Genomic DNA, 49,652 nt, shown 5'->3' on the forward strand with positions numbered 1-49,652 from the left:
TTCGCCCTGGCCTTCGGCCACCTCCGGCCCGGGCCTGCCTCCGGTCCAGCCTGCCACCCCCGTCAAGCGCCTCCCCCACACACCACGGGACCCACTCCGGCTTTGAAAGCGGGCCCTGCTTGGGGGCTGGCGCGGCTTCGGGGCTGGTCCGGCTTCGGGGGCCGGCCCCGCTGCGGTGCCGGTCCGACTTCAGTGCCGGTCGGGCTTCAGTGCCGGTCGGGCACCGGTACCTCGCGGCGCTCGGCGCGCTCGGCCCGTACCGCCGCGGCGGCCGGACGTACCACCACGACCGGCTCCGCGGCCGGGGTGGCGGGCGTCGGCAGTGCACGGAACACCCACGTGCGGTACGACCAGAAGCGGAAAGCGGTGGCCACGGCGATGCCCAGGAACTTGAAGACGTTGCTCTGCAGCGGGCTGTCCCAGCCCATCCCGTACGTCGCCGCGTACAGCAGCCCGTTCTCGATCACCAGCCCGACCACGCTGAACAGCAGGAACAGGGTCAGCTCGCGGGTCCGCCCGCTCTTGTCGCGGTCGCGGTACGTGAAGTAGCGGAAGCCCACGTAGTTGAAGGCGATCGCGACGACGGTCGCGATCACGCTGGTGCGCACCACCTGGAGGTCGGTGGTGTGCCGCAGGAGGTTGAAGACGCCCAGGTTGACCAGCAGACCGAGCCCGCCGACCGCCCCGAACTTCGCGAGCTCCCGAGCCAGGCCGCGGGCCCGCCCGTAGAGACCGCCCCGCTTCGACGCGCTCATGGTGTCGTTCAGCCCCTGTCGGTCGATGGCGTCAACTCGAATACGTCAACCAAGCCATGTTAAGCGGGGACCGTCGGGTACGCCCGGGGCTGTGGAAACCCGAGTGACGAACAGAGTGACGAGCCGCTCACAGAGCGCTGACCTGCGCCTCCGTCCCGGGCCCGGCCCGGGGCGGGGTCGTCGGGCCACCCCGGACGGCGGATACCCTGGGAGCGTGACGTTCCCGGTAGTCGGCATGGTCGGCGGCGGTCAGCTCGCCCGCATGACCCACGAGGCGGGTATCCCCCTCGGCATCAGATTCAAGCTCCTCAGTGACACCCCACAGGACTCGGCGGCCCAGGTCGTGAGCGACGTCGTCATCGGCGACTATCGCGACCTGGACACGCTGCGTGCCTTCGCGCGCGGCTGTGACGTGATCACCTTTGACCACGAGCACGTACCCACGGAGCACCTGCGGGCCCTGGAAGCGGACGGCATCCCCGTCCGCCCGGGGCCCGACGCATTGGTGCACGCCCAGGACAAGGGGGTGATGCGCGCCAAGCTCGACGAGATCGGCGCGCCCAGCCCCCGCCACCGGATCGTGGCCGATCCGGCGGACGCGGCCGCATTCGCCGAGGAGGTCGGGGGCTTCCCCGTCATCCTCAAGACGGTGCGCGGCGGCTACGACGGCAAGGGCGTGTGGTTCGTGCGGACCGTGGAGGACGCGGAGGCCCCGTTCAAGGCGGGCGTCCCGGTCCTCGCGGAGGAGAAGGTGGACTTCGTCCGCGAGCTCGCGGCGAACATCGTCCGGTCCCCGCACGGCCAGGCCGTGGCGTACCCGGTGGTGGAGTCCGTCCAGGTCGACGGCGTCTGCGACACCGTCATCGCCCCCGCACCGAACCTCCCCGAGGAGCTCGCGGGCGAGGCGCAGGCCCTGGCCCTGCGGATCGCCAAGGAGCTCGGCGTCGTCGGCCACCTGGCCGTCGAGCTCTTCGAGACGGCCGACGGCCGGATCCTGGTCAACGAGCTGGCCATGCGGCCGCACAACTCCGGGCACTGGACCCAGGACGGTGCGGTCACCTCCCAGTTCGCCAACCACGTCCGGGCCGTCCTCGACCTCCCGCTCGGCGACCCGCGCCCGCGCGCGGCGTGGACGGTCATGGCCAACGTGCTCGGCGGGGACTACCCGGACATGTACTCGGCGTACCTGCACTGCATGGCCCGCGACCCGCAGCTCAAGATCCACATGTACGGCAAGGACGTGAAGCCCGGGCGCAAGGTCGGCCACGTCAACACCTTCGGCGACGATCTGGACGACGTGCTGGAGCGCGCCCGTCACGCAGCCGGCTACCTCAGAGGAACAATCACCGAATGAGCACCTCTGCCTCCCCCCTCATCGGCATCGTGATGGGCTCCGACTCGGACTGGCCCGTCATGGAGGCCGCAGCGCAGGCCCTCGACGAGTTCGAGATCCGCTACGAGGTCGACGTCGTCTCCGCCCACCGCATGCCGCGCGAGATGATCGCGTACGGCGAGGACGCGGCCGACCGCGGCCTCAAGGCGATCATCGCGGGCGCGGGCGGCGCCGCCCACCTCCCGGGCATGCTCGCCTCCGTGACCCCGCTGCCCGTCATCGGCGTCCCCGTGCCGCTGAAGTACCTCGACGGCATGGACTCCCTGCTGTCGATCGTGCAGATGCCGGCCGGCGTGCCCGTCGCCACCGTCTCGGTGGGCGGCGCCCGCAACGCCGGCCTGCTCGCCGCCCGGATCCTCGCCACCCAGGACCCGGACCTGCTCGCCCGCATGCGGGACTTCCAGCAGGAGCTGAACGACCAGGCCACCGAGAAGGGCAAGCGGCTGCGCACCAAGGTCGCCGGCCAGGAGTCGTTCGGATTCGGCAAGTGAGCGCGGCTGACCGCCTGGCCGAGGCCCGCGAGCTGCTCGCGGGCCACCCGGTCGTGGACGGCCACAACGACCTGCCCTGGGCGCTGCGCGAGCAGGTGGACTACGACCTCGACCGGCGGGACATCGCCGCCGACATGAGCGGCATGCTCCACACCGACCTGCGCCGGCTGCGGGCCGGCGGGGTCGGGGCCCAGTTCTGGTCGGTGTACGTGCGCAGCGACTACAGCGGCGACCGGGCGGTCAGCGCCACGCTGGAACAGATCGACGTCGTCGGCCGGCTGATCGAGCGGTACCCGGCCGACCTGGTGCGGGCCCTGACGGCCGACGACATGGAGTCGGCCCGCGCCGAGGGCCGGATCGCCTCCCTGATGGGCGCCGAGGGCGGCCACTCCATCAACAACTCGCTCGCCACCCTGCGCGCGCTGCACCTGCTCGGGGTCCGCTACATGACCCTGACGCACAACGACACCATCGACTGGGCGGACTCGGCCACCGACGAGGCCCGGCACGGCGGTCTGGCGGACTTCGGCCGCGAGGTCGTCCGGGAGATGAACCGGGTCGGCATGCTCGTCGACCTCTCGCACGTGGCCGCGACCACGATGCGCGACGCGCTCGACGTCTCGGTGGCGCCGGTGATCTTCTCGCACTCCTCGGCCCGGGCGGTCTGCGACCACCCGCGCAACGTGCCGGACGACGTGCTGGAGCGGCTGCCCGCCAACGGCGGCGTGGCGATGGCGACGTTCGTGCCGAAGTTCATCCTCCCCGAGGCGGTCGCCTGGACCGCGGCGGCGGACGAGAACATGCGCGCGCACGGGATGCACCACCTCGACACCACGCCGGCCGCGATGGAGGTCCACCGGGCGTTCGAGGCCGCGCACCCGCGGCCGATCGCGACCGCGGCGACGGTCGCCGACCACCTCGACCACATGCGCGAGGTGGCGGGCGTCGACCACATCGGCATCGGCGGCGACTACGACGGCACGGCCTTCACCCCGTCCGGGCTCGACGACGTGGCCGGCTACCCGAACCTGATCGCGGAACTCCTCGACCGCGGCTGGTCCAAGGCCGACCTGACCAAGCTGACCTGGTCCAACGGCGTGCGCGCGCTGCGCGACGCGGAGTCGGTGGCGGCCTCGCTGGGCGGCGTACCGGCGTCGAACGCGCGGCTGTAGGACGACGGCGACGGTTCCGGTCACCCGGTCGGGTGGCCGGAACCGTCGCATCACCCGAACGCCGCATCCGCCGCGAATCCGTTCGGCCCCCGTGTCACGGTGACAGCGAGTCTCCCCGCTGCCATCGTGACCGGAGCGAACGCCATGGCCCACCTGCAGGACGAACCCCACCACGGGCCGGGGGCCGTCCGCGCCGTCGGCGCCGTCGACGGCCCCGCACCGGACGCGGGCCCGGACGCAGTCCCGGTCCCGGTCCGTACGGACGCCGGGGACCGGATCGCACCCCGGGCCGAGCCCCCCGACCGCCTCCTGGTGGCGCCGCCGCGGCTCCTGCCGCCGGACCCGCTGCCGGCCCCGCCGCCGACCGCCCCCGCCACCCCGCTGGACCCCTCGGACGCCGAGCGGGTGGCGGCCCTGCTGGCCAAGCACCCCGTCGCGGACGGCTACAACAGCCTGCCGTGGACGCTCCAGCGGCAGCCCTGCCACGACCTGGAGACGTCCGAGAGCACCATCGACACCGACCTCCCGCGGCTGCGCGCGGGCGGGGTCGGCGCGCAGTTCTGGTCGTTGCGGGTGCCCGAGCCCTGGGACGACGGCACGGACCGTGCGCCCGACCGCTGGCCGGACCCCGGCACGGACGCGGTGGTGTCCCAGACCCTCGACCTGATCGACACGGTCCGGACCCTGGTCCGCCGCCATCCCGACAGCCTGCTGCTCGCCCTCGGCCCCGACGAGCTGACCGACGCGCGCAACCGCGGCCGGATCGCCTGCTTCCTCGGCCCCGTCCCGGGCCGTACGCTCACCGACTCGCACGGCCCGCTGCGCGCCTTCCACGCCCTCGGCGTCCGCAGCCTGGCCCCCGCCGGCGCGGCGTGGGCCGAGCCGGACCTGACGTCCTTCGGGCACGAGGTCGTCCGGGAGATGAACCGGCTCGCGATGCTGCTGGACCTCGCCGGCTGCGGCCCCGACGCGGCCCGGCGGCTGGTCGCCGCCTCGAGGGCGCCGGTGCTGGTCTCGCACGCCGGGGCCGCCGCACTGCACCCGCACCCGAGCAACGTCGCCGACGAGGTGCTGACGGCCCTGCGGGCGGCCAAGGGCCTGTGCATGGTCTCGTTCGCGCCGGAGCTGCTGGGCCCGGCCGCGGGCGGCGGCCCGGCCACCGTCACCACGGTGGCCGACCACCTCGACCACGTACGGGCGGTCGCCGGCCCGGAGTGCGTCGGCCTGGCCGGCACCTTCGGGACCGACCCCCTCGCCGCCCGGGTCCAGGGCCTCGAGGACCCCTCGGGCTATCCGCGCCTGATCGCCGAACTCCTGCGTCGCGGCTGGCCGGACTCCGAACTCGCGCTCCTCACCTGGGGCAACGCCCAACGCGTCCTGCGCGAGGCGGAGTGCACCGCCCGCGCCGGCCGGCACCGCAGCCGGCCCTGACGCCTGACGCCCGGCGCCCCGCCCCACACCGGTTCAGCAGGCGCAGAGGCAGAACGGGTGCCCCGCCGGGTCGGCGAACACCCGCCACGTACGCCCCTCCGGCCCAGGGTCGAGCGGCTTCGCGCCCAGGGCCACGGCCTCCCGCTCGGCCGCGTCGAGGTTCTCGACGGTCAGGTCGAGGTGGAACTGCTGCGAGCCCTCGGCCGAGGGCCACCGCGGCGGGACGTGGCCCGACGCCTTCTGGAACGCCAGCGCCGGGCCGCCCGGCACCGCGAGGTCGGCCCAGGTGCCGTCCTCCTCCAGGGCAGCCGTCCCGCCGAGCAGGGCGGCGTAGAACTCGGCGAGGGCGAGCGGGTCGGGACAGTCCAGGACGACGGTCCCGAGCTTGGCGATGGCCATGACTCCTCCTGAGGCGCACGGGGAAACGACAGAGTTACCGGAACAAGCCAAGTACCGGTAACGCCCACCCTAGGCGTTACCCCTTCCCCGGTCCAGGAGGTAACGTCGACGGCATGACGGAGAGAGCGCCCGCGCCCGGAGGCCTCGCGCTCGTCGAGGCGCTGATCAACACGCTGCGGGTGGACACCGGAGAGGACCGCCTGGCGGCGGAGTTCGGCGTGTCCGGCGCGGCCCTCGCCGAGGCGGCCGACCTCCGCGAGGCCCTGCGCGCCGCCTGCCTCGCACACGCGGGCCACGCGATGCCGGACACGGCCCACACCGCCCTGAACGACGTCCTCGCCGCCGCCCCGCTGACCCTCTCGGTCACCCCGGACGGCACCGCCGCCCTCCGCCCCACGGGCGACGGGCTCCCCGCCCGCGTCGCCGCCGCGATCGCCGAGGCCGTGGCCGCCGGCACCTGGCAGCGCCTCAAGGCCTGCGCGGCGGACGACTGCCGCTGGGCGTACTACGACCGCAGCCCGGCCGGTCGCGGCCGCTGGTGCACGATGTCCGTCTGCGGCAGCCGCGCCAAGATGCGCAGCTACCGCTCCCGCCAGCAGTAGGCCCGGGCCGCCCCCGCCCCTACCGCCCCAGCCCCCACCGCCTCCGCCCCCGCGGAGTCGCCCCCGAGGGCCCGGCGCCGGGCGCCGGCGCGGCGCGGAATCCGGTTGCCCCGGCCCGGCCGGCTCTGCGCATCCTGCCGGGATGCGCTTCTCCGTGAACATCCCCAACTTCGGCGACTTCGCCGACGCCCGCAACGTCGCCACCGTCGCGGCGGCCGCCGAACGGGCGGGCTGGGACGGGCTCTTCGTCTGGGACCACGTACTCCACCGACGACACCAGGGCCGGCCCTTCGCGGACCCCTGGATGCTGCTGACCGCCGCCGCGCTGGCGACCTCCCGCATCCGCCTGGGCGCCCTCCTGACACCGGTTCCCCGGTACCGGCCGCAGCAACTGGCCCGCCAGGTGGCCACCCTGGACGCCGTCAGCGGCGGGCGGGTGGTCTTCGCCGCGGGCCTGGGCGGCCCGGTCGAGGACGAGTACCGCAGCTTCGGCGACACCGCCGAGCCCCGCCTGCTCGCCGAACGGCTGGACGAGGGGCTCGACCTGCTGGCCCGCTTCTGGTCGGGCGGGCCGGTGGACCACCGCGGCACGCACTACGAGGTCCGTGACGTGACCCTGCTGCCCGCCACCGTGCAGCGGCCCCGCCCGCCCGTGTGGATCGGCGGCTTCTGGCCGCGTCGCGCACCCATGCGGAGGGCGGCGCGGTGGGACGGCGCCGTGCCGCTGTTCGAGACGGCCCTGCACGGTCACGCCCCCGACCCGGCCGAGGTCCGGGAGCTGGTCGCGTACGTCCGCACGCACCGTACGACCGCCCCGGAGCGGCCCTTCGAGATCGTGCTCGGCGGCGCCACCCCCACGGACGCGGCCGGGGCCAAGGACGTGATCGGCCCGCTGCGCGACGCCGGCGCCACCTGGTGGGACGAGCGGCAGGACCAGAACGGCCCCGACCTGGACCGCCTGACCCCCGTGCTGCGCCGGGTCGAGGCCGGACCGCCGGTCCTCTGAACCGGCCCCCGGCGGTCCACCCCCCCCGTGCACGCGAAAGGCCCCCGGCGCGCGCAGCGCGTGCCGGGGGCCCTGCGCGTCGGAGCCGTCAGGCGCGGGGGCGGCCCATCGCGCGGTACGTCCAGCCCGCCGCGCGCCACAGGGAGGCGTCGAGGGCGTTGCGGCCGTCGAGGATCAGGGGGGTCGAGACCGTGGGCCGCAGGGCCACCGGGTCCAGCTCGCGGAACTCGCGCCACTCGGTGAGGTGCAGCACGACGTCCGCACCCGCGACCGCGGCCGCGGCGGAGGGCGCGTACGCCAGCGTCGGGAAGACCCGCGCCGCGTTGTCCATGCCCTTGGGGTCGTAGACGGTGACCTGACCGCCCTGCAGGTGGATCTGCCCGGCGACGTTCAGCGCCGGCGAGTCGCGCACGTCGTCCGAGTCGGGCTTGAAGGTCGCACCGAGCACGGCCACCCGCACGCCCAGGAACGAGCCGCCGACCGCCTCGCGGGCCAGCTCCACCATGTGCCCGCGCCGCCGCATGTTGATCGAGTCGACCTCCCGAAGGAAGGTCAGCGCCTGGTCGGCGCCCAGCTCGCCCGCCCGGGCCATGAACGCCCGGATGTCCTTCGGCAGGCAGCCGCCGCCGAAGCCGATGCCGGCCCGCAGGAACTTCGAGCCGATCCGGTCGTCGTGCCCGATCGCCTCCGCCAGCTTCGCGACGTCGCCGCCGGCCGCCTCGCACACCTCGGCCATCGCGTTGATGAAGGAGATCTTGGTCGCGAGGAAGGAGTTCGCCGCCGTCTTGACCAGCTCGGCCGTCGGGAAGTCCGTCACCACCAGCGGCGACCCCTCCGCGAGCGGCGTCGCGTACACCTCGCGCAGCAGCTTCTCCGCGTGCGCGCTGCGCACGCCCACCACGATCCGGTCCGGGTGCAGGGTGTCGCCGACCGCGAAGCCCTCGCGCAGGAACTCCGGGTTCCACGCGAGCTCCACGTCCGTGCCCGCCGGGGCCAGCTCCGCCAGCCGCGCCGCGAGCCGGTCCGCCGAGCCCACCGGCACCGTCGACTTGCCGACGACCAGGGCCGGCCGGGTCAGGTGCGGGGCGAGCTGCTCGACCGCCGCGTCGACGTACGACATGTCGCACGCGTACTCGCCGTACTTCTGCGGGGTGTTCACGCAGATGAAGTGGACGTCGCCGAAGGCGCCCGCCTCCTCGTAGGAGGTGGTGAAGCGCAGCCGGCCCGTGGCGCCCGGCAGTCCGGCCACGTGCGCGGCCAGCAGCTCCTCCAGCCCCGGCTCGTACATCGGGACCCGACCGGCGGCCAGCATCTCGATCTTCTCCGGGACGATGTCCAGCCCCATGACCTCGAAGCCCAGCTCGGCCATGGCGGCGGCGTGGGTGGCGCCGAGGTAGCCAGTGCCGATCACGGTGATCTTGAGGGCCATGCGGTGCTCCTGAGGGGCAAAGGAGAGAACAACGGCCCCCGAGCATAGTCGGGCGCCGTCGGGGGACCTTCCCGAGAGGGAGCGCCCCTCCCGCCCCGGCGGGCCGCGCCTGTCACGCAGCTCACGCCGCGTGCTCGTATCCCTGCGCGGCGTCCGCGCACTAGAATTGGGTTACTTAACAGTAGTTAACGTCCAGTAGTTAACGCCTCTTGGGGAGTGAGAGACCTTGGCGGGTTCCGACTTCGACCTGTTCCGCCCGGCCGAAGAGCACGACATGCTCCGCGAGTCCGTCCGCGCGCTCTGCGAGGCCAAGATCGCGCCCTTCGCCGCCGCCGTGGACGAGGAGGCCCGCTTCCCGCAGGAGGCCCACGACGCGCTGGTCGCCAACGACCTGCACGCCGTCCACGTCCCGGAGAACTACGGCGGCGCCGGCGCCGACGCGCTCGCGACCGTGATCGTCATCGAGGAGGTCGCCCGCGTCTGCGCGTCCTCCTCCCTGATCCCGGCCGTCAACAAGCTCGGCTCGCTGCCGGTCATCCTCTCCGGCTCCGAGGAGCTGAAGAAGAAGTACCTCGGCCCGCTGGCCAAGGGCGACGGCATGTTCTCGTACTGCCTCTCCGAGCCCGACGCGGGCTCCGACGCGGCCGGCATGAAGACCCGCGCGGTGCGCGACGGCGACTTCTGGGTCCTCAACGGCGTCAAGCGCTGGATCACCAACGCCGGCGTCTCCGAGTACTACACGGTCATGGCCGTCACCGACCCGGAGAAGCGCTCCAAGGGCATCTCGGCGTTCGTCGTCGAGAAGGGCGACGAGGGCGTCTCCTTCGGCGCCCCGGAGAAGAAGCTCGGCATCAAGGGCTCGCCGACCCGCGAGGTCTACCTCGACAACGTCCGCATCCCCGCCGACCGCATGATCGGCGCGGAGGGCACCGGCTTCGCCACCGCCATGAAGACCCTGGACCACACCCGCATCACCATCGCGGCCCAGGCCCTCGGCATCGCGCAGGGCGCCCTCGACTACGCCAAGGGCTACGTCCAGGAGCGCAAGCAGTTCGGCAAGCCGATCGCCGACTTCCAGGGCATCCAGTTCATGCTCGCGGACATGGCCATGAAGATCTCGGCCGCCCGCGCCCTGACCTACCAGGCCGCCGCCGCCTCCGAGCGCGGCGACGCCGACCTGACGTACCTCGGCGCCGCGGCCAAGTGCTTCGCCTCCGACATCGCCATGGAGGTCACCACCGACGCCGTCCAGCTCCTCGGCGGCTACGGCTACACCCGCGACTACCCGGTCGAGCGCATGATGCGCGACGCCAAGATCACGCAGATTTATGAAGGTACGAACCAGGTCCAGCGCATCGTGATGGCCCGCAACCTGCCGTAAACGACCCAGGTCACCCCGGTCCTACGGGCCCACGGCCCCCGGCGCGCGTCCCGCGCGCCGGGGGCCGTTCGCGTGCGCGGACCGCACCGCTCCCCGGCCGTCCACGGGGCCGGGCGGTCCGGCCGCACCGGCCGCACCGCCCGAACCGGACGCCGTCGTACGGGCGTTACTCGTCCGACGAGAAGCGGATCGCGGCGGCGGGCAGCACCGCGTCGCACCACACGCGCGCACCCGCGCCGAGTTCGTTGTCCGCGCCGATGTCGGCGCCGTCGCCGACGACCGCGCCCGACAGGGCCGTACGGGCGCCGACGCGCGCCCCCGGGCCGACGTACGAGTCCGTCACGACGGCATCCGGTCCGACCACCGCGCCGGCCAGCACCGCGGAGCCGTGCACGCGTGCGCCCGCGCCGACCACGGCGCCCTCGGCGACCACCGTGCCGCCCGAGAGCTTCGCGTCCGGCGCCACGGACGCGCCCGGCAGCACCAGCGACTCGCCCCGGCGACCCGGCACGGCGGGGGAGGGGGCGCGGCCCAGCACCAGGTCGGCGGAGCCGCGCACGAAGGCCTGCGGGGTGCCCAGGTCCAGCCAGTACGTGGAGTCGACCATGCCCTGGAGGTGCGCCCCCGCGGCCAGCAGGCCCGGGAAGGTCTCCCGCTCGACCGAGACGGGGCGCCCGGCCGGGATGGTGTCGATGACCGAGCGCCGGAACACGTACGCGCCCGCGTTGATCTGGTCGGTGACGATCTCCTCGGGCGTCTGGGGCTTCTCCAGGAAGGCCCGCACCCGGCCGTCCGCGTCCGTGGGGACGAGCCCGAACGCGCGCGGGTCCTCGACCCGGCTGAGGTGCAGCGAGACGTCGGCTCCCGAGTCCCGGTGGGTGTCGAGCAGGGCGCCGATGTCGAGCCCGGTGAGGATGTCGCCGTTGAAGACGAGGACCGGGTCGTCCGGCCCGGAGCGCAGCCGGGTGGCGACGTTGCGCAGGGCACCGCCCGTCCCGAGCGGCTCGACCTCGGTGACGTACTCCAGGTGCAGCCCGAGCGCCGAGCCGTCGCCGAAGTACGGCTCGAAGACCTCCGCGAGGTAGGAGGTGGCGAGCACGATGTGCTCGACCCCCGCCGCCCGGGCCCGTGCCAGCTGGTGGGTCAGGAACGGTACGCCCGCCGCCGGCACCATCGGCTTCGGCGTGCGCACCGTCAGGGGGCGCAGCCGGGTCCCTCTGCCACCGACCAGGAGGATCGCTTCAGTCAACTTCGTTCTGCTTCCTACGTTCCTACGGGGGACGGTGAGGGGGGAGCCGCCGGCCCGGCGGCCCGGCGACCGGGGTGTCGCCGGGGTGGGGCGGTCGGGGGCCGGGGCGGGGCGTCAGTCTATGCAGAGGACTTCCTCATCGACCCTGGTACCGCGCCGACGTCTGCCGGGTGGTGCCGAGCTTGCCGTAGAGCTTGCGACCGGGGCATTCGGTCGCGAAGCCGTCCCGGTGCCCGGAGATGACGTTCATCTTGACGAGCCTGCCCTTGGCGAACTTGTTCCCGCCGCCCGACTTGAGGGTGGTGGTGGCCAGCGGGTTGGCGCCGAACAGGCCCAGCTTCCATGCCGTCAGGCGGGCGATGGCCTTGACCGCGGCGTCCGGCGGGTTGGTGTCCGTGAACGTGCCGAGGACGGCGATGCCCATGCTGTTGGTGTTGAAGCCCATGGTGTGGGCGCCCATGACGGGCTTGGCGACGCCGCCGGCCCGTCCCTCGTAGACGGTGCCGCACTTGTCCACGGCGAAGTTGTAGCCGAAGTCCCGCCATCCGCTGCTGAGTACGTGGTAGCGGTAGAGGCTGCGGAGCACCGCCGGGGCCTGGGCGCACGTGTAGTTGTTGCCCGAGGCGCTGTGGTGGACGAACGCCGCCTTGACGGTGCCCGTGTAGACGAAGCCCTTCTCGCGCAGCGACTCGTCGGCGCCCCAGCCCTTGCGGGTGACGATGCGCGGGCGCGGGCCGATGTACGGCTTGGCGGCCAGGCTGACCTTGCCGTCGTGGGCGATGACGGCGTCGGCGGTGGAGTCGGCCTTGTCCAGGGCCTCGATCTCGTCGGCGCCGAGCGGGGCGAGGCCGAGGTTGGCGGCGGAGCTCTCGGCGACGGCGGGGGCGAGGAGCGTGCTCTTCTCGTCCTCGGGGCCCTCGCCCTCGGGACCCTCGTCCTCCGGGTCTTCGTCGAGGGGCTGTGCGCCGCCGATCGGGTGTCCCTCGTCGGGGCCGGCCCCGCTGGTGCCGGCCCCGTGCGTGCCGTTGCCGTTGCCGTTGCCGTTGCCGTTGCCGTTGCCGTTGCCGCTGTGCGTGCCGCTGCCGTTGGGATCGGCGTGCGTGTCGTCGGGGCGGCCGCCGTTCTTGCCGTCGGCGGCGCCGGCGGCGCCCGCGGACTCGGCGTGCGGTGGGGCGGCCGCGGTCCGGCCGGGGTCGACCAGTTCGATGCGCATGCCCTCGGGCAGGCTCTGCACCGCCTGCGCGCCGCCGTCCGGTGCCGCGGCCCGCGTACCGGCCGCCACCGGACCGACCGAACCGTCGGGGCCGGCGGGGCCGTCCGGGGCCGCCTCCTCCGGGGGCGCCTCGCCCGGCTCGGCCTCCACCCGCACCTCGATGCCGTCCGACTCGCCCACCCACAGCGGGGCGGTGCTGCCCTTGACCCGGCCCGAGGTGCCCTCGGCCGTGCCGGGGTCGGCGGCGTGCTCGCGGTTGTGGGTCTCCAGGTCCTGCCAGTCCGTCCAGGCCGCGGTGGCGGCGCTGCGGGTACGGACCTGGACCCGCCCGTGCAGTTCGGTGGCCGCGTCGTCCCAGACGAGCCCGACGAGCGCGAAGGTCTTGACCTCGCGCGCCGCCAGGCCGCGGAGCTCGGCCCCCGGCAGCAGCGCCGACATGCCGGGGACCCGGCCGGCCCGCGCGGATGCGGGGGCCAGGGGGACCAGGGGCAGGGACTGGGTCGACCCGGGGACGGCGGACTCGGCCACGACGCCCGGGGCCGCCGCCCGGTCCGCCGCACGGGCGGCTGTGCCGCCGGCGGTGACCGTCACCGCCAGGGCCTGGGAGGGAAGCGCGAGCGGCAGGGCCAGTGCGGCCGCCGTCGCGACACCGATCGAGGAAGCCAGGTATCCACGCATGCAGCCGATGCTGTGCACACTCCTGACGGTCCGCCAGCTGAGGTCTGACGGGTCATCGGATGAACGGGCCCCGGCCCTCGCTCGTACGGGCGCAGCCGGCTCGCCCGTACGAGCGAGCCGGCCCGCCCGGCCCGCGTACCCTTGCCCGCGTGAACGCCAACGACCGCACCCCTGCCGACCTGCTGCGATCCGCGCTCGCCGCCGATCCGGGCCGCCCCCTGGTCACCTTCTACGACGACGCCACGGGCGAGCGCGTGGAATTGTCCGTGGCCACCTTCGCCAATTGGGTGGCCAAGACCGCCAACCTCCTCCAGGGCGACCTGGGCGCCGGCCCCGGCGACCGGCTCGCGCTGCTGCTGCCCGCGCACTGGCAGACCGCGGCGTGGCTGCTCGCCTGCGCATCGGTGGGCGTGGTGGCAGAGGTCGACGGCGACCCGGCCGGCGCCGACCTGGTGGTGAGCGGCCCCGACACCTTGGAGGAGGCGCGGGCGTGCTCCGGCGAGCGGATCGCCCTCGCGCTGAGGCCGCTGGGCGGGCGGTTCCCGCAGCCGCCGGCGGGTTTCGCCGACTACGCGGTGGAGGTGCCGTCGCAGGGCGACCGGTTCGCTCCGTTCGTACCGGTGGACGCAGGCGGGCCGGGGCTCGTCGTGGGCGGCACCGAGTTCTCGTACGAGGAGCTGGTCGGGCGGGCGCGCGAGGACGCGGCGAAGCTCGGGCTGGAGCCGGGCGCCCGGGTGCTGTCCCGCCTGGGCTACGACACGTGGGAGGGCCTGTCGGGCGGACTGTTCGCGCCGCTGGCCGCGGGCGGCTCGGTGGTGCTGTGCCGGAACGCCGACCAGCTGTCCGAGGCGGGCCTGGCCCAGCGCACCGAGGCGGAGCGGGTCACGCACACGCTCTGACGGCACGGGCACGGGCACGGGCACGGGCGCGGGTATGGGCACGGGTACGGGTACGGGCACGGGCGCGGGTACGGGCACGGGTACGGGTACGGGCACGGTCGCGGGTACGGGCCGAGCGCACCCGCGCCGCGCCCGCGGCGCCCGTGCCACGCCCGCGCCCCCGCCCCGCCTGCATCCCCCTGCCGGCACCCCGGCACCCTCCCCGTCGAACTGACATGCGACCCATCACCCACTCCACCCCCTTCCCCGCCCCCCGCGACATGTCACCCACATGGCGGATTGCGGAGCCCCGCTCGAAGAGACGTGGGCGTCACTCCGATGGATGATCGGCAGAAGGCCGCACACCGGGACGTACTACGCCGAAAGACGTCCGCCTCCCGGGTCCGGCGGCCGTGGCCGACCACCGTGAGGATGGGACGCGACGTGACCGAAGGCGCGGGCAAGCCGGGCAGGGCGATGCCGGCCGGGGACCGTCCCGGCCGGCCGCCGGCCCGTCGCCGCAGGCGCCGGCTCCTGCGCTGGATCGGCCTGGTCCTCGCGCTGCTGGTGCTGCTCGGCGCGGGCGCGGCCTGGTGGCTCTACCACCAGCTCGACTCCAACATCAGGACGGACACCACCGCGGCCGCCGAGCTGGAGCGCTACGAGCGCGAACGCCCGGCGCTCACGGTGGGCGGGGCGCAGAACATCCTGCTCATCGGCTCGGACACGCGGGCCGGGGTGGGAAACGCCCAGTACGGCCAGAACAGCGGCACCCAGCGCTCCGACACCACGATCCTGCTCCACATCTCCGCGGACCGGGACAGTGCGACGGCGGTCTCGATCCCCCGTGACCTGCTGGCCGAGATCCCCTCCTGTGCCGTCCCCGGGGGTGGCCGCTCCGTGGCGCAGACCGGGCAGTTCAACTCCGCCTTCGAGATCGGCGGCGCCGCCTGCACGATCCGCACCGTGGAGAAGCTGACCGGCATCCGCGTCGACCACCACGTGATCGTGGACTTCCGCGGCTTCAAGAAGATGGTGGACGCGATCGGCGGGGTGGAGATCTGCCTGCCGCGGCCCATCGACGACGCCGAGGCGAAGGTCCGCCTCCCGGCCGGGCGCCAGACCCTGCACGGCGAGCAGGCGCTGGGCTACGTACGGGCCCGCTACAGCCTCGGCAACGGCAGCGACACCGACCGGATGGGGCGCCAGCAGCAGTTCCTCGCCGCCCTGGTCAAGAAGGTGCAGAGCAACGGGGTGCTGCTCAACCCGACCCGGCTCTACCCGCTGTTGGACGCCGCGACCCGGTCCGTCACCACCGACCCGGGGCTGGACACGCTGCGGGACCTGTACGAGCTGGTGCGCGGGATGCGGGACATCCCGACCGGGCGGACCACGTTCCTGACCGTGCCGAGGCGCCCGTACCCGCCGAACCCGAACCGGGACGTACTCCGCGAACCGGATGCCTCCGAACTGTTCCAGCGGCTGCGGGCGGACCGCCCGGTGGCGGTCGACGACGGGGCCGATCGGAAGCCTTCGGCGGCCGTGGCCGAAAGCGCATCCCCCGCCCCCACCTTCTCCGGCACCACCGCCGACGCGGCGACCTGCCGCTGAGGGAGTCGGGCGCGGACGCGCCGCCCACGGCCCGCACACCTGGTCGATCATGGCCGGCCATCCGTGGACCACGGTCGGCCGGTCGGGCGACGGGAAGGCGACCGGCGAGTAGACCCGCCGGTAAAGCAATCCCAAAAGCCAGGGGGCAGGGTGTGAGGGATGGGTGAATTGCCCGCTTATAAGGGGAGTGGAATTTGTCACCAGCATGGTTTGCAGCCGAACGGGCCGGATAGTGTGAGCGATCCGGTGCCCCGGCCACGCAATGGACTGGCCGTGCACTGCCGGATCGAGAACCGAGCGCCTGGGGGGAGGCGCTTCAGGTGGCACCGACGGAGGATTCAAAAAACCGTGGATGCGCAAGGCCGTGGGCGGGCGAACGACATCGACCCCGCAGACCAGTGGGTACTCAACCCCCGCACTGGCAACTACGAACTGCGACTGGACAGCTCCGCAGGGCAGCCGTCGGTCTCCCGCTCCCGCAGAGCCGCCGGCCCCGCGGCCGCCGCGGCTCCTGCCGGTGCCGCCCCCGCCGGCGCCCCGGCGGGCCCCCCCGTGCGCACGTCCCCGGGCGTGCCCGGGCAGCGGCGCGGCGGCCAGGCGCCCCCGCCCGGCGGCCGGCGCACCGGCCGCAAGCGCGGTGGCGGTGGTGGTGGCAGCCGCAAGAAGAAGGTGCTGCTGATCACCGGGGGCTCGATGGCCTTCGTGCTGGTCGCCGCGACCGTGGGCGGCTACCTCTACTACCAGCACCTGAACAACAACATCAACACCGTCGACGTGGACGGCGCCGGCTCCGGCGGCTTCAAGCCCGGCGAGCCGATCAACATCCTCGTCATCGGCACCGACAAGCGCACCGGTGCGGGCAACCAGGGCTACGGCGACAAGGAGAGCGTCGGCCACGCGGACACGACGCTGCTCTTCCACGTGGCCCGGGACCGCTCGAACGCGACCGTGCTGTCCATCCCGCGCGACCTCATCTCCGACATCCCGGACTGCCCCACCAAGCAGCCCGACGGGTCGACCAAGACGGTCCCGGGCCAGCGCGGCGTGCGCTTCAACACCAGCCTCGGGCAGGACGGCCGGGACCCCGGCTGCACCATGCGCACGGTCAAGGAGCTCACCGGCATCGCGGTGGACCACTTCATGATGGCCGACTTCAACGCCGTCAAGACGCTCAGTTCCGCGGTCGGCGGCGTGCCGGTCTGCGTGGCCAAGGACGTCGACGACAAGAAGTCCAAGCTCCACCTCACCAAGGGCAGCCACCGCATCGAGGGCGAGCAGGCCCTGGCGTTCGTCCGCACCCGGCACGCCTTCGGCAACGAGAGCGACCTGGACCGCATCAAGACCCAGCAGCAGTTCCTGGGTTCGATGATCCGCGAGATGAAGTCCTCGGACACGCTCACCAGTCCGACCAAGCTCTTCTCGCTCGCGGAGGCGGCCACCAAGGCCCTCACCGTCGACACCGGGATAGGGGGCATCCCCGAACTGACGCGGCTCGCCAAGGAGCTGAAGGACGTCAACCCCAAGAACATCACCTTCACCACCCTCCCCGTCGACGACAACCCGGCGGAGCGGATCAAGGCGACGGTGGTGGTCAGGAAGTCCCAGGCCGAGCCCCTGCTCGCGATGATCCGCGAGGACACCTCCCTCACCGAGGTCAAGAAGCAGAAGCAGGCCGCCGCGAACGCGCAGGCCGCCCTCCTGGAAGGCACCCGCGCCCCCGCCTCCGCGGTCCGCGTGGACGTCTACAACGGTGGCGGCCCCCGGGGCTCCGCCCAGACCACGCTCGAGTGGCTCCAGAACAACCAGGGCGTCCCGCTCTCCACCAACAACGGCAACGCGCCCGAGAAGCTGGAGAAGACGACCCTGGAGTTCGCCCCCAACCAGGCCGACCAGGCCCGCGCCCTCGCGGACATGATGGGCCTGCCCGCCACCGCGCTGAAGCAGACCACCGCCGACGCGCCCGACCGCACCCCGATGACGCTCACCCTGGGAGCCGACTTCAAGGGCGCGGGCATCCCCCTCACGGCACCGAAGACGGCGCCCGAGGGCATCCAGCGGGTGGAGGCCGACAAGGCCACCTGCGCCAAGTAGGCGGCCGTACGGCCCAAAGCCGCAAAGCCACCCAAGACGATCGGGCCGGCCCAACGCACGGCAGCACAACCCGTTTTCGTGCGGGGCGTCGCACAACCGACGCCCCGCACGGAACGTCGTACTAACCGATCGGATCGCCACGACCGATCGGCAAGCGATCGCCCGGCCACGCGCCGGGCGCGACACCTGAGATGTCAGGACCGACTGGGGGGCTACGGGTGAGTCAGAGCAGCGTGCGAGGGGAGGGGGCACCCGCCCACGCGCCCGGTGGCATACCGGGCGCCGCGTCCGGCACTCCTGGCACGGTCCCCGGCCCCCGCGGCCCCCGCCGACTCCGCGGCCCGGTACGCCCGGCCGGCCGGCGCGGCCGCCGGGTCCTGCGCGGCATCGCCATCGCCCTCTCGGTGATCGTGCTCGCCACCGCCGGCGCCGGCTACCTGTACTACCGGCACCTCAACGGCAACATCCGGACCGACGCGCTCAACCTCGGCGACCACAAGCTCGGCGGCTCCAGGCCCAACGCCTTCGGCCAGACGCCCCTGAACATCCTGCTCATCGGCTCCGACGCCCGCGACGACGTCAAGAACCAGGAACTGGGCGGCGCCAAGGACACGTTCGGCGGCACCCCGCTCGCCGACGTCCAGATGCTGCTCCACGTGTCCGCGGACCGCAGCAACATGTCGGTCGTCAGCATGCCGCGCGACACCCTGCTCAAGCTGCCGAAGTGCACGGGCACCGACGGCAAGACGTACGAGGCCACCCAGGGCCGGCGCCCCGTCAACGAGTCGCTGGGCCGCGGCGGCCCCGGCTGCACGGTCGCCACCTGGCAGGAGCTCACCGGCATCCCGATCGACCACTTCATGATGATCGACTTCAAGGGTGTCGTGGCGATGGCCGACGCCATCGGCGGCGTGCCCGTCTGCGTGAAGCAGAACGTCTACTCCCGCAACCACGAGGGCAAGGGCTCCGGCCTCAAGCTGGCCAAGGGCACCCACCCCATCAAGGGCATCCAGGCCCTCCAGTGGCTGCGCACCCGCTACGGCTTCGAGGACGGCAGCGACATCGGCCGCGCCCACGCGCAGCACATGTACATGAACTCGATGGCCCGCCAGTTCCGTCAGAACGCCAAGCTCAGCAACCCGCTCAAGCTGCACAGCCTGGCCGAGGCCGCGACCAAGGCCATGGTGGTCGACCCCGGCCTGGACCGGATCGACCTGCTCTACGACCTGAGCGTCGAGCTCAAGAAGGTCCCCACCGGCCGCATCACCATGACCACCATGCCGTGGGTCGGCAGCACGAGCTGGAGCGGCAAGGTCGAGCCCAGCACGGCCGACGCCCAGAAGCTCTTCACGATGGTCCGCGACGACGTCCCGCTGGACGGCAAGCCGCCGGCCAAGGCGACCGCGGCCGCCACCACCCCGCCCCCGGCCGACCCGGCGGCCCCCGCCGCCGAGATCCCGGTCATGGTCCGCAACGCCACCAGCGGCAAGGACCACGGCGAGGCCCGCGTCCGGGGCCGGGCGTCCGACGTCGTCGCGCTGCTCACCGGCAAGGGCTTCACGAAGGCCAAGGCCGACACCGAGGGCGCCGCCGAGGACACCACCGTGATCCGCTACGCCACCGCCGACCAGGCCGGCGACGCCCAGGCCGTGGCCACCGCCCTCGGGCTGCCCGCGAGCGCCGTGCAGCGCTCCACGGACGTCTCCGGGGTCACCCTGTTCGTCGGCAAGGACTGGCGCGAGGGCGACAAGCCCGCGCCGCCCGCCCCCACCCCGTCCAAGGCCCCCGACACGGCCCGCCCGCTCAACGGCGACGACGACGGCGCCTGCATGGACATCCAGCCCGGCTTCACCTGGTGACCCCGACCCGACGGGCCCGACCGGCCTGACGGGCCCTGCCCACGCCGAAGGGGGCGGACCGGCCGCGAAGCCGGACCCGCCCCCTTCGGCGTACATACGTCAGCGGGCCGGCGCCCCGTCCGCCGGGACGCTCGGGCGGCGGCTCGCGATGACCTTCCGCGCCAGCGCGCGCGGGCTGGTCAGGAAGCCGTACCCCCACGACATGTGCATGGTCGCCAGCGCCACCGGGATCTGCGCCCGCGCCTTCAGCGACAGGCCCTTGCCCGCCGGCACCGAACCCGCCACGATCGCGGCCAGGTAGCCGCCCGGGACGACGAAGCCCCACGGCGTCAGCGCCGCGCCCACCACCAGACCGGCCGCGATCGCGCACACCGCGGTCGGCGGGGCCAGGTAGCGCAGGTTGATCGAGCCCGCGTGGTAGCGGGCCACGACGTGCCGCCAGCGCCCGTAGTCCTTGTACTGCTTGGCCAGCGCCCGCACCGACGGCCGCGGCCGGTACTGCACCTTCAGCTCCGGCGAGAACCAGATCAGCCCGCCCGCCCCGCGGATCCGGAAGTTCAGCTCCCAGTCCTGCGCGCGGATGAACTCCACGTTGTAGCCGCCCTGCCGCTCCAGCGCCTCGCGCCGGAACACGCCCAGGTACACCGTCTCGGCCGGGCCCGCCTCGCCGCCGGTGTGGAAGGCCGCGTTGCCCACGCCGATCTTCGAGGTCATCGCCGCGGCGACGGCCTCCTCCCAGGCGTTCTCGCCCTCGGCGTGCATGATGCCGCCCACGTTCTGCGCGCCGGTCTCCTCCAGCAGGCGCACCGCGGTGGCGATGTAGTTCGGCGAGAGCATCCCGTGCCCGTCGACGCGCACCACGATCGGGTGCCGCGAGGCCGCGATCGCCGCGTTGAGCGCGGCCGGGGTGCGGCCGGTGGGGTTCGGGACGGTGTGGACGCGCGGGTCCTCCCGGACGAGCTCGGCGGCGATCTCGTCGGTGCGGTCCGTGGACGGGCCGAGCGCGATCACCACCTCCATCTCGCCTGCGTAGTCCTGCCCGAGGATGTGCCGGACGGAGTCGCGCAGATGGCGCTCCTCGTTGAGCACGGGCATGATCACCGAGACTGCGGGCTGCTGGGTGGGCATGGGTCGGGCAGGTCCTTCGGGGGTCCGGGGCCGGGGCCCGGCCGGCCGGTGGGCGCGGCCGCGAGGGGCTCCGGGAGACGGCGGTATCGGTGGTCACGTTACCGCGTACGAGGGAAACGGGTGCGTGCCGGAGGAGCGGTAGGGGCCGCCGCTGATCGTATGGGCCTACTGTTCAGGCTCACCCGTGCCTGTCCGAGCGGCCGTCGTGCGTGACCGCCCGACCCGACCCACCCCTGTGCCTGACCCCGGCCTGCCCGTGCCATCCGCGGAGGTGTCCCCCGTGCCCCAGCCGCCACGCTCCCCCCGTCCCCGGCCGCCGCACGGATCCCGGCGCGGCGCCCCGCGGCAGGGCGCGGGCCGGGGCGGGGGAGCGGCCGGGTACGGCGGCCCCGGCGGGTACGGCGCACCCGGCGGCCGCGGGGGCCCGCCCGCCCCCCGCGCGACGGCCGCCTTCGAAGACCGTCGGCGCGGCCGGCCGCCCCGGCGGCCCCGCTGGGGCGTACGGCTCGCCACCGCCCTGTCCGTCCTCGTCCTCGGCTCGGGGGCGATCGGGCACGCCGTGATGACCGGCCTCGACGTCGGCATCAACCGCGTCGACCCCTTCAAGGACATGAAGAACCGCCCCCGGGCCGGTCACGGCGTGAACTTCCTCATCGTCGGCACCGACGAACGCGACAAGCTCACCCAGGAGGACAAGCGCGAGTACCGGCTCGGCGGCGCCCCCTGCCACTGCACCGACACGATCATGCTGGTGCACATCTCCGCGGACCGGGAGCGCGCCAGCGTCATCAGCCTCCCGCGCGACAGCTACGCCGAGGTGCCCGCCCACCTCGACCTGCTGAGCCGCCGGCAACACGGCCCGCACGCCGTCAAACTCAACGCCGCCTACGCCGAGGGCGGCCCCAACCTGACCGTGCGGACCGTCGAGAACATGACCCGCGTGAAGATCGACCACTACCTGGAGGTCGACTTCACCGCCTTCATGAAGACCGTCGACGCCATCGGCGGGGTGGAGATCTGCACCGCCAAACCCATGCGCGACAGCCACACCGGACTCGACCTGCTCCCCGGCACCCACCGCCTCACCGGCGGCCAGGCCCTGCAGTACGTGCGCTCCCGGTACGTCGACGGGGCCGCCGACCTCGGCCGCATGCAACGCCAGCAGCGGTTCATCGCCGCCCTCATCCACGAGGCCACCAGCAGCGGCGTGCTGCTCAACCCCGTCAAGTTCAAGGAGGTCAGCTCCACCCTGCTGGGCTCCGTACGCGCCGACCCCGGCTTCGGCTCGACCGAGATGCTCGCCCTCGGGCAGGCCATGCGGGAGTTCACGCCGGCGTCGTCCGAGTTCGCCTCGGTGCCGATCCTGCCCGACTCCAAACCCTCGCCCCGGCTGGGCTCGGTGGTCCGCTGGGACGAGCAGAAGGCCGCCCGGCTCTTCCAGGCCCTGCGCGACGACAAGCCGCTCGCCCCGGCCCGGCCCAAGCGGCGCCCGGTCGCCGTGCCGGTGGACGTCGCCCCCCAGCAGATCCGGGTGCACGTCGAGAACGGCACCCGCATCGACGGGCTCGGCGGCCGCGTCGACAAGGCCCTGCGCGCCACCGGCTTCAACACCGACCAGGCCCCCACCGCCGGGGTCGTCCGCACCGCCACCCGCACCGTGGTCGCGTACGACCCCCGCTGGGACCGCTCCGCCAAGACCCTGGGCACGGCGCTGGAGGGCGCCGAACTGCGGCCCGTACCGGGCCTCGGTGCCACGCTGCGCGTCACGGCGGGCACCGACTACCGCAAGGTGACCGCGGTCCGCGCCGAGGACCCCTACCAGGGCGAGTTCGGCGTGGTCACCGGCGACCAGGTGGCCTGCCCCGGCCAGTGAGAGCGAGGCCGGTCAGTCCTCCAGACCCTCCGCGGCACGGCGCTCGCGCAGCTCCAAGATGGCCCGACGGCGGGCCAGCCGGTGGGTGCGGCGGATCTGCGCCTCCTGGTAGCGGCGCATGTCGCGGTCGGTCTCGGGCACCACCGGCGGCACCGGCCGCGGCTTGCCGTTCTCGTCCACCGCGGCGAGCACCAGGTACGCGCTGCCGACCTGGGTGGGCGGCGTCGACTCGTTCCAGCGCTCGGCCAGCACCCGTACGCCGACCTCCATCGAGGACCGGCCCGTCCAGTTCACCTGGGCCTTCACGTGCACCAGGTCGCCGACCCGGACCGGCTCCAGGAACGCCATCTCGTCCATGGAGGCGGTGACCGCGGGTCCGCCGGAGTGCCGTCCCGCGACGGCACCGGCCGCGTCGTCCACCAGCTTCATGATCACGCCGCCGTGCACCGTGCCCAGGAGGTTGGTGTCGTTGAGCGTCATGATGTGGCTGAGGGTGGTCCGGGAGGCCGAAGTGGGCTTACCGGCGAGCTCGCCCGAATGCTGTGTCATGCACCCACCTTAAGTTGCGGCCCCGCAACGCGTGACAAAGGCCTCAGGCGTACACAGCTCTGCAACAGACCAGGCACGAAGCCCCACCCGGGCTGTCCGACGGCCCGCCCCGCCAGGCATCCTTTACGGCATGAATGACTGGCCCGACGGGTGGACCGACGACCGCGACGACCGCTACGGCCGTGGCAGCTCCAGCGCACAGCCGGAGGGCGTCCGGAGCATGCGGCACGTCCAGCGGCAGCAGCCGCCGCGCCCGCAGACCCCGCCGCAGGCCCCGGGCCGCCCGCCCCGTCAGCCCGGCGTGCCGCCGCAGTCCCGGCCGCCGTACGACGACCGCGACCCGTACGCGGACGACTACGGCCGGGGAGGCCGCGCCGACACCCCCGGCTACGACAGCGGCTACAACACGGGCCAGGTCTACGGCAGTCCGGCCGGCGGCCACGGCGGCGGCCACGGCGGCCAGAACGGCGGCTACGGCGGCGGCCAGGGCGGCGGCGCCCGTCCCGCCGGCCCCCGGGGGCCCGTCGACTGGCGGCGCCGCATCAAGATCGGCTCGATCGTCCTCGTGACGACCCTCGCCGTCGTGTCGGTCGGCACCTACGCCTGGGCCAGCTCGAAGCTGCGCACCGAGGTCGACCTCTCCAAGGTCATCGAGCGGCCCGACGAGGGCGACTGCACGACGTACCTCATCGTCGGCTCCGACAGCCGCGAGGGCATGTCCGACGAGGAGAAGAAGAAGCTCCACACCGGCTCCGCCGAGGGCAAGCGCACCGACTCGATGATGGTGCTGGCCACCTGCTCCAGCGGCAACACGATGATCTCGCTGCCGCGTGACTCGGACGTGGAGATCCCCTCCTTCGTCGGCTCCGAGTCCGGCAAGAAGTACCCGGGCAAGGGCATCCGCACCAAGCTGAACGCGGCGTACGCCATGGACGGCCCCGAGCTGCTGGTGCGCACCATCGAGTACAACACCGGCCTGCGGATCGACCACTACGCGGAGATCGGCTTCGCCGGCTTCGCGAACATCGTCGACGCGCTCGGTGGTGTCGAGATGAACATCGAGAAGGGCTTCAAGGACAAGAAGTCCGGCGCCGACTTCAAGGCGGGCAAGCAGACCCTCGACGGCGAGCAGGCCCTGGCCTTCGTCCGCACCCGGTACGCCTTCGCGGAGTCGGACCTGGCCCGTACGAAGAACCAGCAGAAGTTCCTGTCCGCCCTGGCCAGCCAGGCGGCCACCCCCGGCACGATCCTGAACCCGTTCCAGCTCTACCCGGTGATGGGCGCGGGCCTGGACACGGTGATCGTGGACAAGGACATGGGGCTGTTCGACCTGGGCGAGATGTTCTTCGCGATGAAGGGCATCACCAGCGGCGACGGCACGTCCATGAACATGCCGATCTCCGGCTCCCGGGGCGGGAACCTGGTCTGGGACAAGCCGAAGGTCAAGGAACTGGTCAAGCAGATCCAGAACGACGAGAAGGTCACCGTCACCGACAACCGCTGATCGCCCCGACACCGGCGGCCGGGGCCGCCGGTGTCCGCTGGCCGGTCCACCGGTGTCCGCCGGGCCGGACCGCGCGGGTCGGTCCACCGCGCGCTCGGCTCCGGGCCCACCCGGACCACGGCCTGGAAGCCTCCCGTCGACCGGCCTAGCCTGGAAGCGGGGGTCCCACCCTCCTTCCTCCGTCAAGGCGGTGCGTGCCATGACCGACGACAGCACGACATGGGCATCGGGGGACTGGCAGGTCACCGAAGGTGACGTCGACGAGTTCGTGGCACGTTGGCGGGCCTTCCTCGAGTGGACCAAGGCCGACAACGCCGGCTTCGGCCACGCCCGCCTCCTGCGCGACCTGAACCGGCCGGGCCACTTCGTCTCCTTCTCGGCCTGGCGTGACCCGGCGGCCATGAAGGACTGGCAGTCCAGGCCCGAGTTCGCCGAACACGTCGGCGCCTGCCGCGCGCTGTGCGAGGACATGACGAGCAGCGGCTACGAACTCGCGGTCGCCGTCTGACCCCCGCCGCGGCGCCCGTGGTCGTAGGCCACGGCCGCGGGAAGGGCGGGGGAGCGGAGCATCCGACCGGGCTACCCTCAGAGGGTGGCCGGCCGATACGAACCCCTGACCCGCACCACCGTGCGCGGTGGCCAGACCCGCGTCCCCACCCCCACCCGCCGCGGTACCGCCGCGCCGACCACGAACGCGTCCGGCGAGGACGCCGCCCGGACCACGGACCCGACCGGCGCCAGCGGCGACCAGGCCACCGGAACCCCCCGCGACGGCGTCGCGAAGACCAGGCGGTGGCAGGCCCCGGGCCCCCTCAGCCTCCCCCTCGTCCTCGGCCCGCTCCGCCGAGGCCCGCACGACCCCACCTTCCGCATCACCCCCGACGGCGCCTTCTGGCGAGCCAGCCGCACCCCCGAAGGCCCCGGCACCCTCCGGGTCACCGCCCACGGCCCCGACACCGCGGAGGCCACCGCCTGGGGCCCCGGCGCGGACTGGCTGCTCGACGGCCTCCCGGCCCTGCTCGGCGCCGACGACGACCCGGCCGCCTTCGTCCCGCGCCACCGCCTCGTGCACGCCTCCCACCGCCGCCGTCCCGGACTCCGGCTCGGCCGCACCGGGCTCGTCCTGGAATCCCTCGTCCCCACCGTCCTGGAGCAGAAGGTCACCGCGGACGAGGCCTACCGCGCCTGGCGCCTGCTGGTACGACAGCACGGCACCCCGGCCCCCGGCCCCGCGCCCGCCGGCATGCACGTCATGCCCGACGCCCGCGACTGGTGCCGCATCCCCTCCTGGGACTGGCACAAGGCCGGCGTCGACAGCAAGCGCTCGGCCACGATCCTGCGCGCCGCCCGGGTGGCCCCCCGCCTCGAGGAGGCGACCACCATGGACCTGCCCGCGGCCGCCGCCCGCCTCGAACTCGTCCCCGGCATCGGCCCCTGGACCTCCGCCGAGACCCTGCAGCGCAGCAACGGCCACCCGGACGCGGTCACCGTCGGCGACCTCCACCTGCCCGGCATCATCGGCTGGTCCCTCGCCGGCGACCGGGACGCCGACGACGCGGCGATGCTGGAGCTCCTGGCCCCGTACGCCGGCCAGCGCCACCGCGCCACCCGCCTCGTCCTCCTCGCCGGCCAGGCCCCGCCCCGCCGCCACCCCGGCATGCCCCGCACCGACATCGGCCGCCTCTGACCGCCCGCTCGGTAGCGAGCCGGAGCAGGTCGGCCGGGCCCGGTCAGCCGCCGACCGTCCGACCGCGAACGCGGGACGGGCCCCGCCGGTCCGCCCGGACGGGGCCCGCCTGTCGCCCTGCCGGGCTCAGCCGATGGCCTGCTTGTTCTTCCAGCCCGTGCCGTTGCTGTTGCCGATGATCACGGCGCCGGCCTCGGCCGTGGTGAAGCCGAACGGCACCGGCGAGACCCTCAGCGACTACAACTGCACCAGGACCGACTACGTGCACAACCCGGGGGCAGGCCTCACCGGCCTGACCGCGGCCGTGCGCACCGTCGCCACCGCGTGCGCCGACTACGCCACGGCCGATCCCGCCACACAGCTGGTCAGCGCGACCCGCACGGCGTACGACGGGGTGGCCTACGGAGCCGCCCCGGCAAGACGGGGAAGCCTGCAATCAAGATCCGGCTGGGTGATGACTGATGAGCGACGTACATGCGCTCTGGGCAGACAGAGGCGGGTACCTCACCGCCCGCGCGCATGCCGCAGCTGCCTTCGATCTCGATGCACGGTTGCCCGGCCAGGTCTTCATGGAGGCCGCGGAGGATTCGCTGTTCTGCGAGTTCGACGCGGTCCTGGACCCGGAGTTCTGGCCGGCGTTGAGCGCGATGGCCCGGTGGCACGGCGACACGCACGTCGAGCTGGTGGTCCTCGAACCGGACTACGAGGGGTTCTACCTGCCCGCAGGAGTGGGGTACCCGGGTGCGTCCGTGCCGGTCGACGCCGACGAGGACGAGTACTGGGCTGCGATCGGGTTCGAGCCGGACGGCGACTCGCTGGGGTCGATCGCGATCTCGGCGAACGTCATCGCTGTGACCGGAGCCTCCGGGCGGTGGGGCTGCTGGGGCGAGCGGGACCCCGAGGTCGCGGTCTTCCGGTGCTTCCCAAGTGCGGCCGTGCGGGACGAGTGGCGCAGGCGGTTCGGCCCGTTCAAGGACGTGTCGGGCGCGCTGGCGTCGTACCTTCCGATCACGTTCGCGGGTCGGACCGTTCCGGACTGGTACGCCGAGCAACTGGTCGCCCACTACGGCCCGGCTGGCGCACCTGAGTGACGAGGCGCCGCCGCGGCTCTCATCGCAGCGCTGCGCGCGGCCTTTCGAGCTGCTTCCCGAAGCTCCGCTGACCCGTGCGGGGGACGCCGCAGGCCCCGCCGTGCGCGACGGGGCCGGGTCGGGCCCGGGTCGGCTCAGCGCACCTCGATGAAGGCCGACGCGTCGCGCGCCGGGCGGGGCCGCGGGGGTTCGGCGGGGTGGCCGATCGCGACGGCGCCCATCGGCTCCCAGTCCGCCGGCAGCTCCAGCACCCGCCGGACCACGTCGCGGCAGAACATCGTCGACGACACCCACGCCGAGCCCAGCCGCTCCGCGGCCAGTGCGACGAGGAAGTTCTGCACGCCGGCGCCCGTGGCCACCACGAACATCTCCCGCTCGGCCGCGTCCCGCCGCGCGTGCCCGTAGTCGTGCGAGCCGTCCATCACCATGCACGGCACCGCCAGGTACGGGGCGTTGCGCAGGACGTCGCCGCGCCGGACCCGCTTGGCGATCGACTCCTCCGACTTGCCGTCCCGCCGCAGGTCCGCGATCCACGCCTCGCGCATCGCGTCGAGCAACTCGGTGCGTGCCGCCGGCGATTCGAGCAGCACGAAGCGCCACGGCGTGGTGTGGTGCGGGGCCGGCGCGGTCACGGCCGCGGCCACCGCCCGCCGGACCGAGCCCGGGTCGACCGGCTCGTCGGTGAAGGCGCGTACCGTACGCCGCTGCGTCACGGCCTCGCGTATCGCCTCGGACGTGCCCAGCCGGAACATGTCGTCGGCGGCGGACCGCACCAGTTCGCGCGCCGCGCCCTCGCCGAGGGCGTGGCCGAGCCCGCGCACCACGGCCACCGGGAGGCCGCCGGCCTTGCCCTTCACCAGGTCGCCGGCGGCGGCGAGTTCGTCCGCGGTGGCGACCACGGTGGCGCTGAGCGGGTTGCCGTAGGCGTCCGTGCCGCCGCGCAGGTCGTCCAGGACGCGCACGCCGGCCGCGCCGATGGCCACGTCCGTCAGGCCGGCCCGCCAGGGCCGACCGAAGGTGTCGGTGACGACGACGCCGACCCGTACGCCGAGCAGGTCGGCGAGGCCGTCCCGGATGGCCGCGGCCGAGCCGTCGGGGTCCTCGGGGAGCAGCAGGACCGTGCCGGGCTCGGTGTTGGAGGCGTCGACCCCGGCCGCGGCCATGACCAGGCCCTGCCGGTTCTCGACGATGCGCAGCGGGCCGCGCCGGGCGACCACGCGCACCGTCTCGGCGTCGATGGCCGCCTCGCGCGACTCGGCGGTGACGACGCGGCCCTCCGCCTTGGAGACGATCTTCGAGGTGACGAGGAGGATGTCGCCGTCCGCCAGGTCGGGGGCGGCGGCCGCGATGACCTTGGCCAGGTCGTCGCCCGGCCGCACCTCGCCGATCCCGGGCACGGCCCACACCTTGTACGCGGGCCCGGCGGCGCCCGCGGTCGCGTACGGGAGGCCGGCGTCCCCGCCCTCGTACGGCTCCCCCGCGCTCTGGCTCCCGTCCGCGGGGCCCGTCACCGCGTCTCCTCGGCCAGCGCGAGTGCCTCGCGTGCCATCAGGGCGGTCGCCTCGAGGTCGGTCATCATCAGCGGCACCGCCCGGCAGCGGATCCCGGCGGCCTCGACCTCGGCCACCGCGGCCGCGTCGGTGCTGTCGACGAGCCAGCCGTCGAGCAGCCCGGTGCCGTAGTGCTTGGCCACCGCAGTGGCCGTCGACTCGACGCCCACCGCGGCCAGCACCTTGTCGGCCATGCCCCGTACGGGCGCGCCGCCCACGATGGGGGACAGGCCGACGACGGGGGCCGCGGCGGTGGCCACGGCCTCGCGGATGCCCGGTACGGACAGGATGGTGCCCACGGACACGACGGGGTTGGACGGCGGGAAGAGGATGACGTCCGCCGTCCCGATCGCCTCGAGGACGCCCGGCGCCGGCTTCGCCTGGTCGGCGCCGACGGGCACCACGGCCAGGGCGTCAGTCGCGGCGCGCATCCGCACCCAGTACTCCTGGAAGTGCACGACCCGCCGTTCGCCGCCCTCCTCGACGGCGACGTGCGTCTCGATGCGGTCGTCGGACATGGGCAGCAGGCGCACGCCCGGCTTCCAGCGGTCGCACAGCGCCTCGGTGACGGCGCTGAGCGGGTAGCCGGCACCGAGCATCTGCGTGCGGACGATGTGGGTGGCGAAGTCGCGGTCGCCGAGCCCGAACCAGGTGGGGCCGACGCCGTACGCGGCGAGCTCCTCCTTGACGGTGAAGGACTCGTCGGCGCGGCCCCAGCCCTGGTCCTCGTTGATGCCGCCGCCGAGGGTGTACATGACCGTGTCGAGGTCGGGGCACACCTTGAGGCCGAACAGGTGAATGTCGTCACCGGTGTTGCCGATGACCGTGATGTCCGCGTCGGGTGCGGCCGACTTCAGTCCGCGGAGGAAGCGGGCCCCGCCGATACCGCCTGCCAAGACAACAATGCGCATGCCCCGCAGTCTGTCAGGCGGTGACCTTGTTCCGCCCGGCCGGGGAGCACTGTGCGGCGAGCGCCACAGTCCCGCCGGTGCCGTACGCGGTCTCGGCGGCCGGGGTGCCGGGCGCGTCGTGCATCGGCATCTCGGTCAGGCCGGGGAAGTAGACGTGCAGGCTGACGGCCGGTTCGAGGGAGTCGTTGACGACCTCGTGGGCGTACCCGGGGGCGAAGACCCGCTGGCTGCCGGCGCCGAGGGTGCGCGGCCCCTGCGCGGTGTGCTCGCTCAACCGGCCCTCCAGCACCGTCAGCACACCGGAGGAGGGGCCGTGGTCGTGGCGGCCGCTGCCCTGTCCGGGCACCCAGCTCAGCAGCCAGACCTCGTAGCCCGGGCCGGTGGCCAGGCGGTGGTACCAGCGGGAGGTGGCGTCGTACTCGACGAGGTGTGCCCAGCGTGCGCGGTCGGCGGCGATGTCGCGGGCCATGCCGACGAACTCGGCGACCGTGTCCGGGTGCGCCTTGGCGGGCTGGAGCAGGTGCTGGACGGCGAGGATGTCGCCGGCGATCTGGAGGTCGCTGTCGCTGTTCATGTGCGGAAGTCCTCGGCAGGGGGCTGGGCTGTCGGGGTGACCGGAGGTCGAGGGGGTGACCGCGCGGGCGGTCGGACGGTGCGGGCGGCTACGCGGAGCAGCGGTGCTCGACGGGAGCCGACGGATCCGACACGGGATCCAGGGGGAGGGGAGCCGGACGCTCTAGGGCATCAACAGCAGCAACAGCAACAGCGAACCTGGGCAGCACCGAGGGACCCGCGGAGGGGGGTCTCGAGGAGGGCTGCGTTCGCTGACATGTGGACAAGGAGAGCGGGTTTAAGGCGCGACTGTCAACCCAATGTCCGGTTTGGGGGAAAAGTTTCACCTCATCCGGTTAATGCGTCCGGAGAAAGGTTTGTGCATGGGGCGACCGGGGAGGTGGCGGTGCAACCCGAACGACCCGTTACGCGTCCGTTATGGGTGAAGCTGCGGTGCCGAGCGATGCGCGTGTCATGTGTCACGATTTTTCGCAGTATGGGCACTTTCTGCATACGTTTGGTTCCGCAGAGTGAATAAGGGGCCCATTAGCAGATCTCGGCTTGACTGCTTCGGAGCCACACACTTGTAATTTCACTCGTGTCGTTCGGCCGGTTTTCGGCCACGGCAGCACACGGGGACGCACAAAAGACAGACGAGGGGCGCACATGACCGAGCTGTTTCAGGAACTGCTGGTCGAGGAGGCGGACGAGGAACTCGGATGGCAGGAGCGCGCACTGTGCGCCCAGACCGATCCCGAGTCCTTCTTCCCCGAGAAGGGCGGCTCGACCCGGGAGGCCAAGAAGGTCTGCCTCGCCTGCGAGGTCCGCTCCGAGTGCCTCGAATACGCCCTCGCGAACGACGAGCGCTTCGGCATCTGGGGCGGCCTGTCCGAACGCGAGCGCCGCCGCCTGAAGAAGGCCGCCATCTGACGCACCGACCCCGACCGGTCGCCGAACTCCCCGCCTGACCCGCCTGACCCGCGGGACCCGACGGAGACCGAAGAGCCGCCCGAGATCGAGCCCGAGCGCCGTTCCGACCCCGAGTCGCCCGAGCCCGACCCGACCCCGGCCCCGCCGACCCGACCCCGACCCCGGCCCCCGCCGACCCGACCGGTCGGCCGCCGGACGCCCACCCGGAGCCCTCTCCCAAATCCGCACAAACGCCGCAACACCTCACCGGTGGCGGCCACATCGACCAACGGTCCGCCTCCTGCACCTTCCCCGCAGGAGGCGGACCGCCGTCTGCGCAGCCGTTAGTGTGGGGCGCTGTCCAGCAGCCTCCGGGGCACAGGCGCCCCGGACCCTCCCCCCGGCCCCGCCGCCGGGGGAGTCCCCAGCCCGGAGGGCTCGTACCCCGATGTCCGTGCACAGTCACCAGGCGGCCTCCTCCTCTACGGCGGCCGCCGCACCCGAGTTCCCCCGGCATGTCGTCACCGCGGTCCTCGTCGCGCACGACGGCTCCCGCTGGCTCCCCCAGGCCCTCGCCGGCCTCCTCGGCCAGGAACGCCCCGCGCAGGGCCACGTCGCCGCCGACACCGGCAGCGCCGACGACTCCGCCCGCCTGCTGACGGAGGCCTTCGGCGACGGGCGCGTCCTCCACCTCGCCCGCCGCACCGGCTTCGGCGCCGCCGTCGACGAGTGTGTCCGTACGGCCCCCGTCCTCACCCCCGAGGACCTCCCGTACCTCAAGCGCCCCAGCGGCTGGGACCCCGTCAGCCGCACCTGGAACGACGACGCGTACGACCTCCCCGACCTCCCCCACGGCGAGCCCGTCCAGTGGCTGTGGCTGCTCCACGACGACTGCGCTCCCGCCCCCGACGCCCTGGCCCAACTCCTGCGCGTCGCCGACGAAAACCCCGACGCCGCCGTCATCGGCCCCAAGCTGCGCGGCTGGTACGACCGCAAGCAGCTGCTCGAAGCCGGCGTCACCATCGCCCACAGCGGCCGCCGCTGGACCGGCCTCGACCGCCGCGAGCAGGACCAGGGCCAGCACGACCAGATCCGCCCCGTGCTGTCCGTCTCCACCGCCGGCATGCTCGTCCGCCGCGACGTCTACGAGCAGCTCGGCGGCTTCGACCGCCGCCTGCCCCTCATGCGCGACGACGTCGACCTGTGCTGGCGCGCCCACACAGCCGGCCACCGCGTCCTCGTCGCCCCCGACGCCGTCCTGCGGCACGCCGAGGCCTCCGCCCGCGAACGCCGCCCCATCGACTGCGCCGGCCGCTCCGTCGCGAGCCCGCACCGGGTGGACAAGTCCGGCGCCGTCTACACGATGCTCGTCAACGCGCGCACCGCCGCCCTGCCGTACGTCCTCCTCCGGCTCGTCCTCGGCACCCTTCTGCGCACCCTCGCCTACCTCGTGGGCAAGGCCCCCGGTCAGGCCGTCGACGAGGTCGGCGGCCTCTTCCGCACCCTCCTGCGCCCCGGGCGGATCCTCTCCGCCCGGCGCCGGCGCGGCCGCTCCGCCGTCCCCGCCGCCGAACTGCGCCCGCTGTTCCCGCCGCCCGGCGCCACCGTCCGCGCCACCGTCGAGCAGCTCGCCGGCTACCTCGGCGCCGGCCGCGACTCCGACGCCCCCGGCGCCGGCCGGCACGGTGCCGTCGAGTCCGGACCCGGCGGCGACGACGCCGACTTCCTCGAGATCGAGCAGTTCGCCCGCCTCAAGCGCATCGCCCGCAAGCCCGCGCCCGTGCTGTTCGCGGTCCTGCTGCTCGCCTCCCTCGTCGCCTGCCGCGGCCTCCTCGGCGGCGGCTCCCTCATGGGCGGCGCCCTGCTGCCCGCCCCCGACGGCGCCTCCGGGCTCGGCGGCGGCTACCTCGCCGACTGGCACCCGGTCGGCACCGGCGACACCACCACCGCACCCCCCTACCTCGCGGTCCTCGCCACCCTCTCCGGCCTCCTCCTCGGCAACCCGCAGCTCGCGCTCACCCTCCTGCTCGTCTGCTCCGTCCCGTTGGCCGGCCTGACCGCCTACTTCGCCTCCCGGCCGCTGGTCGAGTCCCGCCTGCTGCGCGCCTGGGCCGCGATCGCGTACGCCTTCCTGCCCGCCGTCACCGGCGCGCTGGCCGGCGGCCGCCTCGGCACCGCCGTGCTGGCCGTGCTCCTGCCGCTCCTCGCCCGCGCCGCCGTGGCCGCGTACGGCCTGACCGACCGGGAAGAGGGGGCCAGGGGAAGCTGGCGGGCCCTGTGGACGTACACCCTCCTGCTCACGCTCGCGACCGCCTTCACCCCGGTCGTCTGGCCGCTGGCCGCCGTCCTCGGCATCGCCGCCCTCGTCGTCAACCGCGCCCAGGCGACCGCCTACGCGCTGCGGCTGCTGGCCAACCTGGCCACTCCGGTGCTGGTGCTCGCCCCCTGGTCGCTGACGCTGTTCACGCACCCCGCCGCCCTGCTGCGCGAGGCCGGCCTGCCCGCCGACCCCGGCGCCGCGACCGCCCTCGACCTGCTCGGCATCAGCCCCGGCGGCCCCAAGACCGTCGGCGGCCTGCTGCTCATCGGCATCGTGCTCGCCGCCCTCGCGGCCCTGCTGCGCGACGACCGCCGGTTCGCGATCCGCACCGCCTGGGCCGTCGCCCTGGCCGGACTGGCCTGCGCCGTCCTGCTCAACCGCACCGGCTGGGCCGGCCCCGCGACCCTCCTCTACGGCATCGCGCTCCTGGCCGCCGCCACCCTCGGCGCGGACGGCGCCCGCGAGCGCGTCGCCGCCCAGAACTTCGGCTGGCGCCAGCCCCTGGCCGGTCTGATCGCCCTCGCCGCGGCCGGCGGCCCGCTGGTCGCCGCCGCGGGCTGGATGCTCGGCGGCGCGGCCGGACCGCTGGAGCGCCGCGACCCCGTCCAGGTGCCCGCCTTCGTCGCCGAGGAGAGCCGCACCCGCGACCAGGCCCGCACCCTCGTCCTCGACGGGGACTCGCCCGCCAAGGTCGCCTACACCCTCGTCCGCGGTTCCGGCGGCCACCTCGGCGACGCCGAGATCGCCGCCGCGAACGGCAGCGACCCCCGCCTCGACAAGGTCGTCTCCAACCTCGTCGCCGGCTCCGGCGCCGACCAGACCGACCAGCTCGGCTCCTTCGCGATCCGCTACGTCCTCGTCCGCGACGGCGCACCCCAGCAGATGGGCCGCGTCCTCGACGCCACCCCGGGCCTGAGCCGCCTCAGCCAGCTCGACGGCAGCGCGCTGTGGCGGGTCGACCGCCAGGTCGCCCGGGCCGTGATCCTCTCCGGCAAGCCCGGCGACGACCCGATCCCGGTCGCCTCCGGCGCCGTCGAGGCCCACACCGAGGTCCCCGCCGGACCCGTCGGCCGCGTCCTGCGCATCGCCGACACCGCCGCGCCCGGCTGGCGGGCCACCCTCGACGGCCGCGAGCTGACGAAGAAGACCGTCGACGGCTGGGCCCAGGCCTTCGAACTCCCCGCCGAGGGCGGCCGCCTCGACCTCACCTACGCGGGCTCCTTCGCCAACCGCGCCTGGCACTGGACGCAGGGCACCCTGGCCGTGGTCCTGCTCGTGATGGCCCTGCCGGGCCGCCGCCGCGAACTCGACGACGACCTCCCGGAGGAGGAGGCCCCCGCCGCGCCGCAGGGCACCGAGGGCACCGGCCGGCGGGCCCGCCGGCTGCGCGCCGAGGCCGAGGCCGCCGCCGCGCCCGCCGAGGCGTACGGTCAGCAGGCCGACCCGTACGCGGCCGACCCGCAGGGCTCCGACGATGCGTACGCCGCCGACGCGCACGCCTCCGACGGCCCGTACGCCACCGGGACCGGCGACGCGCGGACGGACGCGTTCACGGGCGTGCCCGCGCAGCCCGCCTACGGCGAGTGGGACACCCCCGCCCCGGCCTACGCGGACGCTCCCGAGGCCACCGGCTACGGGTACGGGGCCCAGGGCACCGGCCACCCGCAGGGCGGCTTCCCCGAGACCGGCTACGCGGACTCCGGCTACGCCGACCCCGCGGCCGGGACCGCGTACGGCGACGGGACCTACCCCGGCACCGGACACCCCGGCGCGGCGCACGGCGGCACGGACGCCGGCGGGTACGCCGAAACCGGGTACCGGGACGGCGCGGGCGCCGGCGGGTACGCCGGTGCCGGCTACGGGGACGGCCCGTACGAGGACGGCGGCTACGCCGACGGCTCGTACCGCGACGGCTCCGGCACCCACGCGGACGGCGGCTACGGCGAGACCGGGTACCCCGACGGCAGCCACCTCGACGGCAGCCCCGACGCCGCGTACGGCTACGGCGAGGCCGCCCCGTACGACCCCCACGCCCGGGGCCGCGCCCAGGGCTTCGGCCACGACGACCGGCGTTCCGACGGGAGCAACCAGCAGTGAACCGCGCACCCCTGACCCTCGCCGCCGCGGCCGCCGGGCTCGCGGCCCTCACCGGGATCGCCGCGTTCACCGCGCCCGCCGCACCGGCCGCCGACTCCGGCCGGGCCGCGACCCGGCTGCCGGTCGAGCGGTCCGCGCTGCTCTGCCCCGCGCCCAGCGGCTCCGACCTCGCCGAGACGACGTACACCTCCGTCACCCCGAAGGGTGCCGACGGGGCGGCCACCGGTACGGGCACCGCGCAGTTGGTGACCGCCGACAAGAAGCCCACCGCCCGGCTGACCCTCAAGGAGCCCGGCAAGCCGGTCTCGGGCAGCGCCAACGGCGCCGAGGCCCCGGCCCTCGCCGGTGCCGCGGACGGCCGCCTCGCCCCCGGCTGGGCCGCCCAGCAGACCACCGTCGTCTCCGCGGGCTCGGCCCGCGGCGTGCTGGGGGTCAGCTGCACCGCCCCCGACACCGACTTCTGGTTCCCGGGCGCGAGCACCGCCAAGACCCGGCAGGACTACCTGCACGTCACCAACCCCGACGACACCGCCGCCGTCGTCGACATCGAGCTCTACGGCCCCGACGGCGTCCTCAAGTCCGACTCGGGCGCGGGCGAGGGCATCCCGGTGCCGGCCAAGTCCTCCGTGCCCGTGCTGCTGTCGACGCTGACGACCGCGCCGCTGGCCGACCTGACCGTGCACGTCACCACCCGCACCGGGCGGGTCGGCGCCGCCGTGCAGGTCCAGGAGGAGGGCGTGGGCGCCGACTGGCTGCCCGCCTCCGCCGACGCGGCCGGTTCCCTGGTCCTGCCCGGCATCCCGGCCGACGCCACCGACGTCCGCCTGGTCGCCTTCGCCACCGGCGACGACGACGCCGACCTGAAGCTGCGGCTGGCCGGCCCGACCGGCTCGATCACCCCGGCCGGCGCCGAGACGCTGCACGTGAAGTCCCGGATGACGGCGACGATCGACCTCAAGAACCTCACCCGCGGCGACGCCGGCTCGCTGCTGCTCGCCCCCGCCGACCCCGCGCACACCGCACCGGTCGTGGCCGCCCTGCGGGTGACCCGAGGCAGCGGCGCGAAGCAGGAGCTGGCCTTCGTCCCGGCCACCGGGGCGCTGGGTGCGCGGGCCACCGCGGCCGACAACCGGGCCACCGGCACCACCCTCTCCCTGACCGCCCCGACCGCCGACGCGACCGTCAAGGTCACCGCCTCCGTCGGCACGCAGGCGGGGACGTCGACGTCGAAGACGTACACGGTGAAGGCGGGCACGACCCTGGCCGTCCAGCCACCGGTGCCGGCCGGGCTCAAGGGCTCGTACGCACTGACCGTCGAGACCGAGTCGGGCGGGCCGGTGCACGTCGCGCGCATGCTGGCGCTGCCCGACGACGGGATCCCGATGTTCACGATCCAGACGCTGCCCGACGACCGCGGCACGGTCGCGGTACCGGAGGCGGAGCAGGACCTGTCGGTGCTGAGCCGCTGATCCCGGCCGGGGCCGACCTGGGCTCCGGCCCACGGGTGCCGGGTGGGTCCACGGGCGGCGGCGAGACCTGGCCCGAGCCCCGCGGCGCCCCGCGCCAGGTCCCGGCCCGACCCGGGCCACCGCATCCTTGGCGGTGCCTGGTGGGTCCCGTGGTGTGTGGGGGAGGCGCTTGAGGCGGTAGGGCAGGCTGGTCCGGAGGCAGGCCCGGGCCTGGGGTGGCCGCAGGCCAGGGCCGAAGGCCCCGAAGCCCCAGGGGTGGGCCTGCCGCAGGGCCTGCAGGCCCTGCCGGGTCAAGCGCCGAGGGGACCCACACACCACGGGACCCACCCCGAAGCGAGCCCCCGCGACCACCAGCCGATCACCCCCGGGACCACCGGGCCCAAGGCGCCCCGCCCCCGGCCGCTACTCCTGCCCGTACCGGGGGTCGACCGACTCCGGGGACAGCCCCAGCAGTTCCGCGACCTGCTCCACGACGATCTCGTGCACCAGCAGGGCCCGCTCGTCGCGCGACTTCGTCCGGATCTCCACCGGCCGCCGGTAGACCACGATCCGCGCCGGATCGCCGTCGTGCGCCGGCACCACCCCGCCCAGCGGTACGGCCTCGTCGCTCCAGCCCGTCTCCGCGCCGCCCGGCCGCGGCACCTCGGCCACGACGAACTCCACCTCGGCCAGCTGCGGCCAACGCCGCTCCAGCCGTTCCACGGAGTCCTGCACGAGGTCGCCGAAGAGCTCCGCCCGGCTGGCCGACAGCGGCACCTGCGGCGGCGCGACGGGGCCCCGCATCCCCCGGCCGTGCCGGTCGCGGCGGCGTGGCCGCGGCTCGTAGGGGCGCTCACTCTGGGGAGGCGGTACGGGACTGTCCATCACCCACGCAGGGTAGCCCTCGGCGGACCGCCGCGGGCCGGTCCCGGCGGCCTCGGCGGGCGCGTCGTACCCGGCCGGCGACGGTATCGCGCCAGGCAGCGGGCCGGTTCGGGGCGCCGACCGGCCCCGCGGCGGCCCGCACGCCGGTCGCGGGCGCTTCGCCCCGCAACCGCCCGGCATGTCGCACATTGAACATTCCGGCCAAGCTTGGGTGCGGTTCCGGATCCTCCGCTGAGCGGTGATCTCGCGCCGACTGTCATGGTTCGTACCGACTCGTGACCGAGATCCGGCCGTGCGCCCCCCACCCCCGGACCGTCCCGCGCAGGTCAGACCGGTCGCCGCCGGGCGCGCGAGGGCCGAGATCCCGCCACGACACGGGGGAGTGAGCTGGGGCAGAGTCGTCGCGGCCCGGTCAAGAGTGCGGTACCGTCCAACCTCGTGAGCCCTGTACGTCGCTGTTCGCGCACCGCGTGCGGCCGCCCTGCCGTCGCAACACTGACGTACGTCTACGCCGACTCGACCGCAGTTCTCGGCCCGCTCGCCACCTACGCCGAGCCCCACTGCTACGACCTGTGCGCCGAGCACTCGGAGCGCCTGACCGCACCCCGCGGCTGGGACGTCGTACGCCTGAGCGACGGCTCGAAACCGTCCCGGCCCACCGGCGACGACCTGGAAGCACTCGCCAACGCCGTCCGCGAGGCGGCCCGCCCGCACGACCGCGCGGCCGAGGCCGGCGGCGGCAAGAACGGCGGCCCCGTGGGCGAGACCCGCCGAGGTCACCTGCGCGTCCTGCGCTCGCCGGACTCCTGAGCCGCCGCGGCGCACCCGACACCGGGAGCCCGCCGCCCCACCGCCCTCCCTTTCCCGCCACCCGGCCGCCACGCGCCGGGCCCGCCGCTGCCCCACGGGCCCTCCGGGCCGCCCCGCCGGGTAGGTTGGTGCGACCACCGCACCGACCTCAGGAGGGCAGGCCGTGGCAGCCGATCTGTCGCAGATCATCAAGGCGTACGACGTACGCGGGGTCGTCCCGGACCAGTGGGACGAAACGCTGGCGGAGCTGTTCGGCGCCGCTTTCGTGCAGGTCACCCAGGCCACGGCCATCGTGATCGGACACGACATGCGGCCCTCGTCGCCCGGCCTGGCCGCCGCCTTCGGGCGCGGCGCCGCCGCCCGGGGGGCCGACGTGACCGAGATCGGTCTGTGCTCCACCGACCAGCTGTACTTCGCCTCCGGCCACCTCGGCCTGCCCGGCGCGATGTTCACCGCCTCGCACAACCCCGCCCAGTACAACGGCATCAAGATGTGCCGGGCCGGGGCCGCACCCGTGGGCCAGGACACCGGCCTCGCGGAGATCCGCACCCTGGCCGAGGGCTGGCTCGAGGACGGCGCCCCCGCGCCCGTCCCGGCGGAGCGGACCGGCACCGTCACGCGACGCGACACCCTCGACGACTACGCCGCCCACCTGAAGTCCCTCGTGGACCTCTCGGCCATCCGGCCGCTCAAGGTCGTCGTCGACGCCGGCAACGGCATGGGCGGCCACACCGTCCCCACGGTCTTCGCCGGGCTGCCGCTGGACGTCGTCCCGATGTACTTCGAGCTGGACGGCACCTTCCCCAACCACGAGGCCAACCCCCTCGACCCGAAGAACATCGTCGACCTCCAGCAGCGGGTCCGCGCCGAGGGCGCCGACCTCGGCATCGCCTTCGACGGCGACGCCGACCGCTGCTTCGTCGTCGACGAGCGCGGCGAGGGAGTCTCCCCGTCCGCGATCACCGCCCTGGTCGCCGCCCGCGAGCTGGAGCGGCACGGCGGCTCGGGCACGGTCATCCACAACCTGATCACCTCCTGGTCGGTGCCGGAGGTCGTCCGCGAGCACGGCGGCACCCCGGTCCGCACCCGCGTCGGGCACTCCTTCATCAAGGAGGAGATGGCGAAGAGCGGGGCGATCTTCGGCGGCGAGCACTCGGCGCACTACTACTTCAAGGACTTCTGGAACGCGGACACCGGCATGCTGGCCGCGCTCCACGTCCTCGCGGCCCTCGGCGGCCAGGACGGGCCCCTCTCGGCGCTCGTCTCGTCCTACGACCGCTACGTCGGCTCCGGCGAGATCAACTCCACCGTCGCCGACCAGACGGCCCGCACCGCCGCCGTCCGCGCCGCCTTCGCGGACCGGCCGGGCGTCACGCTGGACGAGCTCGACGGCCTGACGGTCTCCACCGCCGACTGGTGGTTCAACCTCCGGCCCTCCAACACCGAGCCGCTCCTGCGCCTGAACGTCGAGGCCCGCGACGCCGCCACGCTCGCCACCCTCCGCGACGAGGTCCTCGCCCTGGTCCGCGCCTGACCAACCGGACGGGTGGCGGGGCCGGATTCCCGGCCCCGCCATCCGTTCGAGACGCCGGCCGGCCGTATCCGGCCCCGCCGGCGCGCGAGGCGCGGGGTCCGGGGCGGAGCCCGTGGAGGCCGGCGCGCAGTGCCCGACCCCGCGCAAGGGGTCCGAGAACCGCCCCCGCAGGCCCCGCCAAGCCGCACCGCACCGCAGACGGCGGTACGCTGACCTGGCCCAAACCGCTTGTTGAAGGGACGCCCCATGCCGCTCGAAGCCGGCCTTCTGGAGATCCTCGCCTGCCCCGCCTGCCACGCCCCCCTCGAGGACCGGTCGGCGGACGAGTCGGCCCCCGAGCTGATCTGCACCGGCAAGGACGACTGCGGCCTGGCCTACCCCGTGCGCGACGGCATCCCCGTCCTCCTCGTGGACGAGGCGCGCCGCCCCGCCTGAGCCGCGCCCCGGGGCGCCGGGGCGCCCGACCCACGGGCCCGCGGTGGCCGAGGCACCCCCCGCACGACCAGGACCGGTGAAATTCGGAGGCCCCATGCTGGACGAGTCGCTGCTGGACGAACCCGAGGCCCTCGGCCGGGCGGACCGCCGAGGGCTGCTCCGCGGCGCCGCGGAAGCCGGCGCCCGGGTCCGTACCGCGGCCCGGCACGCGGCCGAGGCCGGCCTCGCCGACCTGCGCCCCGACGGCCGCCCCCGCGCGGTCCTGATCGCGGGCCCCGGCACCGCCCCCACCGGAGTGTCGGACCTGCTCTCGGCCCTCGCCGGCGCGAGCGCCCCCGTCACGCGCCTGCACCCGACCGGCGTCGCCCCGGCCTCCGGCGCCCTGCGCTGGGCCCTGCCCGGCTGGGCCGGCTCGGTCGACCTGCTGCTCATCGCCACCACCGACGGCTCCGAGCCCGGTCTGGCCGTCCTCGCCGAGCAGGCCTACCGGCGCGGCTGCACCGTCGTCGCCGTCGCCCCCCAGCGCAGCCCGCTCAGCGAGTCCGTCGGTGCCGCCCACGGGCTCGTCGTCCCCATGGCCACGGCCCCGCACCAAGAGGTCGACGACAGCGCCACCTCCGCCGGCCCCGGCGCGCTGTGGGCCCTGCTCACCCCGCTGCTCGTGCTCCTCGACAAGGTCGGCCTGATCTCCGCCTCCCCGGAGAACCTCCAGCTCGTCGCCGACCGCCTCGACCGCACCGCCGAGCGCTGCGGGCCGGCCATCGCGACGTACTCGAACCCCGCCAAGACCCTGGCCGCGGAACTCGCCGACTCCCTCCCGCTCATCTGGACCGAGGGCGCCGGCGCGGGCCCCGCCGGCCGCCGCTTCGCCGCCGTGCTCGCCGAACTCGCCGGCCGCCCCGCGCTCGCCGCCGAACTGCCGATGGCCCTGCCGGCCCACGGGGTCCTGCTGGCCGGCGCCTTCGCCGCCGGCGCCGACCCCGACGACTTCTTCCGCGACCGCGTGGAGGAGCGCCAGGCCCTGCACGCCCGCGTCGTCCTGCTGCGCGACCGGCCGACCGGCGGACTGACCGCCGCCCCGGCCGCGCGGGAACTCGCCCTCAGCCACGACACGGCCGTCAGCGAGCTCGAACCCGAGGAGGGCAGCGACCTCGAATCGCTCGCCGAACTCCTCGCCGTCACCGACTTCGCCACCGCCTACCTGGCGCTGGCCTCAGGGGGGCGCCCGTGAGGAGGCGTACGTTCCACGGCCGTACGGGCCACCGTCACCCGGACCAGGCGTCCCGTCACCCGGACCCGGTATCCCGTACCCGTCACGGACGTGCACGGCCCCCGCGGACGTTCACGACCAAGGGACCGGCCTGACCGGAGGACCCCGGCCCCGCACACGGCGGGCAGGTCCGCCAGGCCCGTCCCGGCCCGCCTCCCACAGGAAGACGACCGATGGACCGCCTCTCGAACACCGTCCGCCCCTACGCCTGGGGTTCCACCACCGCGATCCCGGAACTCCTCGGCACCGCACCCACGGGCGAGCCGCAGGCCGAGCTGTGGATGGGAGCCCACCCCGGCGCCCCCTCCCGCGTCGACCGCGGCACCGGCGAGAAGGCCCTCGGCGAGATCATCGCCGCCGACCCCGAGCGCGAACTGGGCGCGGCCGCGGTCGCGAAGTTCGGTCCCGCACTGCCCTTCCTGTTCAAGATCCTGGCCGCCGGCGCCCCGCTCTCCCTCCAGGTCCACCCCGACCTCGCCCAGGCCCGCGAGGGCTTCGCCGACGAGGAGCGCCGCGGCGTCGCGATCGACGCCCCGCACCGCAACTACAAGGACGCCAACCACAAGCCCGAACTGGTCTGCGCCCTCACCCCGTTCACGGGCCTGTGCGGCTTCCGCGACCCCGTCGAGGCGGCCGACCTCATCGCCGGCCTCGAGGTCGACTCCCTCAAGCCGTACGTCGACCTGCTGCACGCCCACCCCGCCGACGCGGCCCTGCGCGAGGTCCTCACCGCGGTGCTGAGCGCCGACCGCGCCGAGACGGCCCGTACGGTCGCCGAGGCCGGCGCCGCCGCCGAGCGGCTGGGCGGCCCGTACGAGGCCTTCGCCGGCCTCGCGCACCACTACCCGGGCGACCCCGGCGTCATCGCCGCCATGCTGCTCAACCCCGTACGGCTCCAGCCCGGCGAGGCCATGTTCCTCGGCGCCGGCATCCCGCACGCCTACCTCGACGGCCTCGGCGTCGAGTTGATGGCCAACTCGGACAACGTGCTGCGCTGCGGACTCACCCCCAAGCACGTCGACGTGCCCGAGCTGCTGCGGGTCACCTCGTTCGAGCCCGGCGAGCCCGCCCTCCTGAGGCCCGAGGGCGGCACCGAGGAGGTGTACGAGACCCCCATCGACGAGTTCCGGCTCTCCCGCTTCCTCCTCGCGCCCGGTGCGGCCCCCGTGCAACTCCCCGACGCGACCCCGCAGATCCTGCTCTGCACCGCCGGCGCCCCCGTGGTACGCGCTCCGGGCGGACACCAAGAGGCCCTCGCGCCGGGGCAGTCCGTGTTCGTTCCCGCCGGCGAGAAGGTTGAATTGTCCGATAGCGGCACGATTTTCCGGGCCACCGTAGTGGTCTGACGTAGCGTCCCGCCCGGCGGCTGCAACAATGTGCGGCCGAATCAACCGGCTCTCCAGGCCACGGCCCGAGAAGGGACACCCTGCACCCATGAGCGCGTCAGGCGGAACCAAGGCGATCGTGGCGGCCCTCGCCGCCAACCTCGCCATCGCTGCCTCCAAATTCGTCGCCTTCGCCTTCAGCGGATCGTCGTCGATGCTGGCGGAGGGCGTCCACTCGCTGGCCGACTCCGGGAACCAGGGGCTGCTGCTCCTCGGCGGCAAGAAGGCCCAGCGCGAGGCCACCCCCCAGCACCCCTTCGGGTACGGGCGCGAGCGCTACATCTACGCCTTCCTCGTCTCCATCGTCCTCTTCACGGTCGGCGGCATGTTCGCGATCTACGAGGGCTACGAGAAGATCAAGGAGCCGCACGAGATCGAGGCCTGGTACTGGCCCGTCGGCGTGCTCGTCTTCGCGATCATCGCGGAGGGCTTCTCCTTCCGGACCGCCATCGCCGAGTCCAACCAGCTGCGCGGCGCGCTGTCCTGGAAGGACTTCATCCGCCGCGCCAAGGCCCCCGAGCTCCCCGTGGTCCTCCTCGAGGACTTCGGCGCCCTCGTCGGCCTCGTCCTCGCCCTCGGCGGCGTCGGCCTGTCGCTCCTGACCGGCGACGGCATCTGGGACGGCATCGGCACCGTCTGCATCGGCGCGCTGCTGATCGTCATCGCGATCGTGCTGGCCGCCGAGACCAAGTCGCTGCTCCTCGGCGAGGCCGCGGGCACCGAGGAGGTCGCCAAGATCGGTGCGGCCGTCGTCGACGGCCGCACCGTCACCGGCGTCATCCACATGCGCACCCTGCACCTCGGCCCCGAGGAACTGCTCGTCGCCGCCAAGATCGCGGTGCAGCACGACGACACCGCCGCCGAGGTGGCCCGCGCCATCGACGCCGCCGAGGCGCGCATCCGCGAGGCCGTCCCGATCGCCCGCGTCATCTACCTGGAGCCGGACATCCTCCGCTCCAACCCCTCCACCCCCGCCGCCCAGGCCTGACGGCCCGGCCCGCCGTACGGCGACGCCCCCCGCCCGCGCGCGCAGCGGACGGGGGGCGAACCGGCCACACCGCAACGCCCGAAAACCGCCACTACTTGTCCCGCCGTCGGCTGGGGCGGACTCGGCCGATCGGTGTAGATTCGGGAACGGTGTCAGACGTCGCTGCTGATGGCGGTCGGGCGGTCCTGCGTGGCCGGCCGAGGGGAGAGAGGGCCTCCGACGGACTGCGCTGGTGCGCCCCCAGAGGTGCACGGCTCAGCCGTACCCACCCTCTCGACCATCCCAGAGGAGCAGCACGCATGGACTTCAAGGTCGCAGACCTCTCCCTCGCCGCCTTCGGCCGCAAGGAGATCACGCTGGCCGAGCACGAGATGCCCGGCCTCATGTCGATCCGCAAGGAGTACGCCGCCGCCCAGCCGCTGGCCGGCGCCCGCATCACCGGCTCGCTGCACATGACCGTGCAGACCGCCGTGCTGATCGAGACGCTCGTCGCGCTCGGCGCCGAGGTCCGCTGGGCCTCCTGCAACATCTTCTCCACCCAGGACCACGCCGCCGCGGCCATCGCCGTCGGCCCGAACGGCACCCCGGAGAACCCGCAGGGCGTCCCGGTCTTCGCCTGGAAGGGCGAGACGCTGGAGGAGTACTGGTGGTGCACCGAGCAGGCGCTGACCTGGCCGGGCACCCCCACCGGCGGCCCGAACATGATCCTCGACGACGGCGGTGACGCCACCCTCCTCGTCCACAAGGGCGTCGAGTTCGAGAAGGCCGGCCAGGCCCCGGACCCGGCCACCGCGGACTCCGAGGAGTACGGCCACATCCTCACCCTCCTCAACCGCACCCTCGAGGAGAGCCCGCAGAAGTGGACGCAGCTCGCGTCCGACATCCGCGGCGTCACCGAGGAGACCACCACCGGTGTCCACCGCCTGTACGAGATGATGGCCGAGGGCACGCTGCTGTTCCCGGCGATCAACGTGAACGACGCGGTGACGAAGTCGAAGTTCGACAACAAGTACGGCTGCCGCCACTCCCTCATCGACGGCATCAACCGCGCCACCGACGTCCTCATCGGCGGCAAGACCGCCGTCGTGTGCGGTTACGGCGACGTCGGCAAGGGCTGCGCGGAGTCGCTGCGCGGCCAGGGCGCCCGCGTCATCGTCACCGAGATCGACCCCATCTGCGCCCTGCAGGCGGCGATGGACGGCTTCCAGGTCACCACGCTGGACGAGGTCGTCGAGACGGCCGACATCTTCATCACCACGACCGGCAACAAGGACATCATCATGGCCGCGGACATGGCCAAGATGAAGCACCAGGCGATCGTCGGCAACATCGGCCACTTCGACAACGAGATCGACATGGCCGGCCTGGCGAAGATCGAGGGCATCGTCAAGGACGAGGTCAAGCCGCAGGTCCACACCTGGACGTTCGCCGACGGCAAGGTCCTGATCGTCCTGTCCGAGGGCCGCCTGCTCAACCTGGGCAACGCCACCGGCCACCCGTCGTTCGTCATGTCGAACTCCTTCGCGGACCAGACCCTGGCCCAGATCGAGCTCTTCACCAAGCCGAACGAGTACCCGACCGACGTCTACGTGCTCCCCAAGCACCTCGACGAGAAGGTCGCCCGCCTCCACCTCGCCGCCCTGGGCGTCAAGCTGACCACCCTGCGCCAGGAGCAGGCCGACTACATCGGCGTCAAGGTCGAGGGCCCGTACAAGCCGGACCACTACCGCTACTGATCCCGGCCCGGTCCCACCGGTCCGGCCGCAGCACAGTGCACCAGGCAGGCCCCCGCACCCAGTGCCGGGGGCCTGCCCCGTACCCGGCCCCGCCCCGCCGGACCGGACGACCAGAACCCGTACGCACACAGGCACACAGCACACAGGCTCACCCGCACGCACGCACGCACGCACGCACGCACACGCACCACACCTCACGAACAGCAGGCGACCCCATGCCCCGCGGCCGATACTCGCTCCACGACCCGCACGACCACACCCCCCTCGGCGACGAGCACTTCCAGTGCGCCCCCGGCCCCTCCGGCTGGCGCTACGTCTCCCGGATCACCACCCCCACCGGGGAGGACAGGGGTTCGGTCGACCTGGCCGTCGACGAACTCGGCCGCCCCATCCGCCTCGAACTCCACGCCGCCGACTGGCAGGTCCGCGGCGCCGCCCTCGACGGCGTCACCTGGGTCCGCACCGACCCCACCGGCACCGAGGCCACCGAAGGCAACGTCCCCGCCCACGCCTTCACCGGCACGTCCCCGGCCTTCTACGTCGCCACTGCCCGCCTGCTGCGCCTCACCCCCGCCGCACCCCCCACCCGGGTCCGGCTCGTGGCCTTCACCGACCCCGTCCTGGCACCCCGCACGGTCGACCAGGCGTGGGCGCTGGTGAAGAGCGAGGCGCACCCCACCGACAGCGGACCGCTGATGGTGGACGAGTACCAGGTCAGCGCCCTGGACACGGGCGAGCAGCACACCGTGCACATCGCCGGCGACGTGGTCCTGTCCGCCCCCGGCATCGAACTCGAGGAACTGGAAACCCCGCCCTCGACCTTCCCGGCCTAGGCCCGGCCACCGACCTGCGCCGCCCTACGCCGGCGGCGCGAACCCCGTCGCGGGAGGAACCTCCGCGCCACCCGCCGTCGGCGGCACCGCAGCCGGCACGACCGGCACACCGACCGGCGCAGCCGGCATACCCGCGACCACCGGACCCCCGGCGGCACCGGGCCACGCGCCGGCCACCGGACCGCCGCCGGGCCACGTACCGGGCACCGGACCACCGCCAGGCCCGGGCGCCCACCCGGCTCCGGCGGGAGCCGGCGCCGCCGGAGCCCCGGAACCCGGCCCGAAGGCCCGCCGCGCATCCCGCTGCTGCCGCTCGTGCACCACGGCCGCCAGGTACGCCGCGGCCGGCACGCCCGGCGGCGCGGGCGTACCCGTGCACGCCACCAGGTCGTCCGCCAGCCGTGCCGCCATCGACGCGCCCACCGCCGGGTCGAGCTGGTGCATCCGCGTGAGGTACTGCCGCACCGCCAGCCACAGCCCGTCCGGTACGGCCGACAGGTCCAGCTCCGAGAACCGCCCCACCAGCCACGGCGGGGGCGGGGGCACGTACGCGGCCCGCGCCGCCCCCGGCACCCGCTCGCGCACGACCAGCGTCCCCGCGAACACGTCCCCGAGCCGCCGGCCGCGCGCCGACACCAACGACGCGATGATCGCCACGGTCCCGAACGTCATGAGCAGCTCGAAGACCCCGAGCGCCCCGCGCACCAGCGCGTGCCGGAACCGGATCGGGCCGCCGTCGTCCCGCACCACCCGCAGCCCGCACACCAGCTTCCCCAGCGAGCGCCCCCGGCTCAGCGTCTCCACCGCGATCGGCACCCCGACCAGGACCAGCACGAACAACGCGATGGACACCGCCGTCCGGGCCGCCTCGTCCAACGACGACGTGGCCGCCAGCAGCGCCACCGACGCCACCAGGAACACGACCCACTGCACGACCATGTCGATCACGATGGCCAGCCCCCGGCTCGGCAGCCGCGCGGGCCGCACCCCCAGGACGACCGCGTCCCCTGTCACCAGATCGCTCACCGAACGCCCGCCCTCCATGCCGTGCCGCCAGGTCACCCAGTCTGCCAAGCTGACGTTCGTACGGACACGCCCCACGGAACCCGCGCACCGCCGGCGGCCCGGGCCGTCCGCAGCCATCGGAAGCCATCGCACGCGGGGGAGCAGCAGCCGGATGGACCTCGACGTCTTCGTCACCGCCCACCAGGCAGAGTGGCACCGTCTGGAGCAGCTGCTCGGGCGCGGCCGCCGGCTCACCGGCGAGGAGGCCGACGAGCTGGTCGCGCTCTACCAGCGCACCGCCACCCACCTCTCCCTCCTCCAGTCGAGCGCCCCCGACCCGATGCTCACCGGCCGGCTCACCCAGCTCGTGGCCCGCGCCCGTGCGACCGTCACCGGGGCCCGCCGGTCCTCCTGGCGCGACGCGGCCCGCTTCTTCACCGCGGGCTTCCCCGCCGCCGTCTACCGCAGCCGCCGCTGGTGGGTGCCGACCGCCCTGCTCTGCACGGCCCTCGGCGCGGTCATCGGCTGGTGGATCGCCGCACACCCCGAAGTGCAGGCCGCGATCGCCGCCCCCGAGGAACTGCGCGCACTGACGGAGCCGGGCGGCGGGTACGAGGTCTACTACTCGAGCCACCCCGCGGCCTCGTTCGCCGCACAGGTGTGGACGAACAACGCGCAGGCCGCCGCCATGTGCCTGGTCCTGGGGGCGTTCCTGGGCCTGCCCGTGCTGTGGATCCTCTTCCAGAACGTCCTGAACCTCGGTGTCGGCCTCGGCCTGATGTCCTCGGCCGGCCGGCTCGACACCTTCCTGGGCCTGATCCTCCCGCACGGCCTGCTGGAACTGACGGCGGTCTTCGTCGCCGCGGGCACGGGCCTCCGCCTGGGCTGGACCGTCATCGACCCCGGCCCGCGCACGCGCAGGACCGCCCTCGCGGAACAGGGCCGCGCGGCGCTGGGCATGGCCATCGGGCTGGCCGCGGTCCTCTTCGTCTCGGGCCTGATCGAGGCCTTCGTGACCCCCTCGGGCCTGCCCACCTGGGCCCGCATCGCCATCGGCGTGCTCGCCGAGGGCGCCTTCCTGGCGTACGTCTTCGTGGTGGGGCGCCGAGCCGCGCGGGCGGGGGAGACCGGCGACGTCGAGCACGCGGACCGCAGCGCGTCCGTGCCGACGGCCGCCTGATGTGCGAGGGGCCCCCTCGAGCTGCTAGTCTCCTCGTCGGCCCGGAAACACCGTTGACACGGTCGACCGGGAGAGGTAGATTCGAACGGTTGCCTCGGACTGGACAGTCCGACTGCAACCTTCTAGAATCACTCTTACTCCCGAGCTGGAATCTCCATTCCACGAGTTGGAGTCAAACCCCGATCTCTTATTCGGATCCTGAAGCCGGAAAAACCCGGTGAAGAATTCTGATAGAGTCGGAAACGCCGAAAGGGAAAAGCCCCCCGAGAGGGAAACGGGCCGGAACCGGAAAGCACCGAGGAAATCGGATCGAGAAAAGATCTGATAGAGTCGG

At 74.0% G+C, this 49,652-nt stretch carries 40 protein-coding genes; 28 read left to right on the forward strand and 12 right to left on the reverse strand.

Translation table 11 applies throughout. From position 1 onward, the window contains the following. Positions 1 to 206: 206 nt before the first annotated feature. Entirely contained in the window at positions 207 to 755 is a 549-nt protein-coding gene (locus ACIQCH_RS32510) for a GtrA family protein (protein ID WP_402586878.1), read from the reverse strand. A 214-nt stretch (positions 756 to 969) separates the two neighbouring features. Between ACIQCH_RS32510 and ACIQCH_RS32515 the strand changes: the two genes are divergently transcribed. The 4 genes from ACIQCH_RS32515 (at position 970) to ACIQCH_RS32530 (ending at position 5,242) form a co-directional block, all read left to right on the forward strand. Further along, positions 970 to 2,109: a 5-(carboxyamino)imidazole ribonucleotide synthase gene (locus ACIQCH_RS32515; RefSeq protein ID WP_402586880.1), complete on the forward strand. Its 1,140-nt coding sequence runs from the start codon at positions 970 to 972 to the stop codon at positions 2,107 to 2,109. Further along, entirely contained in the window at positions 2,106 to 2,639 is a 534-nt protein-coding gene (gene purE, locus ACIQCH_RS32520) for a 5-(carboxyamino)imidazole ribonucleotide mutase (protein WP_402586882.1), read from the forward strand. The genes ACIQCH_RS32515 and purE overlap by 4 nt, the downstream gene beginning before the upstream one ends. After that, positions 2,636 to 3,811, forward strand: a complete 1,176-nt coding sequence (locus ACIQCH_RS32525) for a dipeptidase (RefSeq protein WP_402586884.1) — start codon at positions 2,636 to 2,638, stop codon at positions 3,809 to 3,811. The genes purE and ACIQCH_RS32525 overlap by 4 nt, the downstream gene beginning before the upstream one ends. Positions 3,812 to 3,937: 126 nt before the next feature. Further along, positions 3,938 to 5,242, forward strand: coding sequence for a dipeptidase (locus tag ACIQCH_RS32530; RefSeq protein ID WP_402586886.1), 1,305 nt, complete (start codon positions 3,938 to 3,940; stop codon positions 5,240 to 5,242). Positions 5,243 to 5,275: 33 nt separating this feature from the next. Here ACIQCH_RS32530 and ACIQCH_RS32535 read toward each other — a convergent pair whose 3' ends face one another. Continuing rightward, positions 5,276 to 5,641, reverse strand: coding sequence for a VOC family protein (locus ACIQCH_RS32535; protein WP_402586888.1), 366 nt, complete (start codon positions 5,639 to 5,641; stop codon positions 5,276 to 5,278). Between the two features lie 113 nt (positions 5,642 to 5,754). On the opposite strand from ACIQCH_RS32535, the gene ACIQCH_RS32540 reads away from it, so the two are divergent. Both ACIQCH_RS32540 and ACIQCH_RS32545 read left to right on the forward strand, forming a co-directional pair. Further along, complete coding sequence (locus ACIQCH_RS32540) at positions 5,755 to 6,243, forward strand: CGNR zinc finger domain-containing protein (protein ID WP_402586890.1); 489 nt, start codon at positions 5,755 to 5,757, stop codon at positions 6,241 to 6,243. Between the two features lie 142 nt (positions 6,244 to 6,385). Then, entirely contained in the window at positions 6,386 to 7,249 is an 864-nt protein-coding gene (locus tag ACIQCH_RS32545) for an LLM class flavin-dependent oxidoreductase (protein ID WP_402586892.1), read from the forward strand. Between the two features lie 88 nt (positions 7,250 to 7,337). Here the strand turns inward: ACIQCH_RS32545 and ACIQCH_RS32550 are convergent, their stop codons facing one another. Further along, positions 7,338 to 8,678, reverse strand: coding sequence for a UDP-glucose dehydrogenase family protein (locus ACIQCH_RS32550; RefSeq protein WP_402586893.1), 1,341 nt, complete (start codon positions 8,676 to 8,678; stop codon positions 7,338 to 7,340). A gap of 226 nt (positions 8,679 to 8,904) precedes the next feature. Between ACIQCH_RS32550 and ACIQCH_RS32555 the strand changes: the two genes are divergently transcribed. Further along, on the forward strand, positions 8,905 to 10,059 hold the full coding sequence (locus ACIQCH_RS32555; protein WP_030194048.1) for an acyl-CoA dehydrogenase family protein: 1,155 nt from the start codon (positions 8,905 to 8,907) through the stop codon (positions 10,057 to 10,059). A gap of 166 nt (positions 10,060 to 10,225) precedes the next feature. Here the strand turns inward: ACIQCH_RS32555 and ACIQCH_RS32560 are convergent, their stop codons facing one another. After that, positions 10,226 to 11,308 (reverse strand): sugar phosphate nucleotidyltransferase, encoded by a 1,083-nt coding sequence (locus ACIQCH_RS32560; protein ID WP_402586895.1) that lies wholly within the window; start codon positions 11,306 to 11,308, stop codon positions 10,226 to 10,228. A 136-nt stretch (positions 11,309 to 11,444) separates the two neighbouring features. Further along, the gene (locus tag ACIQCH_RS32565; RefSeq protein WP_402586897.1) at positions 11,445 to 13,199 is read right to left on the reverse strand and encodes an N-acetylmuramoyl-L-alanine amidase; all 1,755 of its coding nucleotides are present in this window, start codon (positions 13,197 to 13,199) and stop codon (positions 11,445 to 11,447) included. 149 nt (positions 13,200 to 13,348) lie between these two features. On the opposite strand from ACIQCH_RS32565, the gene ACIQCH_RS32570 reads away from it, so the two are divergent. The 4 genes from ACIQCH_RS32570 to ACIQCH_RS32585 all read left to right on the forward strand — a co-directional run bounded on the left by ACIQCH_RS32570 (position 13,349) and on the right by ACIQCH_RS32585 (position 19,638). Then, positions 13,349 to 14,098 (forward strand): TIGR03089 family protein, encoded by a 750-nt coding sequence (locus tag ACIQCH_RS32570; RefSeq protein WP_402586899.1) that lies wholly within the window; start codon positions 13,349 to 13,351, stop codon positions 14,096 to 14,098. 423 nt (positions 14,099 to 14,521) lie between these two features. Next, positions 14,522 to 15,688: an LCP family protein gene (locus ACIQCH_RS32575; protein WP_402586901.1), complete on the forward strand. Its 1,167-nt coding sequence runs from the start codon at positions 14,522 to 14,524 to the stop codon at positions 15,686 to 15,688. 348 nt (positions 15,689 to 16,036) lie between these two features. Then, the gene (locus ACIQCH_RS32580; protein ID WP_402586903.1) at positions 16,037 to 17,779 is read left to right on the forward strand and encodes an LCP family protein; all 1,743 of its coding nucleotides are present in this window, start codon (positions 16,037 to 16,039) and stop codon (positions 17,777 to 17,779) included. Between the two features lie 191 nt (positions 17,780 to 17,970). Then, positions 17,971 to 19,638, forward strand: a complete 1,668-nt coding sequence (locus ACIQCH_RS32585; RefSeq protein ID WP_402586905.1) for an LCP family protein — start codon at positions 17,971 to 17,973, stop codon at positions 19,636 to 19,638. Positions 19,639 to 19,737: 99 nt separating this feature from the next. On the opposite strand, the gene ACIQCH_RS32590 is transcribed toward ACIQCH_RS32585, so the two are convergent. Then, positions 19,738 to 20,766 carry a glycosyltransferase family 2 protein gene (locus ACIQCH_RS32590; protein ID WP_402586907.1) on the reverse strand — a complete coding sequence of 343 codons (1,029 nt, stop codon included), beginning with the start codon at positions 20,764 to 20,766 and terminating at the stop codon, positions 19,738 to 19,740. 280 nt (positions 20,767 to 21,046) lie between these two features. Between ACIQCH_RS32590 and ACIQCH_RS32595 the strand changes: the two genes are divergently transcribed. Then, entirely contained in the window at positions 21,047 to 22,639 is a 1,593-nt protein-coding gene (locus tag ACIQCH_RS32595; RefSeq protein ID WP_402586909.1) for an LCP family protein, read from the forward strand. Between the two features lie 12 nt (positions 22,640 to 22,651). On the opposite strand, the gene ACIQCH_RS32600 is transcribed toward ACIQCH_RS32595, so the two are convergent. Beyond that, entirely contained in the window at positions 22,652 to 23,188 is a 537-nt protein-coding gene (locus ACIQCH_RS32600; protein WP_402586911.1) for an acyl-CoA thioesterase, read from the reverse strand. Between the two features lie 130 nt (positions 23,189 to 23,318). On the opposite strand from ACIQCH_RS32600, the gene ACIQCH_RS32605 reads away from it, so the two are divergent. The 4 genes from ACIQCH_RS32605 to ACIQCH_RS32620 all read left to right on the forward strand — a co-directional run bounded on the left by ACIQCH_RS32605 (position 23,319) and on the right by ACIQCH_RS32620 (position 27,470). Then, a complete protein-coding gene (locus ACIQCH_RS32605; protein WP_402586913.1) occupies positions 23,319 to 24,692 on the forward strand; it encodes an LCP family protein in 1,374 nt (457 codons plus the stop codon). 199 nt (positions 24,693 to 24,891) lie between these two features. Continuing rightward, positions 24,892 to 25,200: an antibiotic biosynthesis monooxygenase family protein gene (locus ACIQCH_RS32610; RefSeq protein WP_402586915.1), complete on the forward strand. Its 309-nt coding sequence runs from the start codon at positions 24,892 to 24,894 to the stop codon at positions 25,198 to 25,200. An 84-nt stretch (positions 25,201 to 25,284) separates the two neighbouring features. Continuing rightward, complete coding sequence (locus tag ACIQCH_RS32615; RefSeq protein WP_402586917.1) at positions 25,285 to 26,379, forward strand: DNA-3-methyladenine glycosylase family protein; 1,095 nt, start codon at positions 25,285 to 25,287, stop codon at positions 26,377 to 26,379. Between the two features lie 461 nt (positions 26,380 to 26,840). Then, the gene (locus tag ACIQCH_RS32620; RefSeq protein ID WP_402586919.1) at positions 26,841 to 27,470 is read left to right on the forward strand and encodes a hypothetical protein; all 630 of its coding nucleotides are present in this window, start codon (positions 26,841 to 26,843) and stop codon (positions 27,468 to 27,470) included. Between the two features lie 134 nt (positions 27,471 to 27,604). Here the strand turns inward: ACIQCH_RS32620 and ACIQCH_RS32625 are convergent, their stop codons facing one another. The 3 genes from ACIQCH_RS32625 to ACIQCH_RS32635 are packed head-to-tail and all read right to left on the reverse strand — an operon-like array spanning position 27,605 to position 30,505. Continuing rightward, positions 27,605 to 28,981, reverse strand: coding sequence for a coenzyme F420-0:L-glutamate ligase (locus ACIQCH_RS32625; protein WP_402586921.1), 1,377 nt, complete (start codon positions 28,979 to 28,981; stop codon positions 27,605 to 27,607). Continuing rightward, positions 28,978 to 29,931: a 2-phospho-L-lactate transferase gene (gene cofD, locus ACIQCH_RS32630; RefSeq protein ID WP_402586923.1), complete on the reverse strand. Its 954-nt coding sequence runs from the start codon at positions 29,929 to 29,931 to the stop codon at positions 28,978 to 28,980. Before cofD ends, ACIQCH_RS32625 begins: the two co-directional genes overlap by 4 nt. A gap of 13 nt (positions 29,932 to 29,944) precedes the next feature. Next, on the reverse strand, positions 29,945 to 30,505 hold the full coding sequence (locus ACIQCH_RS32635; RefSeq protein ID WP_402586925.1) for a cysteine dioxygenase: 561 nt from the start codon (positions 30,503 to 30,505) through the stop codon (positions 29,945 to 29,947). Positions 30,506 to 31,149: 644 nt separating this feature from the next. On the opposite strand from ACIQCH_RS32635, the gene ACIQCH_RS32640 reads away from it, so the two are divergent. The 3 genes from ACIQCH_RS32640 (at position 31,150) to ACIQCH_RS32650 (ending at position 37,278) form a co-directional block, all read left to right on the forward strand. Then, entirely contained in the window at positions 31,150 to 31,413 is a 264-nt protein-coding gene (locus tag ACIQCH_RS32640; protein WP_030194109.1) for a WhiB family transcriptional regulator, read from the forward strand. A 427-nt stretch (positions 31,414 to 31,840) separates the two neighbouring features. Further along, positions 31,841 to 35,809: a glycosyltransferase family 2 protein gene (locus ACIQCH_RS32645; protein ID WP_402586927.1), complete on the forward strand. Its 3,969-nt coding sequence runs from the start codon at positions 31,841 to 31,843 to the stop codon at positions 35,807 to 35,809. Next, positions 35,806 to 37,278, forward strand: coding sequence for a DUF5719 family protein (locus ACIQCH_RS32650; protein ID WP_402586929.1), 1,473 nt, complete (start codon positions 35,806 to 35,808; stop codon positions 37,276 to 37,278). The genes ACIQCH_RS32645 and ACIQCH_RS32650 overlap by 4 nt, the downstream gene beginning before the upstream one ends. 402 nt (positions 37,279 to 37,680) lie before the next feature. Here the strand turns inward: ACIQCH_RS32650 and ACIQCH_RS32655 are convergent, their stop codons facing one another. After that, the gene (locus tag ACIQCH_RS32655; RefSeq protein ID WP_402586931.1) at positions 37,681 to 38,142 is read right to left on the reverse strand and encodes a metallopeptidase family protein; all 462 of its coding nucleotides are present in this window, start codon (positions 38,140 to 38,142) and stop codon (positions 37,681 to 37,683) included. 387 nt (positions 38,143 to 38,529) lie between these two features. Here ACIQCH_RS32655 and ACIQCH_RS32660 point away from each other — a divergent pair, with 387 nt between their 5' ends. The 8 genes from ACIQCH_RS32660 (at position 38,530) to ACIQCH_RS32695 (ending at position 47,133) form a co-directional block, all read left to right on the forward strand. Then, positions 38,530 to 38,952: a DUF3499 domain-containing protein gene (locus tag ACIQCH_RS32660; protein WP_402586947.1), complete on the forward strand. Its 423-nt coding sequence runs from the start codon at positions 38,530 to 38,532 to the stop codon at positions 38,950 to 38,952. Positions 38,953 to 39,115: 163 nt separating this feature from the next. Then, positions 39,116 to 40,486, forward strand: coding sequence for a phosphomannomutase/phosphoglucomutase (locus ACIQCH_RS32665; protein WP_402586933.1), 1,371 nt, complete (start codon positions 39,116 to 39,118; stop codon positions 40,484 to 40,486). A gap of 246 nt (positions 40,487 to 40,732) precedes the next feature. Next, a complete protein-coding gene (locus ACIQCH_RS32670) occupies positions 40,733 to 40,921 on the forward strand; it encodes a Trm112 family protein (RefSeq protein WP_402586934.1) in 189 nt (62 codons plus the stop codon). Between the two features lie 94 nt (positions 40,922 to 41,015). Next, positions 41,016 to 42,152, forward strand: a complete 1,137-nt coding sequence (locus tag ACIQCH_RS32675) for an SIS domain-containing protein (protein ID WP_402586936.1) — start codon at positions 41,016 to 41,018, stop codon at positions 42,150 to 42,152. Between the two features lie 212 nt (positions 42,153 to 42,364). After that, positions 42,365 to 43,537, forward strand: a complete 1,173-nt coding sequence (gene manA, locus ACIQCH_RS32680) for a mannose-6-phosphate isomerase, class I (protein ID WP_402586938.1) — start codon at positions 42,365 to 42,367, stop codon at positions 43,535 to 43,537. 88 nt (positions 43,538 to 43,625) lie between these two features. After that, entirely contained in the window at positions 43,626 to 44,564 is a 939-nt protein-coding gene (locus ACIQCH_RS32685; RefSeq protein WP_402586940.1) for a cation diffusion facilitator family transporter, read from the forward strand. A 299-nt stretch (positions 44,565 to 44,863) separates the two neighbouring features. Continuing rightward, complete coding sequence (gene ahcY, locus ACIQCH_RS32690; protein ID WP_402586942.1) at positions 44,864 to 46,300, forward strand: adenosylhomocysteinase; 1,437 nt, start codon at positions 44,864 to 44,866, stop codon at positions 46,298 to 46,300. Positions 46,301 to 46,515: 215 nt separating this feature from the next. Then, positions 46,516 to 47,133: a hypothetical protein gene (locus ACIQCH_RS32695; RefSeq protein ID WP_402586944.1), complete on the forward strand. Its 618-nt coding sequence runs from the start codon at positions 46,516 to 46,518 to the stop codon at positions 47,131 to 47,133. Between the two features lie 24 nt (positions 47,134 to 47,157). Here the strand turns inward: ACIQCH_RS32695 and ACIQCH_RS32700 are convergent, their stop codons facing one another. Next, entirely contained in the window at positions 47,158 to 48,159 is a 1,002-nt protein-coding gene (locus ACIQCH_RS32700) for an RDD family protein (RefSeq protein ID WP_402586949.1), read from the reverse strand. Positions 48,160 to 48,310: 151 nt separating this feature from the next. Here ACIQCH_RS32700 and ACIQCH_RS32705 point away from each other — a divergent pair, with 151 nt between their 5' ends. Beyond that, the gene (locus ACIQCH_RS32705) at positions 48,311 to 49,318 is read left to right on the forward strand and encodes a stage II sporulation protein M (RefSeq protein ID WP_402586946.1); all 1,008 of its coding nucleotides are present in this window, start codon (positions 48,311 to 48,313) and stop codon (positions 49,316 to 49,318) included. Positions 49,319 to 49,652 lie beyond the last annotated feature (334 nt).

It is taken from the genome of Streptomyces sp. NPDC093225, from assembly GCF_044753805.1.
GTDB lineage: Bacteria > Actinomycetota > Actinomycetes > Streptomycetales > Streptomycetaceae > Streptomyces.

What these genes read in the sequence shown, in the direction of transcription:
- ACIQCH_RS32600 (WP_402586911.1), bottom strand. Translation starts at nt 23,188, where the DNA reads ATGACACAGCATTCGGGCGAGCTCGCCGGTAAGCCCACTTCGGCCTCC.
- ACIQCH_RS32550 (WP_402586893.1), bottom strand. Translation starts at nt 8,678, where the DNA reads ATGGCCCTCAAGATCACCGTGATCGGCACTGGCTACCTCGGCGCCACC.
- ACIQCH_RS32545 (WP_402586892.1), top strand. Translation starts at nt 6,386, where the DNA reads ATGCGCTTCTCCGTGAACATCCCCAACTTCGGCGACTTCGCCGACGCC.
- ACIQCH_RS32510 (WP_402586878.1), bottom strand. Translation starts at nt 755, where the DNA reads ATGAGCGCGTCGAAGCGGGGCGGTCTCTACGGGCGGGCCCGCGGCCTG.
- ACIQCH_RS32605 (WP_402586913.1), top strand. Translation starts at nt 23,319, where the DNA reads ATGAATGACTGGCCCGACGGGTGGACCGACGACCGCGACGACCGCTAC.
- ACIQCH_RS32670 (WP_402586934.1), top strand. Translation starts at nt 40,733, where the DNA reads ATGCCGCTCGAAGCCGGCCTTCTGGAGATCCTCGCCTGCCCCGCCTGC.
- ACIQCH_RS32585 (WP_402586905.1), top strand. Translation starts at nt 17,971, where the DNA reads ATGTCAGGACCGACTGGGGGGCTACGGGTGAGTCAGAGCAGCGTGCGA.
- ACIQCH_RS32695 (WP_402586944.1), top strand. Translation starts at nt 46,516, where the DNA reads ATGCCCCGCGGCCGATACTCGCTCCACGACCCGCACGACCACACCCCC.
- ACIQCH_RS32610 (WP_402586915.1), top strand. Translation starts at nt 24,892, where the DNA reads ATGACCGACGACAGCACGACATGGGCATCGGGGGACTGGCAGGTCACC.
- ACIQCH_RS32655 (WP_402586931.1), bottom strand. Translation starts at nt 38,142, where the DNA reads ATGGACAGTCCCGTACCGCCTCCCCAGAGTGAGCGCCCCTACGAGCCG.
- ACIQCH_RS32540 (WP_402586890.1), top strand. Translation starts at nt 5,755, where the DNA reads ATGACGGAGAGAGCGCCCGCGCCCGGAGGCCTCGCGCTCGTCGAGGCG.
- ACIQCH_RS32620 (WP_402586919.1), top strand. Translation starts at nt 26,841, where the DNA reads ATGAGCGACGTACATGCGCTCTGGGCAGACAGAGGCGGGTACCTCACC.
- ACIQCH_RS32565 (WP_402586897.1), bottom strand. Translation starts at nt 13,199, where the DNA reads ATGCGTGGATACCTGGCTTCCTCGATCGGTGTCGCGACGGCGGCCGCA.
- cofD (WP_402586923.1), bottom strand. Translation starts at nt 29,931, where the DNA reads ATGCGCATTGTTGTCTTGGCAGGCGGTATCGGCGGGGCCCGCTTCCTC.
- ACIQCH_RS32535 (WP_402586888.1), bottom strand. Translation starts at nt 5,641, where the DNA reads ATGGCCATCGCCAAGCTCGGGACCGTCGTCCTGGACTGTCCCGACCCG.
- ahcY (WP_402586942.1), top strand. Translation starts at nt 44,864, where the DNA reads ATGGACTTCAAGGTCGCAGACCTCTCCCTCGCCGCCTTCGGCCGCAAG.
- ACIQCH_RS32675 (WP_402586936.1), top strand. Translation starts at nt 41,016, where the DNA reads ATGCTGGACGAGTCGCTGCTGGACGAACCCGAGGCCCTCGGCCGGGCG.
- purE (WP_402586882.1), top strand. Translation starts at nt 2,106, where the DNA reads ATGAGCACCTCTGCCTCCCCCCTCATCGGCATCGTGATGGGCTCCGAC.
- ACIQCH_RS32645 (WP_402586927.1), top strand. Translation starts at nt 31,841, where the DNA reads ATGTCCGTGCACAGTCACCAGGCGGCCTCCTCCTCTACGGCGGCCGCC.
- ACIQCH_RS32640 (WP_030194109.1), top strand. Translation starts at nt 31,150, where the DNA reads ATGACCGAGCTGTTTCAGGAACTGCTGGTCGAGGAGGCGGACGAGGAA.
- ACIQCH_RS32705 (WP_402586946.1), top strand. Translation starts at nt 48,311, where the DNA reads ATGGACCTCGACGTCTTCGTCACCGCCCACCAGGCAGAGTGGCACCGT.
- ACIQCH_RS32635 (WP_402586925.1), bottom strand. Translation starts at nt 30,505, where the DNA reads ATGAACAGCGACAGCGACCTCCAGATCGCCGGCGACATCCTCGCCGTC.
- manA (WP_402586938.1), top strand. Translation starts at nt 42,365, where the DNA reads ATGGACCGCCTCTCGAACACCGTCCGCCCCTACGCCTGGGGTTCCACC.
- ACIQCH_RS32590 (WP_402586907.1), bottom strand. Translation starts at nt 20,766, where the DNA reads ATGCCCACCCAGCAGCCCGCAGTCTCGGTGATCATGCCCGTGCTCAAC.
- ACIQCH_RS32685 (WP_402586940.1), top strand. Translation starts at nt 43,626, where the DNA reads ATGAGCGCGTCAGGCGGAACCAAGGCGATCGTGGCGGCCCTCGCCGCC.